The sequence below is a fragment of the Alteraurantiacibacter lauratis genome (genome assembly GCF_037154155.1).
GTDB classification, from domain to species: domain Bacteria; phylum Pseudomonadota; class Alphaproteobacteria; order Sphingomonadales; family Sphingomonadaceae; genus Alteraurantiacibacter; species Alteraurantiacibacter lauratis.
Genome location: NZ_JBANRN010000001.1, coordinates 342551 through 398726, shown reverse-complemented (window position 1 = coordinate 398726; position 56176 = coordinate 342551). Strand labels below are relative to the sequence as shown.

55 protein-coding genes and 1 tRNA gene (1 of these 56 only partly in view) are annotated in these 56176 nt (G+C 63.7%); 21 read left to right on the top strand and 35 right to left on the bottom strand.

Features of this window, described 5'->3' with window-relative positions:
• Window positions 1–99 precede the first annotated feature (99 nt).
• The 9 genes from WFP39_RS01880 (at window position 100) to tgt (ending at window position 7680) form a co-directional block, all read left to right on the top strand.
• Window positions 100–348: an exodeoxyribonuclease VII small subunit gene (locus WFP39_RS01880; protein ID WP_336917433.1), complete on the top strand. Its 249-nt coding sequence runs from the start codon at window positions 100–102 to the stop codon at window positions 346–348.
• Window positions 349–354: 6 nt separating this feature from the next.
• The gene (locus WFP39_RS01875; protein ID WP_336917432.1) at window positions 355–1260 is read left to right on the top strand and encodes a polyprenyl synthetase family protein; all 906 of its coding nucleotides are present in this window, start codon (window positions 355–357) and stop codon (window positions 1258–1260) included.
• Window positions 1261–1773 carry a pantetheine-phosphate adenylyltransferase gene (coaD, locus tag WFP39_RS01870; protein WP_336917431.1) on the top strand — a complete coding sequence of 171 codons (513 nt, stop codon included), beginning with the start codon at window positions 1261–1263 and terminating at the stop codon, window positions 1771–1773.
• Window positions 1774–1895: 122 nt separating this feature from the next.
• The gene (locus tag WFP39_RS01865; RefSeq protein WP_336917529.1) at window positions 1896–2633 is read left to right on the top strand and encodes a peptidylprolyl isomerase; all 738 of its coding nucleotides are present in this window, start codon (window positions 1896–1898) and stop codon (window positions 2631–2633) included.
• Between the two features lie 63 nt (window positions 2634–2696).
• Window positions 2697–3731 carry a tRNA preQ1(34) S-adenosylmethionine ribosyltransferase-isomerase QueA gene (queA, locus tag WFP39_RS01860; protein ID WP_336917430.1) on the top strand — a complete coding sequence of 345 codons (1035 nt, stop codon included), beginning with the start codon at window positions 2697–2699 and terminating at the stop codon, window positions 3729–3731.
• A gap of 49 nt (window positions 3732–3780) precedes the next feature.
• Window positions 3781–4752 carry an ABC transporter ATP-binding protein gene (locus WFP39_RS01855; protein ID WP_336917429.1) on the top strand — a complete coding sequence of 324 codons (972 nt, stop codon included), beginning with the start codon at window positions 3781–3783 and terminating at the stop codon, window positions 4750–4752.
• On the top strand, window positions 4749–5525 hold the full coding sequence (locus WFP39_RS01850) for an ABC transporter permease (RefSeq protein ID WP_336917428.1): 777 nt from the start codon (window positions 4749–4751) through the stop codon (window positions 5523–5525). The genes WFP39_RS01855 and WFP39_RS01850 overlap by 4 nt, the downstream gene beginning before the upstream one ends.
• 80 nt (window positions 5526–5605) lie before the next feature.
• Window positions 5606–6538 carry a DUF481 domain-containing protein gene (locus WFP39_RS01845; protein ID WP_336917427.1) on the top strand — a complete coding sequence of 311 codons (933 nt, stop codon included), beginning with the start codon at window positions 5606–5608 and terminating at the stop codon, window positions 6536–6538.
• Window positions 6538–7680 (top strand): tRNA guanosine(34) transglycosylase Tgt, encoded by a 1143-nt coding sequence (gene tgt, locus WFP39_RS01840; RefSeq protein ID WP_336917426.1) that lies wholly within the window; start codon window positions 6538–6540, stop codon window positions 7678–7680. The genes WFP39_RS01845 and tgt overlap by 1 nt, the downstream gene beginning before the upstream one ends.
• A gap of 59 nt (window positions 7681–7739) precedes the next feature.
• On the opposite strand, the gene rpsD is transcribed toward tgt, so the two are convergent.
• From rpsD to rpiB, 6 genes are all read right to left on the bottom strand, one after another.
• On the bottom strand, window positions 7740–8354 hold the full coding sequence (gene rpsD, locus WFP39_RS01835; protein ID WP_336917425.1) for a 30S ribosomal protein S4: 615 nt from the start codon (window positions 8352–8354) through the stop codon (window positions 7740–7742).
• 212 nt (window positions 8355–8566) lie between these two features.
• Window positions 8567–9304, bottom strand: a complete 738-nt coding sequence (locus WFP39_RS01830) for an RNA methyltransferase (RefSeq protein ID WP_336917424.1) — start codon at window positions 9302–9304, stop codon at window positions 8567–8569.
• Window positions 9288–9749 (bottom strand): transcriptional regulator NrdR, encoded by a 462-nt coding sequence (nrdR, locus tag WFP39_RS01825; RefSeq protein WP_336917423.1) that lies wholly within the window; start codon window positions 9747–9749, stop codon window positions 9288–9290. Before nrdR ends, WFP39_RS01830 begins: the two co-directional genes overlap by 17 nt.
• Window positions 9750–9756: 7 nt before the next feature.
• Window positions 9757–9978, bottom strand: coding sequence for a hypothetical protein (locus WFP39_RS01820; protein ID WP_336917422.1), 222 nt, complete (start codon window positions 9976–9978; stop codon window positions 9757–9759).
• Window positions 9979–9983: 5 nt separating this feature from the next.
• Window positions 9984–11297, bottom strand: a complete 1314-nt coding sequence (glyA, locus tag WFP39_RS01815; protein ID WP_336917421.1) for a serine hydroxymethyltransferase — start codon at window positions 11295–11297, stop codon at window positions 9984–9986.
• Entirely contained in the window at window positions 11297–11758 is a 462-nt protein-coding gene (gene rpiB, locus WFP39_RS01810; RefSeq protein ID WP_336917420.1) for a ribose 5-phosphate isomerase B, read from the bottom strand. The genes glyA and rpiB overlap by 1 nt, the downstream gene beginning before the upstream one ends.
• A gap of 114 nt (window positions 11759–11872) precedes the next feature.
• On the opposite strand from rpiB, the gene WFP39_RS01805 reads away from it, so the two are divergent.
• Both WFP39_RS01805 and WFP39_RS01800 read left to right on the top strand, forming a co-directional pair.
• The gene (locus tag WFP39_RS01805; RefSeq protein WP_336917419.1) at window positions 11873–12286 is read left to right on the top strand and encodes a nuclear transport factor 2 family protein; all 414 of its coding nucleotides are present in this window, start codon (window positions 11873–11875) and stop codon (window positions 12284–12286) included.
• The gene (locus tag WFP39_RS01800) at window positions 12265–13431 is read left to right on the top strand and encodes a sterol desaturase family protein (protein WP_336917418.1); all 1167 of its coding nucleotides are present in this window, start codon (window positions 12265–12267) and stop codon (window positions 13429–13431) included. Before WFP39_RS01805 ends, WFP39_RS01800 begins: the two co-directional genes overlap by 22 nt.
• A 32-nt stretch (window positions 13432–13463) precedes the next feature.
• Here the strand turns inward: WFP39_RS01800 and rpoD are convergent, their stop codons facing one another.
• Genes rpoD through WFP39_RS01785 form a run of 3 tightly spaced genes read right to left on the bottom strand, consistent with a single transcriptional unit; the run spans window position 13464 to window position 17919 of the window.
• Window positions 13464–15491, bottom strand: a complete 2028-nt coding sequence (gene rpoD, locus WFP39_RS01795) for an RNA polymerase sigma factor RpoD (RefSeq protein ID WP_336917417.1) — start codon at window positions 15489–15491, stop codon at window positions 13464–13466.
• A 7-nt stretch (window positions 15492–15498) separates the two neighbouring features.
• A complete protein-coding gene (gene dnaG / locus WFP39_RS01790) occupies window positions 15499–17409 on the bottom strand; it encodes a DNA primase (protein ID WP_336917416.1) in 1911 nt (636 codons plus the stop codon).
• A gap of 57 nt (window positions 17410–17466) precedes the next feature.
• On the bottom strand, window positions 17467–17919 hold the full coding sequence (locus WFP39_RS01785; protein WP_336917415.1) for a GatB/YqeY domain-containing protein: 453 nt from the start codon (window positions 17917–17919) through the stop codon (window positions 17467–17469).
• Window positions 17920–18082: 163 nt separating this feature from the next.
• On the opposite strand from WFP39_RS01785, the gene carA reads away from it, so the two are divergent.
• The 3 genes from carA to greA all read left to right on the top strand — a co-directional run bounded on the left by carA (window position 18083) and on the right by greA (window position 23396).
• Window positions 18083–19267 carry a glutamine-hydrolyzing carbamoyl-phosphate synthase small subunit gene (gene carA, locus WFP39_RS01780; protein WP_336917414.1) on the top strand — a complete coding sequence of 395 codons (1185 nt, stop codon included), beginning with the start codon at window positions 18083–18085 and terminating at the stop codon, window positions 19265–19267.
• A 226-nt stretch (window positions 19268–19493) separates the two neighbouring features.
• Window positions 19494–22832 (top strand): carbamoyl-phosphate synthase large subunit, encoded by a 3339-nt coding sequence (carB, locus tag WFP39_RS01775; RefSeq protein WP_336917413.1) that lies wholly within the window; start codon window positions 19494–19496, stop codon window positions 22830–22832.
• Window positions 22833–22928: 96 nt separating this feature from the next.
• Complete coding sequence (gene greA / locus WFP39_RS01770) at window positions 22929–23396, top strand: transcription elongation factor GreA (RefSeq protein ID WP_336917411.1); 468 nt, start codon at window positions 22929–22931, stop codon at window positions 23394–23396.
• An 81-nt stretch (window positions 23397–23477) separates the two neighbouring features.
• Here the strand turns inward: greA and WFP39_RS01765 are convergent, their stop codons facing one another.
• From WFP39_RS01765 to WFP39_RS01745, 5 genes are all read right to left on the bottom strand, one after another.
• Entirely contained in the window at window positions 23478–23705 is a 228-nt protein-coding gene (locus WFP39_RS01765; RefSeq protein WP_336917410.1) for a DUF4170 domain-containing protein, read from the bottom strand.
• A 108-nt stretch (window positions 23706–23813) separates the two neighbouring features.
• Window positions 23814–24311: a hypothetical protein gene (locus tag WFP39_RS01760; RefSeq protein WP_336917409.1), complete on the bottom strand. Its 498-nt coding sequence runs from the start codon at window positions 24309–24311 to the stop codon at window positions 23814–23816.
• On the bottom strand, window positions 24308–24688 hold the full coding sequence (locus WFP39_RS01755) for a hypothetical protein (protein WP_336917408.1): 381 nt from the start codon (window positions 24686–24688) through the stop codon (window positions 24308–24310). The genes WFP39_RS01760 and WFP39_RS01755 overlap by 4 nt, the downstream gene beginning before the upstream one ends.
• A 3-nt stretch (window positions 24689–24691) precedes the next feature.
• Window positions 24692–25117 (bottom strand): phage holin family protein, encoded by a 426-nt coding sequence (locus tag WFP39_RS01750; RefSeq protein ID WP_336917407.1) that lies wholly within the window; start codon window positions 25115–25117, stop codon window positions 24692–24694.
• Between the two features lie 6 nt (window positions 25118–25123).
• Entirely contained in the window at window positions 25124–25696 is a 573-nt protein-coding gene (locus WFP39_RS01745; protein WP_336917406.1) for a hypothetical protein, read from the bottom strand.
• A gap of 190 nt (window positions 25697–25886) precedes the next feature.
• Here WFP39_RS01745 and eno point away from each other — a divergent pair, with 190 nt between their 5' ends.
• Window positions 25887–27170 (top strand): phosphopyruvate hydratase, encoded by a 1284-nt coding sequence (gene eno, locus WFP39_RS01740; protein WP_336917405.1) that lies wholly within the window; start codon window positions 25887–25889, stop codon window positions 27168–27170.
• A gap of 17 nt (window positions 27171–27187) precedes the next feature.
• Here the strand turns inward: eno and WFP39_RS01735 are convergent, their stop codons facing one another.
• The 4 genes from WFP39_RS01735 to ribB form a co-directional block, all read right to left on the bottom strand.
• Entirely contained in the window at window positions 27188–27505 is a 318-nt protein-coding gene (locus WFP39_RS01735) for a hypothetical protein (protein ID WP_336917404.1), read from the bottom strand.
• Window positions 27506–27744: 239 nt separating this feature from the next.
• Complete coding sequence (locus tag WFP39_RS01730; RefSeq protein ID WP_336917403.1) at window positions 27745–28680, bottom strand: aldo/keto reductase; 936 nt, start codon at window positions 28678–28680, stop codon at window positions 27745–27747.
• A complete protein-coding gene (gene ribH / locus WFP39_RS01725) occupies window positions 28677–29090 on the bottom strand; it encodes a 6,7-dimethyl-8-ribityllumazine synthase (protein WP_336917402.1) in 414 nt (137 codons plus the stop codon). The genes WFP39_RS01730 and ribH overlap by 4 nt, the downstream gene beginning before the upstream one ends.
• A gap of 12 nt (window positions 29091–29102) precedes the next feature.
• Window positions 29103–30401, bottom strand: coding sequence for a 3,4-dihydroxy-2-butanone-4-phosphate synthase (gene ribB, locus WFP39_RS01720; RefSeq protein WP_336917401.1), 1299 nt, complete (start codon window positions 30399–30401; stop codon window positions 29103–29105).
• A 120-nt stretch (window positions 30402–30521) separates the two neighbouring features.
• On the opposite strand from ribB, the gene WFP39_RS01715 reads away from it, so the two are divergent.
• On the top strand, window positions 30522–31031 hold the full coding sequence (locus WFP39_RS01715) for a flavin reductase family protein (protein ID WP_336917400.1): 510 nt from the start codon (window positions 30522–30524) through the stop codon (window positions 31029–31031).
• A gap of 10 nt (window positions 31032–31041) precedes the next feature.
• On the opposite strand, the gene WFP39_RS01710 is transcribed toward WFP39_RS01715, so the two are convergent.
• Window positions 31042–32001, bottom strand: coding sequence for a PDZ domain-containing protein (locus tag WFP39_RS01710; RefSeq protein WP_336917399.1), 960 nt, complete (start codon window positions 31999–32001; stop codon window positions 31042–31044).
• A gap of 106 nt (window positions 32002–32107) precedes the next feature.
• Here WFP39_RS01710 and WFP39_RS01705 point away from each other — a divergent pair, with 106 nt between their 5' ends.
• Entirely contained in the window at window positions 32108–33106 is a 999-nt protein-coding gene (locus tag WFP39_RS01705) for an NAD-dependent epimerase/dehydratase family protein (RefSeq protein WP_336917397.1), read from the top strand.
• On the opposite strand, the gene WFP39_RS01700 is transcribed toward WFP39_RS01705, so the two are convergent.
• From WFP39_RS01700 to WFP39_RS01640, 13 genes are all read right to left on the bottom strand, one after another.
• Window positions 33103–34257, bottom strand: a complete 1155-nt coding sequence (locus WFP39_RS01700; protein WP_336917396.1) for an alpha-hydroxy acid oxidase — start codon at window positions 34255–34257, stop codon at window positions 33103–33105. The genes WFP39_RS01705 and WFP39_RS01700 overlap by 4 nt on opposite strands.
• Window positions 34258–34269: 12 nt before the next feature.
• On the bottom strand, window positions 34270–34998 hold the full coding sequence (locus WFP39_RS01695; RefSeq protein WP_336917395.1) for an SDR family oxidoreductase: 729 nt from the start codon (window positions 34996–34998) through the stop codon (window positions 34270–34272).
• Window positions 34999–35082: 84 nt separating this feature from the next.
• Window positions 35083–36918 carry a CshA/CshB family fibrillar adhesin-related protein gene (locus WFP39_RS01690; protein WP_336917394.1) on the bottom strand — a complete coding sequence of 612 codons (1836 nt, stop codon included), beginning with the start codon at window positions 36916–36918 and terminating at the stop codon, window positions 35083–35085.
• Between the two features lie 119 nt (window positions 36919–37037).
• Window positions 37038–42095 (bottom strand): hypothetical protein, encoded by a 5058-nt coding sequence (locus WFP39_RS01685; protein WP_336917393.1) that lies wholly within the window; start codon window positions 42093–42095, stop codon window positions 37038–37040.
• Window positions 42096–42155: 60 nt separating this feature from the next.
• On the bottom strand, window positions 42156–43196 hold the full coding sequence (locus WFP39_RS01680; protein WP_336917392.1) for a hypothetical protein: 1041 nt from the start codon (window positions 43194–43196) through the stop codon (window positions 42156–42158).
• 29 nt (window positions 43197–43225) lie between these two features.
• Window positions 43226–43705 (bottom strand): hypothetical protein, encoded by a 480-nt coding sequence (locus tag WFP39_RS01675; RefSeq protein WP_336917391.1) that lies wholly within the window; start codon window positions 43703–43705, stop codon window positions 43226–43228.
• Between the two features lie 11 nt (window positions 43706–43716).
• A complete protein-coding gene (locus WFP39_RS01670; protein ID WP_336917390.1) occupies window positions 43717–44712 on the bottom strand; it encodes a hypothetical protein in 996 nt (331 codons plus the stop codon).
• A gap of 131 nt (window positions 44713–44843) precedes the next feature.
• A tRNA-Lys gene (locus WFP39_RS01665) sits at window positions 44844–44919 on the bottom strand.
• A 164-nt stretch (window positions 44920–45083) separates the two neighbouring features.
• Window positions 45084–46202, bottom strand: coding sequence for a rod shape-determining protein RodA (gene rodA / locus WFP39_RS01660; RefSeq protein ID WP_336917389.1), 1119 nt, complete (start codon window positions 46200–46202; stop codon window positions 45084–45086).
• A complete protein-coding gene (mrdA, locus tag WFP39_RS01655) occupies window positions 46199–48229 on the bottom strand; it encodes a penicillin-binding protein 2 (protein WP_336917388.1) in 2031 nt (676 codons plus the stop codon). The genes rodA and mrdA overlap by 4 nt, the downstream gene beginning before the upstream one ends.
• A 3-nt stretch (window positions 48230–48232) precedes the next feature.
• The gene (gene mreD / locus WFP39_RS01650) at window positions 48233–48787 is read right to left on the bottom strand and encodes a rod shape-determining protein MreD (RefSeq protein WP_336917387.1); all 555 of its coding nucleotides are present in this window, start codon (window positions 48785–48787) and stop codon (window positions 48233–48235) included.
• Window positions 48787–49635, bottom strand: coding sequence for a rod shape-determining protein MreC (gene mreC, locus WFP39_RS01645; protein ID WP_336917386.1), 849 nt, complete (start codon window positions 49633–49635; stop codon window positions 48787–48789). The genes mreD and mreC overlap by 1 nt, the downstream gene beginning before the upstream one ends.
• Window positions 49636–49734: 99 nt before the next feature.
• The gene (locus tag WFP39_RS01640) at window positions 49735–50781 is read right to left on the bottom strand and encodes a rod shape-determining protein (RefSeq protein WP_336917385.1); all 1047 of its coding nucleotides are present in this window, start codon (window positions 50779–50781) and stop codon (window positions 49735–49737) included.
• A gap of 182 nt (window positions 50782–50963) precedes the next feature.
• Between WFP39_RS01640 and mutL the strand changes: the two genes are divergently transcribed.
• Entirely contained in the window at window positions 50964–52763 is a 1800-nt protein-coding gene (gene mutL / locus WFP39_RS01635) for a DNA mismatch repair endonuclease MutL (RefSeq protein ID WP_336917384.1), read from the top strand.
• Window positions 52763–53278 (top strand): hypothetical protein, encoded by a 516-nt coding sequence (locus WFP39_RS01630; RefSeq protein WP_336917383.1) that lies wholly within the window; start codon window positions 52763–52765, stop codon window positions 53276–53278. Before mutL ends, WFP39_RS01630 begins: the two co-directional genes overlap by 1 nt.
• Before the next feature lie 3 nt (window positions 53279–53281).
• Here the strand turns inward: WFP39_RS01630 and WFP39_RS01625 are convergent, their stop codons facing one another.
• Both WFP39_RS01625 and WFP39_RS01620 read right to left on the bottom strand, forming a co-directional pair.
• Complete coding sequence (locus WFP39_RS01625; RefSeq protein WP_336917382.1) at window positions 53282–53998, bottom strand: NYN domain-containing protein; 717 nt, start codon at window positions 53996–53998, stop codon at window positions 53282–53284.
• A 1-nt stretch (window position 53999) separates the two neighbouring features.
• The gene (locus WFP39_RS01620) at window positions 54000–54650 is read right to left on the bottom strand and encodes a carbonic anhydrase (RefSeq protein ID WP_336917381.1); all 651 of its coding nucleotides are present in this window, start codon (window positions 54648–54650) and stop codon (window positions 54000–54002) included.
• A 60-nt stretch (window positions 54651–54710) separates the two neighbouring features.
• Between WFP39_RS01620 and lipA the strand changes: the two genes are divergently transcribed.
• Both lipA and WFP39_RS01610 read left to right on the top strand, forming a co-directional pair.
• Window positions 54711–55637, top strand: coding sequence for a lipoyl synthase (lipA, locus tag WFP39_RS01615; protein ID WP_336917380.1), 927 nt, complete (start codon window positions 54711–54713; stop codon window positions 55635–55637).
• Entirely contained in the window at window positions 55637–56098 is a 462-nt protein-coding gene (locus WFP39_RS01610) for a type II toxin-antitoxin system RatA family toxin (protein ID WP_336917379.1), read from the top strand. Before lipA ends, WFP39_RS01610 begins: the two co-directional genes overlap by 1 nt.
• Here WFP39_RS01610 and WFP39_RS01605 read toward each other — a convergent pair.
• A protein-coding gene (locus WFP39_RS01605) for a CinA family protein (protein WP_336917378.1) crosses the window boundary here: on the bottom strand, window positions 56059–56176 show its end. It continues 377 nt past the right edge of the window; the window shows 118 of its 495 coding nt (coding positions 378–495); its start codon lies off the right edge, out of view — the gene reads right to left on this strand; its stop codon occupies window positions 56059–56061. The genes WFP39_RS01610 and WFP39_RS01605 overlap by 40 nt on opposite strands.

Below are 56176 nucleotides of genomic sequence, written 5' to 3'. Positions count from 1 at the left end.
GAGGGAGGGGAGTCGCTAGCCCTTGCCGGATTGCCCACAGATTTCGCGCGGCCCGTTGGCGCGCTTGACGCTGCGCGCTGGCGCGGCCAAACCGGGCGCATGGACGCAAATACCCCCGATATCGCGGCGATGAGCTTTGAAGACGCGCTGCGCGCACTCGAAGACGTAGTGCGCCGGCTGGAAAGTGGCGAAGTGCCGCTCGACGAATCGATTGCACTGTATGAACGGGGCGAAGACCTTCGGCGGCATTGTCAGGCGCGTCTCGATGCGGCGCAGGCGCGTATCGAAAAGATCGTGGCCGGTCCCGGCGGGCAGGCTGCGGGCACTGTCCCCTTCGGCACGGAATAGCACGCGATGGCGCTGGTTCTGGCCGACGATCTGCTGGGCCGCGCGCTCCAGCAGGTGCAGCGCGAAGTGGACGCCGCCTTCGACGCGATTCTGCCCGTGCCCGATGATCCACGCGCCAGGCTGGTGGAAGCGATGCGTTATGCCGCGATTGGTGGGGGCAAGCGCGTGCGCCCCTTCCTCGTCATCACTGTGGCCGAGATGTATGGCGCGAGCCGCAGTTCCGCGATCCAGGCAGGCTGCGCGATCGAGGCTATTCACGTCTATTCGCTGATCCACGACGATCTGCCTTGCATGGACGACGACGCCATGCGCCATGGCAAACCCACGCTGCACATTGCCTTTGACGAGGCGATTGCCGTTCTGGCGGGCGATTGCCTGCACGATCTGGCTTTCGAATTGCTGACCGGCCCCGAAATCGGCCCTGATCCCTTTATCCGCGCCGAACTGTGCAGCGCGCTGGCGCGGGCGAGCGGGCATAACGGCATGGCGGGCGGGCAGGTGATGGATATGGCCGCCGCTCAGCAGACTTTCGACCTGCAAGGCGTGACGCGGCTCCAGCAGCTCAAGACTGGCGCGCTCTTGATGGCGGCGGTGGAAATGGGGGCAATCCTGGGCCGCGTGCCGGATGAGGCGCGGGCGCATCTGCGCGCCTATGCCCGCGACATCGGCCTTGCCTTCCAGATTGCCGACGACCTCCTCGACCACGAAGGCGACGAGGCGAAGGCAGGCAAGGCGCTGCGCAAGGATGCGGAGCAGGGCAAGGCCACCTTCGTATCGCTGATGGGCGCAGACAAGGCACGCGAACAGGCCCGGTTCCTGTCCGAGCAGGCGGTGGGCCATCTGGCGGGCCACGGAAAAGAAGCTGACCTGCTGCGCGCGCTGGCCCGGTTCATCGTGGAGCGGGAGGGCTGAATGACCCCGCGCATCGGACTTTATCCCGGCACATTCGACCCTTTTACCCTTGGTCATGCCGATATCATGCGGCGCGGGGCCAAGCTGGTGGACACACTGGTAGTGGGCGTCACCACCAATCCCAGCAAGGATCCGCTGTTCACCCCTGCCGAACGCATGGACATGGTGCGGTCCGAAGTCGCCCGGCTTGGCCTGACCAATGTCGTGGTGAAGGGATTTGACGCGCTGCTGATGGATGTGGCGGAGCGTGAAGGCGCCAGTATCATCGTTCGGGGGCTGCGCGCGGTCGCGGATTTCGAATACGAATACCAGATGGCGGGCATGAACCAGCAATTGAACGCCGGGATCGAAACCGTGTTCCTGATGGCGGATATCAGCCTGCAACCCATCGCCTCGAAACTGGTCAAGGAAATCGCCTTTTACGGCGGCGATATCACCCGCTTTGTAAGCCCGCAGGTGCGCGAACAGGTGGCCGCGCGCGTGGCTTCCATCGGCCTGAAGGGCGAACGCTGAGAGCCATGGCGGCAAACGCGCCTGTTCACGGTTGCGCCATGTTCATTGAACTGTCAGCCCCAAGGCCCTAGGGCACCATTCACCAATTTGACCGCAGGACCGATCCGATTCAGACCATGAGCATGCTTTTCGCCCGTTCGCTTGCACGGATTGCCGGGCCCCTGGCCCTTTTGGCCGGGGCCGCTGCGCTGGCCTCGCCTGCGTCCGCGCAAACGCTTCAGCAGCGCCAGGAAGCACAGGCCCATGCCGATGCCGTGGCCGAGGCGATTTCTCGCGTCCCGCTCGCCGCCAACCCGAATATCGAGGAAGACCGCGAGAATATCCTCTTTCTCGACCTGTCGAATGGCGGGCGCGTGGCGATCCGTCTCGTCCCCGAATGGGCGCCCAACCACGTGGCGCGAATCAAGGAACTGACGCGGGCCAATTTCTACAACGGGGTGATCTTCCACCGCGTGATCGATGGCTTCATGGCGCAGACAGGCGATCCCACCGGCACCGGGCGCGGCGGGTCCACGCTTCCCGATCTCAATGCCGAATTCAACATGTTCCCGCATGTCCGCGGCACCGTGTCGATGGCCCGCGCCAATGACGAGAACAGCGCCAACAGCCAATTCTTCATCGTCTTCTACCCGCGCTTCACGCTGGATAGGAACTATACCAATTTTGGGCGCGTGATTGCAGGCATGGAATATGTCGATGCGATTGCGCGTGGCGAGCCGCCGGCGAATCCCACCCGCATCCTGCAGGCGAGCATTGCGGCGGACAACATCCCGCAACTTTTGCCGCAAACGCCGCGCCCTGCAGCCACGATTACGCCCGATATGCTCAATGCATCGGTGCAACAATCCTCTCCCCAGTAAGCGGACCCGCACGCGGCCATCTGGCGGGATGACGCAAGGCAGGCTTTGCCCTAACGGGGCCCGATGCGTGTAGACCTCTTCGATTTCGACCTTCCGCCAGAGCGGATTGCCTTGCGCCCGGTGCGCCCGCGCGATGCGGCGCGGATGCTGCTTGTCCGCGGGAGCGAGGCACCGTTTGAAGATCACGGCGTGCGGGATCTGCCGCAGCTTCTCGATCCCGGCGATGTGCTGGTGTTCAACGATACGCGCGTGATACCCGCTCAGCTCGAAGGGCAGCGCGGGGACGCGCGCATTGGCGCAACGCTGCACAAGCGGATCGACTTGCGCCGCTGGCAGGCGTTCATCCGCAACGCCAAGCGCCTCCGGCAAGGCGATGAAATCCTGTTTGGCGCTGGTGTCACCGCGATTGCCGAGGCGCGCCATGAAGATGGCAGCTTCACCCTGGCTTTTGGGGGCGAGGAGCCGGTGGAAGTCCTGCTGGAGCGGGCAGGGCGGATGCCGCTGCCTCCCTATATTGCCAGCAAGCGCGGCACGGACGAGGCCGACCGCGAGGATTACCAGACGATTTTCGCGCGCGAGGATGGCGCGGTTGCCGCGCCCACTGCCTCGCTCCATTTCACGCCTCGCCTGCTCGATGCGCTGGACGAAGCGGGCATCATCCGCACCACGCTGACGCTGCATGTGGGGGCGGGCACCTTCCTGCCGGTGAAGGCCGAGGATACCGACGATCACAAGATGCACGCCGAATTCGGCCGCATTTCTACCGAAACTGCCGCCTTGCTCAACGAAGCGCGGGCGCGCGGCGGGCGCATCATCGCGGCGGGCACCACCGCGCTGCGCCTGCTGGAAAGCGCGGCGGATGACAACCGCGTGATCCATGCGTTTGAAGGCGACACATCGATCTTCATCACGCCGGGCTACCGCTTCAAGGGCGTGGACGGGTTGATGACCAATTTCCATCTGCCCAAGAGCACGCTGTTCATGCTGGTATCCGCGCTGATGGGGCGCGATCGGATGCAGGCGGCCTATGCCCATGCTATCGCACAAGAATACCGGTTCTATTCCTATGGCGATTCAAGCCTTCTTCTGCCCGGATAAAGATTAAGTCTGTTTCTAAAACCGGTTGGCTGGGGCATTGAGGGGCGCGATGCAAAACCCTGTTGACGATCCGATTCTCGACATTCGCGGCCTTGTAAAAACCTACAAGGGTGGCGTCACCGCGCTGGGCGCGGCGGGCGGCGTGGATCTGGCGATCCGCAAGGGCGAGATTTTCGCGCTGCTGGGGCCGAATGGCGCGGGCAAGACCACACTGATCGGTGCGGTGTGCGGGCTGGTGCGGCCCAGCGGCGGCACGATTTCGGCCTTCGGCCTTGATGTGAACAAGCATTGGCGCGAAGTGCGCCGCCGCATTGGTCTCGTGCCGCAGGAACTCAGTTTCGACATGTTCGATCTGGTGATCCGGCAGGTGCGTTATTCGCGCGGCATGTTCGGCCTTGCGCCGGACGAGGCGCGGATCGAGGAGGTGCTGCGCGCGCTGTCGCTGTGGGACAAGAAGGACGAGCCGATCCGCAAGCTGTCAGGCGGGATGAAGCGGCGCGTGATGATTGCCAAAGCGCTGGCGCATGATCCCGATATCCTGTTCCTTGATGAGCCCACGGCGGGCGTCGATGTCGAATTGCGCCGCGACATGTGGGAACAGATCGACGCGCTGCGCGCGCGCGGAACCACGATCATCCTGACCACGCACTATATCGAAGAAGCGCAGGAAATGGCCGACCGGGTGGGCGTGATCAACAAGGGCCGCATCCTCTTGGTCGACGACAAGGACGCGATCATGGCCAAGCTGGGCCGGACAGAGGCGCATTTCACGCTTGATCAGCCGATGGTCACGATTCCCGCAGCTTTGGCGGGCTTTCCGGTGGCGCTGGAAGAAGATGGCCGCCGCCTTGTCTACCGTGGAGGTGACGGAACGGGCAAGGGCAAGCGCGAAGTAGCGCAGTTGGCGCAGGAATTGACGCGGCACGGCATCAATTTCGTCGGCATGGAAACGCGCGAATCGACGCTTGAGGAGATTTTTGTCGGCCTGCTCAATGACCAGGCACAGGAGGCGGTGGCATGAGTGGCCAAATCCTCAACCTGCGCGGCGCAATGGCCATACTGGTGCACGAATTGCAGCGCTTCTTCCGTACGGCATTCGGCTCGATCGTGTCGCCGGTGCTCACCACCTCGCTCTATTTCATTGTGTTTGGCGCGGCGATCGGCGGGCGTATCCCCGAAATCGGTGGCGTGTCTTATGGCGCATTTATCGTGCCTGGCCTCTTGATGCTGACGCTGCTGTCGGAAAGCACCAGCAATGCCAGTTTCGGCATCTACATGCCGCGTTTCACCGGCGCGATTTACGAGCTGCTTTCGGCACCCGTGGGCGTGGCGGAAACGCTGATCGGGTTCGTCGGCGCGGCCGCGCTCAAATCGCTGATCATTTCGGCCATTATTCTGGCCACCGCGACGCTGTTTGTCGATTATACCATCGCGCACCCCTTGCTGGCGGCGGGCTATATCGTGCTCGTCGCCGCGGCGTTCAGCCTGTTCGGTTTCATCCTCGGCATCTGGGCCGACGGGTTCGAGCGGTTGCAGATCGTGCCGATGCTGATCCTGACGCCGCTGACTTTTCTGGGCGGCACCTTCTATTCGATCGACATGCTGGGCGAACCGTGGCGCACGGTGGCACAGTTCAATCCGATATTCTATCTTATCAATGGTTTGCGCTGGACATTCACCGGGACTTCGGATGTGCCGATAGGCCTGGCTTTTGGCATGACGCTGGGCTTTGTGGCCGTTTGCATTGCCGTGATTGCCTTCATTTTCCGCACCGGGTGGCGGCTGCGCGACTGACGCGCTATGTTGATTCGGTGAAGCGGAACGTTTTCCTTGCAGTTTTGGTAGCGCTATCAGCTACGCCGGCGTTTGCGCAAATGCCCGATCCTGTGCGTGCGATGATCGAGGCGGCAATTGCTACGGGCGATCCCGCCACGGTGGAAGCGGTGGCGGGCGTGGCGCTTACCGCCTATCCCGATGCGGCGGAGGAGATTGCCGCTATGGTCTCGCAATCGGCGCAGCCTGATGCAGCGGCAGCTCCCGAAGCGGCAGCACCGACCGAACTGGTTGAGGCCGGCACGTCTGATGTGCCGCAACTGGCAGAAGCCGCGCCTGCCGCAGCGCGCCGCCCTGGTTTCTTCGACAACTGGAGCGGGCGGGGCGAAGTGGGCGGGTTCAAGTCGGCGGGCAATTCGCCTGCCACAGGCCTGACCGGCCAGATCAATCTGCGCCGTCAGGGCGAAGACTGGCGACACAATCTTCGCCTTGCTGCCGATTACCGTCGATCACGTGGCCGCAGCGAACGTGAGCAGTTTTCCGCGCTTTACGAACCGCAATACCAGATCGACGACGGCTTCTTCGCCTATGCGCTGGCGCAATTCGAACGCAACCGCTTCCAGGGCTTTGCCGGGCGCTATGCGGTATCGGGCGGGCTGGGCTACCGCGTGCTTAACGGGGGAGGGGCCACGCTGGATGTGAAGGCCGGTCCGGCCTGGCGGCGCACCGAACTGCTCACCGGGCTCGCCGAAAACAGCATTGCCGGTCTGATTGGTCTCGACTTCGATTGGGCCATCACTGATCGGCTGAAACTGACGCAGGATGCCAATGCCGTGGCCGAGGCGGGCGGGCGGGCGGTTGCCTTCATCGGCAGCAACAACACCACGCTGCAATTGGTGTCGGGCATAGAAAGCAAGTTCAGCGAACGGTTGACGGGGCGCTTTTCCTACACCATCGAATATGACAGCAGTCCGGCAGCCAATGCCGTTTCCACCGACACACAAAGCCGGTTCACCCTCGTCTACAATTTCTGATGCCTGACATCCCGGACAAACCTCGCTTCGCCTTCTGCGTGAAGGCCACCGATGGCCGTGCGCGCACGGGTGAGATTGCCATGCAACGCGGCACCATTCGCACCCCGGCCTTCATGCCGGTGGGCACCGCGGCCACGGTGAAGGCGATGAAGCCCGAAAGCGTGCGTGCGCTGGGCGCGGATATCATCCTGGGCAACACCTATCACCTGATGCTGCGCCCCGGCGCGGAACGGGTGGCGCGGCTTGGCGGCCTGCACCGCTTCATGAACTGGCACCGCCCGATTCTGACCGACAGCGGCGGGTATCAGGTGATGAGCCTCGCCTCGCTGCGCAAGCTGACCGAGGAAGGCGTGGCTTTCCGCAGCCATATCGATGGGTCGAAACACATGCTGACGCCTGAACGCAGCATGGAAATCCAGCGCTTGCTGGGCAGCGACATCGTGATGGCGTTTGACGAATGCCCCCGCGCCGACCGGCCGCGTGACGAGATCGCCGCCAGCATGGAACTCTCGATGCGCTGGGCGCGCCGCAGCCGCGACGGGTTCGACAGCGGCGGCGAACATGCGCAGCGCAGCGCCCTGTTCGGCATCCAGCAGGGCGCGCTCGATGAGGAGCTGCGCCGCATTTCGGCACAGAAGCTGACCGAGATCGGCTTTGACGGTTACGCGATTGGCGGCCTCGCGGTGGGCGAAGGGCAGGAGGCGATGTTCGCCACGCTGGATTTCGCGCCCGAAATGCTGCCCGCCGATCGCCCGCGTTACCTGATGGGGGTGGGCAAGCCGGATGATCTGGTGGGCGCGGTGGAGCGCGGGGTCGACATGTTCGATTGCGTGCTGCCCACACGATCAGGCCGTAACGGGCAGGGCTTTACCTGGAACGGCCCTGTCAACCTGCGCAATGCGCGTCATGCCGAGGACACCGACCCGCTGGACGAACGTTGCGCGTGCCCCGCCTGCACCAGCTATTCGCGCGCGTACCTGCACCATCTGCACAAATCGGGCGAGATTCTGGGCGCGATGCTGCTGACCGAACACAATCTGTGGTTCTATCAGGCGCTCATGCAGGCCATGCGTGACGCCATTGCCGAGGGGCGCTTTGCCGCCTTTGCGCGGGATTTCCGGCGGGATTACCTGGCGCAATAGCTTAAACAAAAAGGGCGGCCTGCGAAGGCCACCCTTTTGCATTGGAATAGTCCGAAATCTTAGCGCGAGTAGAATTCGACCACCAGGTTCGGTTCCATCGTCACCGGGTAGGGCACGTCTTCCAGCTTCGGCACGCGGGTGAAGGTCACCTTGTCGGTGCCGTCGACGGCCACGTAATCGGGGATATCACGCTCAGGCAGGCTCTGCGCTTCGATTACGAGAGCCATGGTCTTGGCCTTGTCGCCCAGGCTGATCACGTCGCCCACATTCACGCGGCGGCTGGCGATGTTGCACTTCACGCCGTTCACATAAATGTGGCCGTGGCTGACGATCTGGCGCGCGGCGAAGATCGTCGGCGCGAACTTGGCGCGGTACACCACCATGTCCAGACGGCGTTCGAGCAGGCCGATCAGGTTCTGGCTGGCGTCGCCCTTCATGCGGGTGGCTTCTTCGTAGGTGCGGCGGAACTGCTTTTCCGTCACATCGCCGTAATAGCCCTTCAGCTTCTGCTTGGCGCGCAGCTGCAGGCCGAAATCGCTCATCTTGCCCTTGCGGCGCTGGCCATGCTGGCCGGGGCCATAGGCGCGCTTGTTCACCGGGGAATTCGGACGGCCCCAGATGTTTTCGCCCATGCGGCGGTCGAGCTTGTGCTTGGCGCTGGTGCGCTTCGTCATGTGTCTTCTCCAATCTGCATCGCCGCCCCTGTTGGCAGCGCTTCAACCCGGTCGTGCACCATGGCGGGGAAACCCCTGTCATGCGGCCACCGCTTCACCGGGATGCGGGACCAATCGAAGGCGCGCCCGCAAGCGCTCCTGATCGAAGTGAGCCGCGCGCATAGCAGAAGGCGGCGTCAGGTCAAGTGCAGGGGCGGGCGTGCAGGAAAGTGTCAGTCGCGATCGCGCTTGCCCAGGTAATTGAGCACGCCGCGCAAGGTGCGCACTTCCAGATGGTTCCACGCCGGCTTGGTGAGCAGGGAGCGCAAGGTGCGGCGCGTAGCCTCGGCGCGGGCTTCGGGCCGGAAATAGCCCTTCGGCGCCAGCAGCTCCTCGAAATGCGCGATCAGCCCCTCCAGTTCCTCCTGCGGAGCGGGGGGCAGCAGGTCTTCCAGCGTGGGCTGGGCCAGACTGACGCCTTTCGACCATTCATAGGCGACGAGAATCACTGCCTGCGCCAGATTGAGCGAGCCGAATTCGGGATTGATCGGCACGGTCAGGATCGTGCGGGCGAGCGCGACATCCTCGGTTTCCAGCCCCGAACGCTCCGGGCCGAACAGGATGGCGCTGCGGCCCCCGCCGCTGTTCTGCGCTGCATGGATATCCCGCGCGGCTTCCTCGGCATTGACTACCGGCTTGGTGACGCCGCGCTTGCGCACCGTGGTGGCATAGACATGGGCGCAGTCGGCCACGGCTTCGGCCACGCTGGCATAGACCTGCGCCTGTTCCAGCACGACATCCGCACCCGATGCAGCGGGGCCGGCGGCAGGGTTGGGCCAACCATCGCGCGGGGAAACAAGGCGCATCTCGGTAAGGCCGAAATTGAGCATGGCGCGCGCCGCCTTGCCGATATTCTCGCCAAGTTGCGGGCGCACCAGCACGATAACGGGCGGCTTACTCATGCCCGGCATCGCGCACCTGGCTGGCGAATTCCTCGAAATCGCGGGCTTCGCTGAAATCGCGGTAGACCGAGGCGAAGCGGATATAGGCGACTGAATCGATCTGACGCAGCCCGTCCATCACCATTTCGCCAATGCGCGAGGACGGCACCTCGCCATCGCCCGCGGTTTCGACCTGCCGTTGGATGCCGGAGACAAGCTGGTCGATCCGTTCCTGCTCAATCGCCCGCTTGCGGCAGGCGAGGCTGACCGATTGTTCGATCTTCGCACGGTCGAACGGTTCGCGCTTGCCACCGCTTTTCACCACCAGCACATCGCGCAACTGCACGCGTTCGAAGGTAGTGAAGCGCCCGCCGCAGCTTTCGCACTGGCGTCGGCGGCGGATTGCGGTGTTGTCCTCTGTGGGCCGCGAATCCTTTACCTGACTGTCATCATGGGCACAAAACGGGCAACGCATCAGGGAGTTACGGCCTGATCCGCTTGTAAATCATGAAGCCGGCACCCGCGATCATGCCAATGGGCCATGTCACCACAGGTAACAGGGCCGCTGCGACTGCACCGACTGCCGCGCCGGTCAGCACTGGCTTTGTGGAAGGATGGGCCATCCCTTCGCGGCCCATGCTTTTCACCTCGGCAATGGCATCCACCAGGATACGCCGGTCGATGGGTTTGTCGGGATCGTTCATGGGATTTACCTCCCCGGATAGACCGGAAACGCCGCGCACAATTCCTGCACCTGGCGGCGCACGCGTTCTTCCACCTGCGCGTCACCTTCTTCGCCGTTGCGGCTCATCCCGTCAATCACCTCTGCAATAAGCTGACCGATCTTGCGGAACTCCGCCGGGCCAAAGCCGCGCGTGGTGCCTGCGGGCGTGCCAAGGCGGACGCCAGAGGTGACGAATGGCGAGGCCGGATCAAAGGGGATGGCGTTCTTGTTGCAGGTGAGGAAGGCCCGATCGAGACCCTTTTCCGCCGCCTTGCCGGTGACATTCTTGGGTGTGAGATCAACCAGCATCAGGTGGTTGTCGGTGCCACCTGACACGATGTTGACGCCGCTTTCGGCCAGGCTGGCGGCCAGCGCCTTGGCATTCTCCACGATGGACGCGGCATAGATCTTGAATTCAGGCCGCAGCGCCTCGGCAAAGGCAACCGCCTTGGCTGCCACGATATGCATCAGCGGGCCGCCCTGCATGCCCGGAAACACCGCCATGTTGAGCGGCTTGGACAGCGCCTCGTCATTCCACAAGATGATGCCCGAACGCGGGCCGCGCAAGGACTTGTGCGTGGTGCTGGTCACGATATGCGCGTGGGGGAAGGGGTTGGGATGCGCGCCACCCGCCACAAGGCCCGAAAAATGCGACATGTCCGCCAGCAGATAGGCGCCTACTTCGTCCGCAATCTCGCGGAAGGCGGCAAAATCCCACTGGCGCGGATAGGCGGTGGCGCCTGAAATGATCAGCTTGGGCTTGTGCTTGTGCGCCAGTTCGCGCACCTGATCGATATCGATCCGGCTGTCCTCGCGGCGCACGCCATAGGGCACTGCGTTGAACCACTTGCCGCTCATATTCACCGGGCTGCCATGCGTCAGGTGACCGCCGCTGGCGAGGTCGAGGCCAAGAAAGGTATCGCCCGGATTGAGCAGCGCCAGGAACACCGCCTGGTTCATCTGGCTGCCCGAATTGGGCTGCACATTGGCGAAATTGCAGCCGAACAGCTTCTTCGCGCGTTCGATTGCCAGCAGTTCCACCTCGTCAGCATAGTCGCAGCCGCCGTAATAGCGCTTGCCCGGATAGCCTTCGGCATATTTGTTGGTGAAGACGCTGCCGGTCGCCTGCATTACTGCCGGGCTGGCGATATTCTCGCTCGCAATCAGCTCGATCCGGTCGCGCTGCCGGCCCAGTTCGCGGCCGATGATCGCGAACACTTCGGGATCGGCATCAGCCAGATCATCGTGCCAGAAACGGGAAAGCGCATCACTGTGGGCGGGGCTGGCGAGAGAGGACATCAGGCAATTTCCTGCGAGTGGGAGGAGAAAGGCGGGTTCGACAATTTTTCGACGCGCTGCTGATGGCGGCCGCCGGAAAATTCCGCGACGAGAAAGGTCTGCAAGCATGTGCGCGCCATGTCCGGGCCGATCAGGCGTGCACCCATGGCAATCACATTGGCATCATTATGCTCCCGCGCGAGCGCCGCGGAATATGGATCATTGACCAGTGCGCAGCGCGCGCCCGGATGGCGGTTGACCGCGATGGAAATGCCGATGCCCGATCCGCACAGCACCACGCCGCGCTGCGCCCGGCCGCTGGCCACGCAATCGGCCAGCCTGTAGCCGTAATCGGGGTAATCCACCCGCTCCGCGCTGTCCGGCCCCAGATCGATCACCTCGTGCCCCCAATCGGCCAGATCCTGCGCAAGCTGGGTTTTCAGGTCGAATGCGGCATGGTCCGAGGCGATGGCGATCTTCATGCCCGCGCACATAGTGCCTTGTGGTCCGCCTTGCCACCGCAAAAGGCCCGTTATAGCCGAAAAGACGGGGAAAATGCCTTTCACCCGGCCAAGCAGGGCTATAGCGTGGGGCACATGATGACCGAGGCCGATTACCACCGCTATCTCGCCGCCTTCAACGCGCGCGATTACGCGGCGATGGAAACCTTCTTTGCCGATGATTTCGTGCTCGAAAATGCCGGCTTTGCGGTGCGCGGCAAGGAAGCGTTTCGTGCCTTCTATGCCTTCTTCCACGAATATTGCGCCGAAGAAGTGACGTTTCGGGAGTTCTTTCCCGGCAACCAAGGCTTTGTCGCCAATGTCGTGATCCGCTTTACCGGGCTTAAGGACTTGTCGGCTAAGGTGTTGGCGGAAAAGGGCTATCAGGGGATGAGCGTGGTGCCCAAGGGGGTGAGCGTCGAGGTGGAATTCTACATCCACTATCTGCTGAACGAGGCTGGGCAGATCCGGTATATCAAGGGCGCGGTGTGGGTGCCGGAGAGCCGCTGAAGTCCGCGCCGCTTTCGGCGGAGGACTGGCTGGCGCGGACATTCGCCGACAATGCCCCGCGCCGGTTTGGCACAGGCTGGATCAGCGGCGTTCTGGGGGTCGTGCTGGGCCTGCTGGCGGTGTTCGCGGTGCTGTGCCTGCATTTCCCGCAATATCTGACACTGCCTGAATTGCGGTCGCTCTACCCGCTCGTACTCGTGCGCTTGGCTATTGATGCGGCGATCCTTCTGGTTCTGGCATTGGCAGGCCTGTCGTTGCTGCTGCGACGGAAGAAGGCACTGGGGCTGGCCGGGTTGGCCTTGGCGGCGCTGGCACTTGCGATGGGTGGGGGCGGTGCGGAATTGGGCGATGGCAGCGGCGCAAGCCTCTATCTGGGCCTCGACTGGTTCGTGCTGGGCACATTGTCCACCGCCGCCTTGTTTGTGCCGCTGGAGCGCGCCTTTGCCCTGCGTAGGCGGCAAGGCCCGTTCCGCAAGGGGTGGCTGACCGATGCGCAGTATTTCTTCCTCGCCCATGCGCTGGTGCAATTGCTGAGCGTGCTGGTGGTGGCCCCGGTGGTGCATTTCGGCGCGATGGTCGCGCATCCGGTCGTGCAAAGCGCGGTGCAGGCATTGCCGTGGGTGGCGCAGTTTGCGCTGTGCGTGCTGTTGGCCGATTTGGCGCAATACGGCATCCACCGGGCCTTTCATGCCCTGCCGTTGCTGTGGCGGTTTCACAAGGTGCATCACAGCGTGGAGGTGATGGACTGGCTGGCGGGATCGCGGCTGCACCTGGTCGATGTGATTGCCACGCGCGGCATGGTGCTGCTGGCGCTGGTGCTGGCGGGTTTTGCCGAGAGCGCGGTCTACGCCTATCTTGCGCTGGTCAGTTTCCACGCGGTGTTCATCCACGCCAATTTCGCCCCGCGCACCGCATGGCTGGAGCGGTGGGTGGCGATGCCGCGTTTCCACCACTGGCACCATGGGATCGAGCCGGAAGCGCGCGATGTGAACTTTGCCGTGCACCTGCCGGTGATCGACCGGTGGTTTGGCACCTATCACATGCCGGAAGACCGTTGGCCTGCGGGATACGGCGTTGCGGGTGAGCGTGCGCCCGAAGGGTGGCTGCGGCAGTTCATCTGGCCGCTTCGTCGAAAGGGCGCATGAAAAACCCCGCCGGGGCGGGGTCTTTTGGGCAATTACTGATCCAAAAACGAACGCATCTTGCGGCTGCGTGAGGGGTGCTTGAGCTTGCGCAGCGCCTTTGCCTCGATCTGGCGAATACGCTCGCGGGTGACCGAGAACTGCTGGCCCACTTCTTCCAGCGTGTGATCGGTGTTCATGCCGATGCCAAAGCGCATGCGCAGCACGCGCTCTTCACGCGGGGTCAGGCTGGCGAGCACGCGGGTGACCGTTTCGCGCAGGTTCGCCTGAATGGCGGCATCCACCGGGATCACCGCGTTCTTGTCTTCGATGAAATCGCCCAGATGGCTGTCTTCCTCGTCCCCGATTGGGGTTTCGAGGGAGATCGGCTCCTTGGCAATCTTCATCACCTTGCGCACTTTTTCGAGCGGCATGGACAGGCGCTCGGCCATTTCTTCGGGCGTCGGCTCGCGGCCCTGTTCGTGCAGGAACTGGCGGCTGGTGCGCACCAGCTTGTTGATCGTTTCGATCATGTGCACCGGAATGCGGATCGTGCGCGCCTGATCCGCGATCGAGCGGGTGATCGCCTGCCGGATCCACCAGGTGGCATAGGTGGAGAACTTGTAGCCGCGCCGGTATTCGAACTTGTCGACCGCCTTCATCAGGCCGATATTGCCTTCTTGAATAAGATCAAGGAATTGCAGGCCACGATTGGTGTATTTCTTGGCGATGGAAATCACCAGGCGCAGATTGGCCTCGACCATTTCCTTCTTGGCAATGCGCGCCTCGCGCTCGCCCTTTTGCACCATGTTCACGATGCGGCGGAATTCGTTGAGGCTCATGCCGGTGGCCGACGCGATGTCGGCAATTTCGGCGCGGATGCGTTCCACCGCATCGGCTTCCTTTTCGGCAAAGGCGGCCCACTTTTTGTCCTTCTTCGCCATGGTGGCGAGCCATGCTTCGTCCAGCTCGTTGCCGACATAGCTGTCGAGGAAATCGGCGCGCTTCACCTTGTGCCGTTCCGCCAGGCGCAGCATCTGCCCGCCCAGCGCGGTCAACCGGCGGTTGAAGGCATAGAGGTTGTCGACAAGATATTCGATCTTGCTGGCGTGGAACTGCACGCTTTCGACCTCGGCGGTCAGCTGCTCGCGCAGCTCCTCGTATTTGTTTTCCTTGGCCTTGGGGAACTCGTCGCCGCGGCCCAGCACTTCGACGCGTTCGGCCTGAAGCTTCTCGAACTTCTTGAACAGGTCGGTGATGCGGGCAAACCGCTCCAGCGCCTCCGGCTTGAGCGCCGCTTCCATCTGGGCGAGGGACATGGTGTTGTCTTCCTCGTCATCTTCCTCGCGACGACGGGTAACCGGCTCTCCGTCCTCGTCGAGCTCCTCTTCCGGCTCTTCCTCGTCCTCTTCCTCGCGGATGGTGGGACCGGCGGTGGCTTCGGAGATTTCGCCGTCGTCATCATCGTCCTCAGCGCCTTCCTCCATCTTGTCGACGGGAGGCTCCTTGGAGAGCATGGCGTCCAGATCGAGGATCTCGCGCAGCTGCATCTCGCCATTGTTCAGCGCTTCGGACCACATGATGATGGCGTGGAATGTGATCGGGCTTTCGCACAGGCCCATGATCATGGTGTCGCGCCCGGCCTCGATCCGCTTGGCGATGGCAATCTCGCCTTCGCGGCTGAGCAGTTCGACCGCGCCCATTTCGCGCAGATACATGCGTACGGGATCGTCGGTGCGTTCGCCCGCGCCGACCGTGCGCTTCTTCTCCGGGACGTTCTTGTCCTCGCCGTCGTCATCACCCGAATCATCATCCGAAGCCGCATCGTCGGCGGATTCGTCGCCCTCTTCCTCGATGGCGTCCTCGTCACTCTCGACGATCTGCACGCCCATTTCGGAAATCGCGGTCTGGATGTCCTCGATCTGGTCGGGGCTCATCTGATCCGAAGGCAGCGCGTCGTTCAGTTCGTCATAAGTGATATAACCACGCCGCCGCGCCTTGGAGAGCAGCTTCTTGATGGAAGCTTCGTTGAGGTCGATCAGCGGTGCATCATCGGTCTGGGTGCTGGTGTCTTCGGCCGCCATCTGGCTTTCAATCCGTTTCCTTGTCGCCGTGGGAGGAATGGGTGTCCCCGGCAATATGTCCCTTGCTCTCTGCCATGGGGGCAGAGGCGCGTTTGCGTGCCATTTGCCCGATACGCTCCTCAATTTCCAGCTTTCGTTTGCGCAAGCGTTGCTGCTCGGCAAAAGCGCCTTCGGGATCGGTATCGAAACGGGCCGTGGCCGCAGCTATTGCGTCTTCCAGTTCGGGCTTTTCCACGAGCAGGGCAATCGCTTCGGCCAGATCCTCTCGCGCGACGTCCGGATCGGAACCTTCGCCAAGAAAGGTGAAACGGGTGTTATCCGGCGGCGGCGGCAGGATGCCTGACAGCGATATGGGTAATTGCGCGCCCGCTTCAAGTCCTTCGGCGGCGTGCAGCAGCAAATCCACGATCTGCGCGGTTTCCGGGACACTGATCGACAGGCGCAACAGGTGTTCGGCATGACGCTCGATCTGGTCGGGATAGCGCGCAAGGCCGGCCAATACCGCCTGCGCCAGCGCATCGCGAAACGCGCCGCGCGTGGCGCTTTGGGACAATTGGCGCAGCCGCGCGCTTACTTCCGGCGATTGAACGGGGCTTTGCGGCTTGCCATTCCTGCCTTGCCAGCGCGCCGCGCCGGGGCTTCGCGCTTCACGCGGTGGAAAAGCAAAGGCGGAATAGCGATCGAGCCACTCGCGCCGATACAGCGCCTTTATATCGGGATGTGCGATTTGGTCGGCGTGATCGAGCAACCGCGATTTAAGCCCCGCCTTATCCTCAGGCGAGGCGAGAGGGGCAGCATCACGCTCTGCCTGCCAGACCAGATCGAGCAGCGGCACGGGCGCGGCCAGAATGGCCTCCATCGCGGCTTTGCCTTGTTTCCTGATCACATCGTCCGGGTCCATGCCCGATGGAAGCTGCACGAATTGCAGCGAATGGCCGGGGCGCAGCAGGGGAAGGGCGCGCAAGGCCGCTTTCATCGCTGCGCGCCTGCCCGCATTATCGCCATCGAAACACAGCACGGGCTTGCCCACCAGACGCCACAGCAATTCGATCTGCTGTTCGGTCAGCGCAGTGCCCATGGGGGCAACGGCGTCCTCGATCCCTGCCGCGGACAGCGCAATGACATCCATATAGCCTTCGACCACCACCACGCGCCCGCTCTTTCGGCTGGCCGGCCCGGCGCGGTGGAGGTTGTAGAGTGTGCGCCCTTTGTCGAACAACGGCGTGTCGGGGCTGTTGAGATATTTCGCAACGCCCTCTCTATCCTCCAGCACGCGTCCGCCAAAACCGATCACCCGCTCGCGCGCGTCCTGAATGGGCAGCATCAGACGGGCCCGGAACCGGTCATAGGGTGGCTTGTCATCCACCTGGATCAGCAGGCCCGCTTCCACCAGCAGGCTTTCATCGAACCGCGACAGCGCGGTTTTCAGCGCGGTGCGATCATCGGGCGCAAAGCCAAAGCCGAAACGTTCCACCGTGCGCGCGTTGAATCCGCGCCGCTTGAGGTAATCGCGCGCGGCCTGACCGGCAGGAGAAGCTAGTTGTGCGACAAACCATTGCTGCGCCGCCGCCATCACATCGTGCAGGCCTGCGCGCTGCTGCGCGGCCTCTGCCTCACGCGGGGAGGGGGCGGGGACTTCCATGCCTGCCTGCGCCGCCAGTTCCTTCACCGCGTCCATGAAGGAAAGCCCGCGCTGATCGGTCATCCAGCTGATGACATCGCCATGCGCCTGGCAGCCAAAGCAGTGGTAAAAGCCCTTCTGGTCGTTGACATAGAAGCTGGGTGATTTTTCCTGATGGAAGGGGCAGCACGCCTTCCATTCGCGCCCCGCGCGCGTCAGCTTCACCGTGCGCATGATGACGGAGGACAGCGTCACCCGTGCGCGCAGTTCGTCCAGCCATTGGGGTGAAAGGGCCATGTGTTCCTAATGCCCACCCCCAGCCACTCCCGCAAGCGGGGGGGGGAGATTTGTGGCTTAGCTCAGCGCCGCTTTCACCAGAGCGCTCGCCTTGCTCATGTCGAGCTGGCTGCCGTGGCGGGCTTTGAGTTCGGCCATCACGCGGCCCATGTCCTTGACGCTTTCCGCGCCGATTTCCGCCTTGATCGCCAGAATCGCGGCGGTGGTCTGCTCGTCACTCATGGTCTGGGGCAGGAATTCCTCGATCACGGCGAGTTCGGCCTGTTCCTGTGCCGCCAGTTCGGCGCGCCCCCCCTGTTCGTAGAGCGCAATCGATTCGCGGCGCTGTTTCGCCATCTTGCGCAGCACGTCGACCACTAGATCATCGTCGTTATCGGGAGCCTTCCCGGTGCGCAGTTCGATGTCGCGGTCCTTGATCTTCGCGCCGATCAGGCGCAGCGCGGCGGTGCGGACCTTGTCGCCCGCTTTCATGGCGGCAACGGTTTCGGTCTTGATCGTATCGCGAAGCATGGGTTGTCCGTCTCTTTCCTGTGGATGGATTGCGTGCAGCCCTAGGGAAAGCATGGCCGCGTGGCAAATATAGTTCGCCCTTAGCCTTGACGCGAGGGGGGCACGGCTATAGCGGCCACCTCTTAGCACGCATTACCGCATCACTTGCCAACGGGAGTCCATCATGGCCTTTTCCGCGCCTTCGCACGCGCAACCCAAGGGGGCGACCGGCGTCCTGGTTCTGGCCGATGGCACGGTGGTATGGGGCAAGGGCTTTGGCGCCACCGGCAGCGCGGTGGGCGAGGTGTGCTTCAACACCAGCATGACCGGTTATCAGGAGGTGATGACCGATCCTTCCTATGCCGCGCAGATCGTCACCTTCACCTTTCCGCATATCGGCAATGTCGGCACGAATGACGAGGATGTGGAAAGCCATGTCGAAGGCGCGGTGGGCTGCATTGTGCGCGAGGACGTGACGCACAGCTCCAATTTCCGCGCGACGCGTGAATTTGCCGAGTGGATGGCGGGCCATGGGAAGATCGGCCTTTCGGGCGTGGATACCCGCGCGCTGACGCGCCGCATCCGCCAGTCGGGCGCGCCCAATGCGGTGATTGCGCATGATCCGGGTGGCAAGTTCGACATCGACGCGCTGCTGCAACGCGCGGCTGAATGGCCGGGGCTGGAAGGGATGGATCTCGCCCAGCGGGTGACGCGGCAAAAGCAGGAGGGCTGGGAAGGCGGCTACTGGCGTCTGGGCCACGGTTATGGCCGCGCCTCGTTCGAGGCCAAGCCGCATGTGGTGGCGATCGATTACGGCGCGAAGGACAATATCTTCCGCAATCTGGTGCGCGCAGGCGCAAAGGTGACGGTGGTTCCGGCCCGGACTTCGCTGGAGGAAATCCTCGCGCTGAAGCCCGATGGCGTGTTCCTATCCAACGGTCCCGGCGATCCGGCGGCAACGGGCGAATATGCGGTGCCGGTGATCAAGGCGCTGCTTGATATGGACATGCCGCTGTTCGGCATCTGCCTTGGCCATCAGATGCTGGCGCTGGCAGCAGGCGCCAAGACCACCAAGATGCATCAGGGGCACCGCGGCGCGAACCATCCGGTGCAGCGCGTGGGCGGCGTTTGGGGCGCAACCGAGGGGCTGGTGGAGATCACCAGCATGAACCACGGCTTTGCAGTGGATGCGGCGACTTTGCCGGAGGGCGTGGTGGAGACGCACCGTTCGCTGTTCGATGGCTCCAACTGCGGGATTTCGATCAGCGGCAAGCGTGCGTTCGGGGTGCAGTATCACCCGGAAGCCTCGCCGGGGCCGCAGGACAGCTTCTATTTGTTCGAGAAGTTTGTGGGGATGTTGGGAGACTGATCGATGGCAGTCGTGAAGCAGTTCTCAATTGAAGATCAAGACTCTCGCATAGGGCATACAGAGTGTTCGGGCGCTATCCGAGCCATAGAGATAGATGGCGAAAATTCAGCCGGATTGATACCTACGGCTCCAAAGACCGAGAGTTCCAAAACAAGCTTTCTCAATCGCTTCGCCTGACCGAGGGCGCTTTCAACCAACTCAAAAAGCTAGGCGAAGAACATTTCTAATGCCCAAACGCACTGACATCTCCTCGATCCTCGTCATTGGCGCTGGTCCGATCATCATCGGGCAGGCGTGCGAGTTCGACTATTCCGGCACGCAGGCGATCAAGGCGCTGAAGGAGGAGGGTTACCGGGTGATCCTGGTGAACTCCAACCCCGCCACGATCATGACCGATCCGGAGTTCGCGGACGCCACCTATATCGAGCCGATCACGCCCGATATCGTGGCGAAGATCATCGCCAAGGAACGGCCCGATGCGCTGCTGCCCACGATGGGCGGGCAGACCGCGCTGAACTGCGCGCTGAAGCTCGACGAGATGGGCGTGCTCGCCAAATACGGCGTCGAGATGATCGGCGCGAAGGCCGATGCCATCGACAAGGCCGAAAACCGGCAGCGTTTCCGCGAGGCGATGGACAAGATCGGCCTCGAAAGCGCGCGCAGCGGTGTGGCGAACACGGTGGAGGAGGCCTTCGCCATTCTCGAGCGCACGGGCCTTCCCGCGATCATTCGCCCCAGCTTTACCCTTGGCGGCACCGGCGGCGGCATCGCCTATAACCGCGCCGAATTCGAAGCCATCGTGCGCGGCGGCCTCGAAGCCAGCCCCACCACCGAAGTGCTGATCGAGGAATCGCTGCTGGGGTGGAAAGAATATGAGATGGAAGTCGTCCGCGACAAGGCGGACAATTGCATCATCATCTGCTCGATCGAGAATGTCGATCCGATGGGCGTCCACACGGGCGATTCCATAACCGTCGCGCCTGCGCTGACGCTGACCGACAAGGAATACCAGATCATGCGCAACGCCAGCATTGCGGTGCTGCGCGAGATCGGCGTGGAAACCGGCGGATCGAACGTGCAGTTCGCGGTCAATCCCAAGGATGGCCGGCTCATCGTGATCGAAATGAATCCGCGCGTCTCGCGCTCTTCCGCTCTGGCGTCCAAGGCCACCGGATTCCCCATTGCGCGCGTCGCCGCCAAGCTGGCGGTGGGGTATACGCTGGACGAAATCACCAACGAGATCACCGGCGCAACGCCCGCCAGTTTTGAACCGACCATCGATTATGTCGTCACCAAGATTCCGCGCTTTGCCTTTGAAAAGTTCAAGGGATCGAAGGCGGAGCTCAGCACGGCCATGAAGTCGGTCGGGGAAGTCATGGCGATTGGCCGCAATTTCAAGGAGTCGCTGCAAAAGGCGCTGCGCGGCCTCGAAACCGGGCTCGACGGGTTCAACCGCGTGCTCGAACTCGAAGGCGCGACGCGCGACGAGATTACCGCCGCGCTTTCCGTGCGCGCACCCGACCGGCTGCTCAAAGTGGGCCAGGCCTTCCGCGAAGGCTTCACCGTGGATGAGATCCACGCCATCACCCATTATGACAAGTGGTTCCTGCGCCACATTTGCGAGATCATCGACGAGGAGCGCAAGATCAGCGAAGTCGGCCTGCCGAACGATGCCGCCGGCCTCCGCCGCCTGAAAGCCATGGGCTTTTCGGACAAGCGGCTCGCCACGCTGGCGGTGCGGTCTGTTCATGTCGCGGGCGGCCTTGGCGAAACGCAGGCCAAGCGTTCGGGCCTGCTGCACGATGCGCTGCGCGCCATGGCGGGCGCCACTTCGGAAGAGGAAGTGCGCGAGCTGCGCGAGAAGCTCGGCGTCTTGCCCGTGTTCAAGCGGATCGACAGCTGCGCGGCGGAGTTCGAGGCGATCACGCCTTACATGTATTCCACTTATGAAGCACCCAGCTTTGGGGAGGCGGAGAACGAGGCCGATCCGACCGACCGCACCAAGGTGGTGATCCTGGGCGGCGGGCCGAACCGGATCGGGCAGGGGATCGAGTTCGATTATTGCTGCGTCCATGCCTGCTTCGCGCTGGGCAGCGATGCCGATGGGCCGGGCTATGAAACGATCATGGTCAACTGCAATCCGGAAACCGTCTCTACCGATTACGACACCAGTGACCGCCTGTATTTCGAACCGCTGACGGCGGAAGACGTGCTGGAAATCCTGCGCGTGGAAATGTCGCGCGGCACGCTGCTCGGCGTGATCGTGCAGTTCGGCGGGCAGACCCCGCTGAAGCTGGCGCAGGCTTTGCAGCAGGCGGGCATCCCGATCCTTGGCACCTCGCCCGATGCCATCGACCTTGCCGAAGACCGGGAACGGTTCGCCAAGCTGGTCGACAAGCTGAAGCTGAAGCAGCCGATGAACGGCATCGCCCGCAGCCGGGATGAAGCAGCCGCCGTGGCGGCGCGCATCGGCTATCCGGTGCTGCTGCGTCCGTCCTATGTGCTAGGCGGGCGCGCTATGGAGATTGTCGACAGCGAAGCGCAGCTTGACGATTACATCGCCACCGCGGTGAATGTGTCGGGCGACAGCCCGGTGCTGGTCGACCAGTATCTGCGCGATGCGATCGAATGCGATGTCGATGCGCTGTGCGATGGCGATGATGTCGTGATTGCGGGCGTGATGCAGCATATCGAGGAAGCCGGGGTGCACTCCGGCGACAGCGCCTGCACTCTGCCGCCTTACAGCCTGCCGCCCGAAATCGTGGCCGAGATGGAACGGCAGGCCGAAGCGCTGGCGCGTGGTCTGGGCGTGCGCGGGCTGATGAATGTGCAGTTTGCGGTGAAGGACGGCGAGGTTTACCTGATCGAGGTCAACCCGCGCGCCAGCCGCACCGTTCCTTTCGTCGCCAAGGCCATCGGCCAACCCGTTGCCAAGATCGCCGCCCGCGTGATGGCGGGCGAGAAGTTGAGCACCTTCCCGCCCTTCCGCCGCGATCTGCCCTATATGGCGGTAAAGGAAGCCGTGTTCCCCTTTGCCCGGTTCCCCGGTTCAGACCCCGTACTCACACCGGAAATGAAGAGCACCGGCGAAGTTATGGGAATCGATAAGGATTTTGCCACTGCTTATACCAAGAGCCAGATCGCCGAAGGCACGATGCCGCCCGAAGGCGGCACGCTGTTCGTCTCGGTCAAGGACAGCGACAAGGCCTTGATCCTCGATCCGGTCAAGAAACTGGCGGCGTTTGGGTTTACCGTGGTGGCGACCGGGGGCACCGCCAAATACCTGGCCGAAGCGGGCGTTCCGGTCACGCGGGTGAACAAGGTGGCCGAAGGGCGCCGGCATATCGTGGACATGATCGTCGATGGCGAAATCGCGCTGATCTTCAACACCACCGAAGGCTGGCAAAGCCACAAGGACAGCCAGTCGATCCGCGCCTCCGCGCTGACGGCCAAGGTGCCCTATTACACCACCGCCTCGGCGGCGGCAGCGGTGGCGCAGGCAATCGTCACGGTTCGGGCCGCTGACCTTGAAGTCCGCTCACTGCAGGACTATTATGCACTCTGACAATTAACTCCCCCTCTACAAAAGAAGCCCGGCAGCCCGCCCGTTTGGGGCGGCGGGGCTTCTTTTGACGGGACGAAGCTGGAGACAGGGACCAGAATGGAACGTGTGCCGATGCTGGCGGAAGGCTATGAAATGCTGACCACCGCCCTCAATGCCCTTCGCCAGGAACGCCCCAAGATCGTGGACGCGATCGAGGAAGCGCGCGCGCATGGCGACCTGTCCGAAAATGCCGAATATCATGCGGCAAAGGAGCGGCAGGGCCAGGTGGAAGCGCAGATTGCCGAACTGGAAGACCGGGTCAGCCGCGCGCAGATCATCGACCCCACCACGCTTTCGGGCGACCGGGTGGTGTTCGGCGCCACCGTGACCGTGCTGGACGAGGACGACAAGCCGCAGCGTTACCAGATTGTCGGCCAGGCGGAGAGCGACGCAAAGAGGGGGCGTATTTCCTATGACAGCCCCTTGGGCCGCGCATTGATAGGCAAGAGCGTGGGCGACGAGGTGGAAGTGACGGTGCCTTCGGGCGAGAAGTTCTACCTGATCGAGAAGGTCGAATTCATCTGATCCGTGGGCGTCATGCCGGAAAAAACAATAAACCCCCGCTGTGATGGCGGGGGTTCTTGTTTGTGGCCGCGATCCGGCCGCTCAATCGTTTGCCAGCTTCGGTTCCAGCAAGCGGTGCAGGTGGACGATGACATATTTCATTTCGGCATCGTCGACCGTGCGCTGCGCCCAGCTGCGCCACGCATCCTCCGCCTCGGCATAGGAGGCGTAGAAGCCGACGACGTGAATGTCCTTCAGATCCTGGAACTCGATCCCCTGGGTATCGACAACCTTGCCGCCCATGACGAGGTGGAGGAGCTGTTGCGACATCAGTGCAGCCTTTCGCGAGAGTGAAACCGGTTTCACCCGCTACTTAGGCAAATATGCCTTTGCCGCAAGTGCGAAACATTGCTGCTCCAACTCCTTTTTTGCCGCCGATCAATGGCGCCGGATGGAACGGGCGACGGTCTTGCCGATTTCACGTGCCGTGCTGCGTGCGGCATCGTTGGCGGCAGAGACGCGATACGCCGTTTCGCGGCGCACCTTGCGTGCGGCATCATGTGCCTTGTCACCCACATCCTCAGCCAGATCGGCCCCGGCGCGGCCCGCATCCTTTGCCCCTTGCAGAGCTTGTGCGGCGAAGGCGATGGCGGCCTCGCTCGCCAATGCAGCAAGCCCGGCAGCCTTGGTGCCGGCATAGGCGCCCGCACGGCGGGTGGGGGAATTGCGGAACAGCGCGGATACCAGCACGCCCAGGGCCAGACCGCCCGCGACGGTTGCCACAGGATGGCGGCGGGCAAAGCTGGTAAACTGGTCCTTGGCCTCGGTGGCCTTTTCGGCCAGCATGGCGACGAGGTTCTCCCCCTCCGCTTCTGCGTGCCGGGCCTGCGCGGCGGTAATGCGTTCCTTGATCTGCTGGCGTTTATCTTCGCTCATGGCTGCTGCTCCACCTGGCCGCCGGCATCATCCGGGGGCGTATCATCCTCTGAAACGGCGTCATTGCACGTGTGTTCCGTCAACCCGTCCCATAAACCGCGCACAGCCTCGGCCAGCGTATCGCGGAACAGCCAAGCGGCAAGCGCGGCGGCGCCCAATGCGGCATATCCGCCGGCCCTGGCCTTGTCCTCGCGCACAAGATCCAGCGCCCCTTGGCCCATGATGCGCAGGTAATCGCTGCCCGCGTGCGCGGTGCGCGAAGCAAGGCCATGCACCGCGACGCCATCCTTGAGGCGGGCGAGATCGGCCTCCACCATCGCACGCGCGGCGTCGCGCATGGCGCGGTCTTCTATCAGGCGCAGTTTCAACGGAGACATGGGCTAAACCTGCTCCTCGTCTTCGCGCACCGCCCCCATAAGTTCGCCCCAGGCACGGGAAGCGGCTTTCACGCACAGAAACGCGCCAAGGCCCAGTCCGCCCGCCACCATCGCGGTTGCGCCCCAGGCGGTGACATGAGGCGTCAGCGCAATCACGAGGCCCACGGTCAAGCCGACGAGCGCGAACAGGCCGAGCACTGCCGCCGCCACGCTCATGGCAAGCGAGCGCTTCAGGCTGGCGATCACGAAGGCGATGCGCGATTTCTGATAGACCAATTCGGCATCGGCCCAATTACGGGCATCGGCAATCAACGCCTCGATATCGTCAATCAATGTGCCAGCAGACGGCGTAGGAGGGGTATCCGCCCCTCCGCCGCCCATGCCTGCATCTGCCGATTGAACCGGCGGCCCCTCTACCGGATCGGTCAAGGCCGCTTACCGTCGAAACAGGCGCGACAGCAGGTAGCCTGCAACTACCGCGATCCCCAGCGACTTGCCAGGGTTCTGGCGAACATATTCGCGTGCATCGTCGCCCAGTTCCTCCACGCTCTTGGCGTTGAGCTTTTCGGCCGTGGTCTGGAGCGAGCGCGAGGCGCTGCGCGCATAATCGCCGTATTTCTGCCCCAGCTTCTCGTCGATGACGGGGGCGTTTTCTTCCACCACGCGGCTCAGGCCAACCAGCGCTTCACCGGCCTTGGCCTTGCCTTCCATGGCAAGTTCGGCAGCCTTGGTGCGCGCTTCGCCGGCCCAATCTTCGCCCTTGAGGCGGGCATCGCCGGCATAAGCGGCGGCGCGGGTCTTGGCTGTCTCTGTAAGCGTGGCGGCGCGGGCCTTTGCCTCATCCTTCAGTGCAGCGGCACCAGCCTTGGCTTCCTCCACCGCAGCGGTGAAACGCGACCGCGCTTCTTCCACGCCCGCCGGTGCGGCAGACGCGGCTTTTGCCTTTGCGGCGCGCGGCTTGGCGCTACGCGGCTTGGCTGCGGCGGGTTTGGGAGTTTCCTGGGCCATCAATGCTTCCCCTTTGATAAATCGGCAGACCGGCCATACGCCGGTCGGGTGAAATGCCAACGCGGCTTGCGCCCGTCCGTTCCCCGGAATAGGGCAACCGCATAACCTCGATATCGGGGCCGTTTTGCCATATTGCAACTGCGCGCGCCACACCCGCCCGCAGATTGCGCACAAACACAAGGAACGCATCATGACCGCCATCATCGATATTCACGGCCGCGAGATTCTCGACAGCCGGGGCAATCCCACGGTGGAAGTCGATGTGCTGCTGGAGGATGGCAGTTTTGGCCGCGCAGCGGTGCCTTCGGGCGCCAGCACCGGCGCGCATGAGGCGGTGGAACTGCGCGATGGGGACAAGACCCGTTACCTGGGCAAGGGCGTGCTCAAGGCGGTGGAATCGGTGAACGGCCCGATAAGCGACGCGCTGCTGGGCCTCGATGCCGAAGATCAGCGCGATATCGACGCGATCATGATTGAGCTCGATGGCAGCGCGAACAAGAGAAATCTGGGTGCCAACGCCATTCTGGGCACGTCGCTGGCGGTGGCGAAGGCCGCGGCCAATGCGCGCGGCCTGCCGCTCTATTCCTATATCGGTGGCGTGTCTGCCCATGTCCTGCCGGTGCCGATGATGAACATCATCAATGGCGGCGAACATGCCGACAACCCCATCGACATCCAGGAATTCATGATCATGCCGCTGGGCGCGGACAGCCTGGCCGAAGGCGTGCGCTGGGGCGCGGAAGTGTTCCACACGCTGAAGAAGGGACTCTCGCAAAAGGGCCTCTCCACCTCTGTGGGGGATGAAGGCGGCTTTGCCCCCAATCTGGCGAGCACGCGCGACGCGCTCGATTTCATCATGGCGAGCATCGAGCAGGCCGGCTTCAAGCCGGGCGAGGACATTGCCCTCGCGCTCGATTGCGCCAGCACCGAATTCTTCAGCGATGGGCGCTATGACATGGCGGGCGAGGGGACATCGCTCAGCCCGTCCGAAATGGCCGATTACCTCGCCGATCTGTGCAAGGCCTATCCGATCCGTTCGATCGAGGACGGCATGGCCGAGGACGATTTCGAAGGCTGGCAGCTGCTGACGGAAAAGCTGGGCAGCACCGTGCAATTGGTGGGCGACGACCTGTTCGTCACCAATCCGCGCCGCCTTGCCATGGGGATCGACAAGGGGCTGGCCAATTCGCTGCTGGTGAAGGTCAACCAGATCGGCACGCTGTCCGAAACGCTGCAGGCGGTCGAGATTGCCCACCGCGCCGGTTACACCAGCGTGATGAGCCACCGTTCGGGCGAGACCGAGGATGCAACCATTGCTGACCTCGCGGTCGCGACCAATTGCGGGCAGATCAAGACCGGCAGCCTTGCCCGATCGGATCGGCTCGCCAAATACAACCAGCTCATCCGCATCGAGGAGGAACTGGGCGACAGCGCGGTCTATGCCGGGCGCGCCTGCTTCGGGCGGTTGAAGTAATCGTCAGGCGCGGGGGGCTAAGCCTCCCGCGCCAGTTCCTGCTCGACTTCCGCCTCGATTTCAGGCTGCACGGCCTCCATTTTCTCCATCACGCGGCGGTTTTTGGGGCTGAGCAGATATTGCCACACGCCCCACGCATTGATGGCGAGAAGCACCGTGTTCATCGCAGCAATCGGCATCGCGTCCGAAGTGAGGCCTGAAACGATCCATGTCACCGACACCGCGCAGAACAGTACAAAGCCCCAGCCGGTAAAGCGGCGCCCGCGATCTGCTGCAATCAGCCCGGCGGCCAGCATCGTGCCGATGGCGGCGATCCATTCGAGTGGCCCGTTCATGCAGGCATAAAGGATGGCGCGGGTTCAGGTTCCCGGCGGGCAGGGTTTGCGCATATTTCCTACAGCATTGCGCGCTGGCGATTCACATTGATCACATTGAAATGTGATATGTGTTGGAAAATGTTGGTTGGTGGAAGGCGCGAAGGTGAGGGGTGCCCAGCGCTGTTTTCGCACCGCCTCGCGTGCAGTTCCGGCCCCGTCGGCGTCTTACTGTCGCGCTAGGTTCCTTTAGGTCGCTTTCAGTTCGCCGGATCGCCCGCTGCCGTAAGCCGCGCCAATTGGTCGTCGGTTAGGTCAAGCCTCAGCGCTTCAAACTGGATATCGAGCTGTTGTGGTTTGCTGGCGCTGGCAATCGGCGCAGCAATGCCGGGCTGGGCGAGCAGCCAGGCAAGCGCCACTGCGCCATGGCTGGCACCGGTTTCAGCCACGACTTCGTCGAGCACGGGAAGCACTTTCAGCCCCCGGTCGAAGAAGCGTTCGATGGAGGAGCCGCGGTTGTGCCTTTGCAGATCATCGCGGCTGCGATACTTGCCCGTCAGGAACCCGGCGGCAAGGCCAAACCACGGAAAATGCAGGATATCCTGCGCGGTGCATAGTGCCTGCAAATCGGCCGGAAACGCCTCCCGGCAGACCAGATTGTATTCGTTTTGCAACACAGTGAAACGCGTGTGCCCGCCTGCATCCGCTGCCGCGTTGAGCGAGGCGAGGCGCGTGGCATCGTAATTCGACGCGCCCAGTTCGCGCACCTTGCCCGCCTTTACCAGCGCATCGAAACCGGCGGCGACATCGGGCTGCGGGGTCTGCTCCTCATCGCGGTGCGCGTAATAGAGATCGACATAATCGGTGCGCAGCCGTTCGAGCGATTTTTCGAGTTCCTCCGCCACTTTGGCGGGCGCGAGATCGCCGGGTTTTCCGAACATTCCGGTTTTGGTGGCGATCTTCATGTCGCCGCGAACACCGCGCGATTCCAGCCACTTGCCGATCACCGCCTCGCTCTCGCCGCCGACATGGCCCGGCACCCAGACCGAATAGCCTTGCGCGGTATCCACCATCCGCCCGCCCGCTTCGAAAAACCGGTCGAGCACCGCGAAACTGGCGTCCAGATCGGCCGTGAAACCAAAGACATTGCCGCCAAGAACCAGCGGGATACCGCCGAAGGAAGGGTGAGAAGTCATGCGAATTTCTCTCCGATAGCCAGCAGCGCCATCGCCGCTTCGGCTGCGCCTGCGCCCTTATTGCCCTGCTTTGGATCGGCGCGATAGATCGCCTGCGCCTCGTTCTCGGTCGTCAGTATGCCGTTGCCCACGGCAATGCCATCCATCGTCAAGGCCATGATGCCGCGCGCGCTTTCGCCTGCCACGATTTCAAAGTGATAGGTCTCGCCCCGGATCACCACGCCCAGCGCCACGAAGCCATCGTAATAATTGGCGGCCGCCGCAATCGCGCCGGGCACTTCCAGCGCGCCGGGTACGGTCAGCACATCGACGCTGTGCCCCGCGGCTTCCAGAGCGCCGCGCGCGCCTTCAATCAGCATATCGTTCAAATGGGCGTAGAAGCGCGCTTCAACTATCAGAAACTTAGCCATTTTCGGTATTCCTTACTTGGCAATGGGCTGTTCGCCGACAATCGAAAGGCCATAGCCTTCGAGACCGACCAGCGAATGGCGGGTGTTGGTGAGCAGCACCATGTCACGCACGCCAAGTTCTGCCAGGATCTGCGCGCCGACGCCGTAGTCGCGCTGTTCGGTCGGTTCGTCCTGTGTGCTTTCCACCGGGGGCAGGCCGCCCTTCTGGGTGTTGATCGCGCGCGACACGTAATCGCCGGTGGGGCGGTTGATCAGCACGACCACGCCCGCGCCCTCCTCGCCGATCATGCGCATCGCACCTTCGAGCAGGCCGTGCCGCTCGGTATCCTGCGCGAAAATATCGTCGAACAGCGACAGCGCGTGCATCCGCACCAGCGTCGGGCGGGATGGGTCGATATGGCCCTTGACGAGCGCCATCGTCTCGCTGCGGGTGGCCTTGTTCCAGAAGCTGATCGCGCGCCATTCACCGCCCCAATGGCTGCGGAACCGGGTTTCGGCGCGCTGTTCGAGCAGGTGATCGTGTTGGCGGCGGTAGGCGATGAGGTCGCGGATCGTGCCGATCTTGAGGCCGTGGCGGCGGCCGAAGCGGATCAGGTCGTCGAGGCGGGCCATGGTGCCATCTTCGTTCATGATCTCGCAGATCACACCGCTGGGGTTGAGGCCGGCAAGGCGCGAAATGTCCACCGCCGCCTCGGTATGGCCGGCGCGCACCAGCACCCCGCCTTCGCGCGCCACCAGCGGGAAGACATGGCCGGGGGTGACAATGTCGTCTGCACCCTTGCTGGCATCGATCGCGACCGAGATGGTCCGCGCCCGGTCGGCAGCGCTGATGCCGGTGGTGACACCCTCGCGCGCCTCGATCGCCACGGTAAAGGCGGTTTCGTGGCGGGTGCGGTTTTTGCGGCTCATCAGGTCGAGCCCCAGCGTGTCGACTCGTTGCCGGGTAAGGGCAAGGCAGATCAGGCCGCGGCCATGCGTCGCCATGAAATTGATCGCATCGGGCGTGGCCATCTGGGCGGGGATGACAAGGTCGCCCTCGTTCTCGCGGTCCTCGTCATCAACGAGGATGAACATGCGCCCGTTGCGCGCTTCGTCAATGATCTCCTCGATCCCGACCAGCACGGGGGTGTCGTCGTTCTCGGCAAGGAAGCGCTCAAGTTTGGCAAGCGTGTCGGCAGTGGGGTTCCAGCTGGGCAGGGTGCAATCGCGCAATGAATTGACATGCAGCCCCGCCGCCCGCGCCAGCCCCGCACGGGTCATTTTCCCGCTTTCGATAACTTCGCGGACACGAAAAATTGTCTTTTCATCCATGCGGACTGAAGTATCACATTAAAATGTGATCGCAAGCCGTATCGATCACATTTACACCTTTGCGTCTTTCCTGCTTGCGCCGCGGGCGGGGCTTGCGCATGGAGTTCACAGGGAGGCGCAGTGACCGATTCAGTCCCAGAACACGCGGCTTTGCTGGACGATTTCCGCAAGGCCATGCGCCATGTCGCGGCCACGGTCTATGCCGTAACCACGCGGCACGAGGGGCGTTCCTACGGCATACTCGCCACCGCGGTCAGCTCGCTCAGCTTCGATCCGCCCTCGCTGCTGGTCTGCATCAACCGCAGCGCCTCGCTCCACGCGCCCTTGCTGGCCGAGGGACGTTTCTGCGTGAATGTGCTGGGCCTTGGAAACCGCGATGTGGCGGAGCACTTCATGACGCCATCGGCGGCAGATCGCTTCACCGTCGGGGATTGGGAGCTGGCCGATGGCGTGCCGGTGCTCGCCAGTGCGCAATCGAGCCTGCTTTGCCAACTTGTGCACGCGCATGATTTCGGCACGCACAGCATCTTTATCGGCGAATTGACGGCGGCAAAGCACCGGCAGGATGCCACGCCGCTGACCTATTTTGACCGGCAGTATATTGATATCAGCGAAGCGCCCGGACGATGAAAGGGCGGCGCTAATCGCTCATCGGCTGATCGCGCCGCATCAGCAGATGGGCCGCGGCCGAGGGGAGCGACTGCCCCGCCAATGACGAAGCAATTTCCCGCGCGATCAGGCGCGCCCGCTCACCATTGGGGGGATAGATCCGGCTGCGCAGCAGGCCTGTGCCCAGAACCTGCGCAGCCGTTTCTTGCCAGAATGCAGGGGCAATCGCCGGATCGAACCCGGCATTGGCGAGAAGGTGCGCGGAAAGCAGATCGGCCTCGACCTCGGCCTGCCGGGTGAGGCGGCGGCTGCGCCCGAATTCGGCCGCGAACCCCTCGGCAACGCCCGCCTCGCGCAGGCGGCGTTGATGGTCCAGCACCGCATGGGCGAGCTCGTGCGAAAACAGCACCGCCAGCCCCGGCTCGTCCAGCCTTGCTGCCAGCGCGTGGCTGATCTGGATCACACGCCCGTCGGAGCGGGCGGTGTTCCCGCTATCCGCCAGCACTTCCACCAGAACGCGGCATCCGTGCGGCGTATTCATGCGGACGCGGTGCAACGCCCCCTCGCGCCGCACATCCAGCGTGATCGGGCCTGACAGGTGTGCCAGCTGCTCGAACACCTCGTCGCGCAAGGGAAAGCCGGGGCGGCGTGGCAGGCGATCGACCGGCATATTGTCGATGGCAATCAGACCATCGCCCGGCCGCAGCCCCGCCTGTTCGGCGGCTGACCCCGGTATGATCTGCGCCACACTGGCCGCGCCGTTGACGAACCAGCCACCCGCTTCCTGCCCATACTGATCCGCGCTGTGGATGATCATGCCGGTCAGCGGCATGGTCTGGCGGCACAGATGCGCGTTCGCACCCATCAGGCGTTCGGCCAGAGAGGCAAGGCGCAGATCCTGTTCCCACAGGCTGGAACGCGTCTGCGCCACAGCCGCCTGTGCCCATGTCAGCAGGCTTGCAAGGAACAGCGTAGTGAGGGCGCGCAGCATGGCCGCCCGTCTTGAACCGGCACGCCCGTGCGATCAAGCGCGCGTCCGCTTTTTGATGCGTTAGCATTTATGCGCTAAGCGCAGGCCGCATTTGGCAGGAGTTCCCATGCGTTATCTGGTTACCGGAGTTGCAGGTTTCATCGGTTCTGCCGTCGCCGATGCGCTGCTGGCCCGCGGGGACGAGGTGATCGGGATCGATAGCCTCAACGATTACTATCCCGTGGCGCTAAAGCAGAACCGCCTTGCCCGCGTGCGCGAAAACGGCGGAGGACGGTTCCGGTTCAAACAGGTGGATTTTTCGGATCACGTTGCGCTCGATTTCGCGCTGGCCGGCGAGGCGTTTGATCGCATCGTGCATCTGGGCGCGCAGCCGGGCGTGCGTTATTCAATCGATCATCCCCGCGCCTATGTCGCCGCCAACATTGCGGGGCATCTGAACATTCTGGAAGTGGCGCGCGAACGGCAGAGCGCGCACATGGTCTATGCCAGTTCCAGTTCGGTCTATGGCGGGGCGAAGAAGGTGCCGTTTTCGGTGGAAGACCGCGTCGATCACCCCATGTCGCTCTATGCCGCCACCAAAAAGGCGGACGAATTGATGAGCGAAACCTACGCGCATCTCTACCGCCTGCCGCTGACGGGCCTGCGCTTTTTCACCGTCTACGGCCCCTGGGGGCGGCCCGACATGATGGTGTGGAACTTCACTCACCGCATTCTGACCGGTCAGAGCATACCCGTTTTCAACCACGGCGAGGTCTGGCGCGATTTCACCTATATCGACGATATCGTGTCGGGCGTGGTGGCGGCCCTCGATCATCCCCCGGCGGATGACGGGGCGGAGAAGCCCGGCGGCAGCGTGGGCCCGCACAGCCTCTACAACATCGGCAACCATCGCTGCGAGAAGCTGACAGATGTGATCGCGGTGCTGGAGGACGCGTGCGGGCGCAAGGCTGTGATGGAGATGCTGCCAATGCAGCCGGGCGATGTGCCGCGCACTTTTGCCGATATCGACGCGATCAGCCGCGATCTGGGCTATCGGCCCACCACGTCGGTTGATGTGGGCGTGCCGCGTTTTGTCGAATGGTATCGGGGATATGCGGGGCTCTAGAGACCGAGCGTTGCGCGGCTGACCTCATCCCAGTTGCGCGCGCCCAGCATCGCCATGGTGCGCCGCGTCTCCTCTGCCAGCAGTTCGAGCGCGCGCGCCACGCCCGCTTCGCCCGCGGCGGCAAGCCCGTAAAGCGCCGCGCGCCCCACCATCACCGCATCCGCGCCCAGCGCGCGCGCTTTCACGATGTCGCTGCCCCGGCGCACCCCGCTGTCGAGAAAGACGGTGAGTTTGCCGGTAACCGCCTCTACGATGGCGGGCAGCGCGTCAATTGCGGCGATGGAGCCATCAAGCGCGCGGCCGCCATGGTTGGAAACAACGATGCCGTCTGCTCCCAGTGCCAGCGCGCGGCGGGCATCATCGGGATGCAGGATGCCTTTCAGCACAAGCTTGCCCGGCCACAGATCGCGCAGGTGCCGCAGCGCATCCTCGTCCAGATCGTCCTGCTTGAAATGCGCGCCCGGCTTGGCCCCGCGCGCCACCGAATGCTTGAGATGCGCGGGCAGGTTCGCCTGCGTGGGCAGGCGGCCATCCTCCAGCAGATAACGCCCCAGCACGCCCGCCAGCCAGCGCGGATGCAGCAACATGTCGGGCACATTGCGGCGGTTCGCCTTGATCGGCATCCCGTATCCGTTGCGGTGCAGATATTCGCGGTTGGGGATCACCGGCAGGTCGAGCGTCACGAACAGCGCCTCACACCCCAGCAGATGCGCGCGGCGCACCACGTCGTAGGACAGATCCTTGTCGCGCCACAGGTAAAGCTGGAACCACTGCGTGCCGCCCGCGGGCACAATCTCCTCGATATCCATCGTGCCCGCGCTGGAAATGGTGAAGGGCACAGCTGCCGCTGCCGCCGCGCGCGCCAGATGCACATCGCCCTTGTGCCAGATCAGCCCCGCCGCGCCGGTGGGTGCGATAGCGAGGGGGAGGGGAACCGGCTTGCCGAAAATGCTGGCGCTGGTGTCGATCGCCTCGACCCGGCGCATCACGCGCGGCACGAAGGTCAGCGCATCGAGCGCGGCGCGGTTGCGCGCCATGCCGTGTTCATCCTCCACCCCGCGTTCAAGATATTCCCAGATCCCGCGCGGGAGGCGGCGGCGCGCCCTTTCGCGCAGGTCAGCGATGTTCCAGCAGTCCAGCGTCGCGGTCATCGCCTGCCAGCGTCAGCCGCGACCGAGGAACGGCAGCTTGTTCTGCACCATCAGCGCTTCGTAGAAATTGAGGTGATCGGGCATGTCGCACATATGGATGATGATGCCCGCCGCTTCTTCCGGAGTGGCGGCGAAGTTTTCGGGCAGCTTCACCGATCCGGGCATGATTTCGGTGGCAACGATGCCCGGATGGAAGATTGAGACGGCGATGTTGTGATCGCGTCCGTCGAGAGCCAGCGCGTGCGTCAGGCCCGACAAGCCGAACTTGCTCGCGGTATAGCTGGGGCATTCATTCCGCGGCACCTTGGCCGAGATCGAGCCGACATTGACGATGCGCCCGTGCCCGCCGCGCTTGAAGATCGGCCAAGCGTGCTTGCAGCACAGGAACGCGCTGGTGAGGTTGGTGGCGATCACATTGTTCCAGTGATCGAGGCTGGCCTGATCGACCGGGGTGTTTTCGGCGATCCCGGCATTGTTGATGAGGACATCGACCGTGCCGAACCGTTCGACAGCTGCCGCGAACAGATTCTCCACCGCCGCCTCGTCGGTCACATCGGTGGCAACCGCCAGCGCTTCGCCGCCCATACCCTCAATCTGCGCGACCAGATCGGCGAGCCGATCCACCCGGCGCGCAGCAAGCACGACCTTGGCGCCCTTTTCGACAAAGCCCAGCGCGCAGGCCTTGCCGATGCCCGAACTGGCGCCGGTGACCACGGCCACGCGGCCTTTCAGAATGCTCATGGCCCAAACTCTCCCCTTGTGCCTCTGGTTTGCCGGCGTGTGTAGCGGGGCGGGCGGGGCAGGGGAACCGGGTATTTCGGGACTTCAGCGGATCTGCGCGGTGAAGCTGACGGTAAAGCTGCGCGGCGTGCCGGTGGATGCCGCCATTGATCCCTTGGGGTTGATGCAGATGAATCGTACCGCCGGGTCATACGCCGCAACGGGTGTGTAATTGCAGGCGGCAAAGCTTGTGGGCTGCGTGGCCGCATTGGAGTATCGCACATCGGTCGCTGCGTTAAAGGTGAGGTTCGATGTGGGCGAGCCTTGCGTGAATGTGGGGCTTGCCGCTGTGCCTACGCGCAGATTGGCGGGCAGCGCATCGATCACCACCACCGAATTGTTGTCCACCGCCAGATTGCCCGAATTTTGGATCAGCAGACTATACCGCACCAGCGCGCCGGGAATGTGAAACGGTCCCGTTGAGCCATTCACAGGATCGGACAGCAGGGTAGAGCTTTTCGTGACCGTCAAGGTCGCATTATTGCCGCGCCGCGTGTTGGTGATGGTGCAGCGGATGATGTCGCCAAATTGCGGGGTGATCGTGGCGTTGGCAGTGGTGGGTAGCGGCGTAGTGGAGCCGCTCCAAGCATTGGTGCAGCTCATTGTCGCGGTGTATTGGTCAAGCGCGGTGGTGCCTGCGCCCAACTCATACAGCGTATAGGCGGTGCCGGGTGTGACCTGCGTCAGCGCGGTGGAGCCATTGGTAACGGTGGCCCCGGTGCCAGTTGTCGTGGTGGTGGCCACCACTGTGCCGCCCTGGTCGATCCGCATGATAAACTGATCGCTGGCGAAGCGCCGCCCGAACGTGCCCAACGCCTTGCTCAGTTGCAGATGCGGACGCGGCACGCTGGTGAACACGCAACTGACATTGTCGCCAAATTGCAGCGCGCCGAGGTTGAAATTCACCGTCTCCACATTGGTAGGCAGTATCGTGGAGGAACTGACCGCATTGGTGCAGGTGAGCAGCGTGCGGTATTGCCCCTGCGCGCTCACGCTGCCGCTTGCCATGGTCTGCACCAGGCGGAGCGGCAGGGCCGAACTGCTCGACAAGGCGGCAGCGGTAAAGGGGCCAAGCGCGGTGCCTGATGTGGTGCCCGACGCCAGCACCGCGCCATTGCTCGATGCGCGAATGTCGAAAGTGAACTGGTCGGCAGCATCAATGCGCGTGGCGGTAATCTGCTGCGTCAGCCGGATCGAGGCGAATCGCACCGCAAACATCAGCCCTTGCAGGCCCGATCCCACCATGGACGCGGTCACAGTCGTCGGCGTGCTTGAGCCGAAGATATGCGCGCCCACCGTGCCGCCCACGCCGGTGACGGTGGCCGTGTTGGTGTTCACTCCGCTGACCGTTGGGTAGGTCGAACCACTCACCGGCCCAACCAGATCGAGCAATTGCCAGGCCCCGCCATTGGTGGTGATCTGGATCGATTCCCCGCCATTCGAACTCTCGCCGTCGCCCACCACAAACATGTAGGAGGTGATCGCCTGCGAACCCGAAGGCGGGGTGAGGACGATATTGCTGAAAGTAACCGTCGTGGTGCCCGATGCGGTCTGGTAGAAGATCGGCCGCCCGCCAATGCCCAGAAACGCGGTGTTGCCAACCGCCGCGCCGGTCCATGACGGGGAGGTTGCCGCCCCCGCCGCCGCGCCCGATACGCGCAGGGTAAAGGTCATCACCGTGCCATCGGGCAAGGTGTAGCTCATGTTCTGGCCCGATGAGCTGCGGGCGGCGGTGTTGTTATAATTGGTGAGGTCGAGCCAGCAATAGGTCTGCCAGTTGGCCGGCCCGGTGGGCCCTTGCGAGGTGGCATACTGGCAATTCTGTGCCTGCGCCGGACTGGCCAGCAGCCAGCCCGCCATAACCGCGAAGATCAGCGCCATCAGGCGCGCGGCAAATCCGGTTTTGCATCCATGCCCAAACACGGGGCGAGCCTTAGGCAGAATCCCTTTGCACATGGTTAACGTCGCCATAACCATGCGAGATGGCCGGGCAGGCGAACTCATTGCCGGCGCCCCAGCAGGCCGAACAGGTCCTGGTCGAACTTCAGGCGCACATTGGCATAGATACCGCGATTCGTCTGGCGCGCCTCGCCAAAATCGGCGTCGCGGAAACCGGTGATGTTGTAGCCGACAGTCAGCAGCATGTCGGGAACGGGGCTGATGCCGACTTCCGGACCCAACGAGAAATGCGTGGTCCCTTCGGCCAGATTGGCGCGCACATTGGCACGGCCGCCCACCTCGATATGTTCGCCCACGGCAATCCGCAGGTCAAAGCCGCCCAGCAGCGATGTGCCCTTGGCGCTGTAGCCTTCGACGCTATCCAGATCGTGGCGCACGGCGGCAAAGACGGCCACTTCGCTGGGGCGCAGGCGTTCGTCCCCCCGCGGTGCCCAATTGGTGGAGGTGGAGAGGATGAAGCGGCGCGAGCGCGCGTCGCCGTCGATGATCAGGGGGGAACGGCCCGCGGGGCCGATCTCGCCCGCCACAGCGCCTACCACACGGTCACTGCGGTATTCGGCCTTGCCCAGCAGCGCGAATGTGCTGGCCGCAGGGCGCCATGCGACCGAAAGGGCTGCATCGGATACGGTCACGCTGGTTCCCGCGGCGGTGCTGGCGCGGCTCCAGGTAAAGCCGCCACCTGCAACCTTGCCTTCGCCCAGATCGCGCAGCACCGCGGCGGAAAGCCCGCGCCGGTCGGCAAATTCGCCATCGCGCAGTTCGGCGCGGGCGCGGGCCGACCATTGGTCAAGGCGCAGATTCGCACCCACGCTGTAGGCGGTGTAATCCTCGCCCAGCGCGCCAGACTGGCCCAGATGACCGCCAGAGCTGACCGGATGTGCCGGGTTGGCGACATCGGGCAGGGCAATACCGCCTGCCAGCGTGCGGTTGCCATCCACCAGCAGGTCGAAACTGACCGCTTCGGACAGGCCAAGCGTCTGGCCAAGGCTGAAGGCGGCATAGCTGCGCGCCGCATCCGCGCCGAGGCTCTGCCGGCCCAGCGTGGTGATGACGCGGCTGCCCCGGATCGGCGCAAATTCGACGCCTGCCTGCAGGTTGCGGCTGTCCAGTTGCGCGCCCTGCGCGATTTCGTAAGAGGCAATGGCGCGCACATCGCTCGTCACCGTGTAGCGCAGGCCCAGCGTATGGCGGTTGGGCAGGTCGATCGCATCCGCACCGCCCAGCGCCAGGCTGGTGGTGCCCGAAACCTCAAGCTGGTTGTCGAGCAGACGCTGCGTCGCGCCCGCTTCCAAAACGGTGGAGGTGGCCTCTGCCCCATCCGCCCGCGTATCGGACAGATACGCGACCCCGGCGAACATGTCGGTATCCTCGGTGCGACGCACCATGCGCAGCTCGCCCGCCTCACGGTTGGCGTTGCTGTCGAGGCTGTCCTCGCGCCACAGGGCGGCGACGGCGGAAAGCCCTTCGACCAGTTCCACCCGCGCATCCGCGCCAATCTTGCGGCGGTCACGCTCGGCCAGGTTCTGCTGGCCGACGCCGAAATCGCTGTCCACCTGCCGGACATAGGCAGAAATGTCGCGGTTGCCGCTCTGGTGGCGCATTTCGGCCAGCCAGGCATTGCCGGCGCCATTTGCGCCATCGGAAAGGGCGACTTCGGCGCGCAGTTCGGTTTCGGCATTCAGGTGCAGGCGCATATCCGCCGCGCCGAGGTTGGCGCGTTCCGCCTCGCCACGGTCGCTGATCGCGGTGGCACCCAGTTCCAGCGCGCCGCCCATGCCGGTCCATGTGGTGCGCAGGCCGCCATTCCACTGCGCCTGTCCCTGCTCGTCCACTTCGTAATCGATCACGAGGAATTGCGGATCGAGCGCCTCGTCGCGGCCCGCCAGCGGCTGGGCGAGCGTGATCGTGCCGCTGAGCATATCGAGCGTGTAATCGACAAAGCGCATCAGTTGGCGGCGTTCGGTGATCACTTCGGACCGCAGCCGGTCGCGCACTTCCACCACCACCCGCTCGCTGCCGGGGAGGATGTAGCGGCTCGACAGGCGGTAGGGGCCGGTCAGGCCGCTGCCCTGGATCTCGTCGCGGCGGTGGCGCGTGGCGATCTCGGCGGCAAAGGCCTGCGCCTGCACCGCGCCAAACTGCGCCTCGGCCTTCACGCCGGTGGCGGTGCGCTGGTAATGCGCCAGGCTGGTATTGACAAAACCTGTCAGGAAATCGCCGTAAAGCGCGTAGAACGCATCACTTTCGACACGAACATACAGCTTCTCACGCGATTGCGCATCAAACGCCCGCTGCGATCCGTCGGCAAAAATGGTGTAATAGGCGGACGGGTCGATAATGCCCAGCAGGGGCTGGTCGTCGGCCTGCTTCATGCTGTCATAGGCAACAGTGAGCAGATAGCGACCCAGCACGCGGCCCTTGGCATAGAGCGCAACGCGCGCGTCGCCGCCCAGATCGCTGGAGAAATCCTCGCCGCGCTCCATCGCGTCGGCCACGCTTTGCGCACCGGCAGAACCTTCGACAAGGCCGATCAGAGTCCACGGCTGGTCGCCCGGCTGCATCCACGCGTCAATCTGCTGCGTGCGGCGGCTTTCGCCATCGGCAAAATTGAGAGTGACCGAGAAGGAACCGGAAATCATCGTGGGTTCGAGCGCGATGCGGGCGATGCCGTCATCCCCTTCGATCACCCAGCGCGCATTGCTGCCGCCAAAATTGTTGAGCGCAAGCAGACGGTCCGCTTGCGCCTCTGCCGCGCTGCGATAGGGGCCGTCGAGCTGAAAGGCGCCCGAAATGCCCGCATGGACGGGCCGCCCGTTGCGGTCGGTCAGACGCAGGGCAAGCACGGGCGCGGTGGTGCCGTCCGCAACAAGGCGCGAGAGTTCGGGAACAATCTGCGCGCGCATCGGTGTATCGGCGAAATGCACGGTCTGGGTAAGTGTCTGCGTCTGCTCCCCGCGTGTCACCACTGCGTCCAGCCGCGTCTCCGCGCCGGGCAGGTGGATGCCGCGCCAATGGCTGACGGCGTAAGCGCCCGACGGGTGCCGCTGCGTGCCTTCAAAGGCGAGGGCGGGGGCGGCGACGCCGTTGACCAACAACGCGGCGCTGGCATCGGCCCGGTGCCGCACCGCCACGCGAATGGCAGGGGAACGCGGATTGGCATCGGCGGCGGGGGACAGGAAACCGTCAGGTCCGTCACCCTGTGCCAACCAATCGATGGACACGGGGGCAGTTTCGGCCGCATCCTTCTCCTCAGTCGGATCAGCAGGAGATGCTTCGGCCATGGGCGCGGCGAAGAGGGCGTCCAGCGCGCCTTCGGGCACCACGACATGGAAGTCGGCAACCGCCAAGCTGCCGCCTTGCCCGCGCACGAAGCGCGAGGTGGCGCTTCCTGCGCTGCGGGTGGTTCGGGTGCAGTCGACCGCGCGGCTGCCTTCGGGAAGGGTATGCGGCTGCAACTGCGCGACATGCGTCCCCGGCACCAGTCCTTCGAAATGATAGCGCCCCTCGGCATCGGTCACGGCAAAGCTGCCATCCTGCAACATCACGCGGACGCCCGGAATGCCGCGCGCCTGCGCCGGATTCACGCAACCGCCTTCGGTCACCCGGCCGATCAGCGTCATCCGGCTGGCAAGCCCGTTGCGGGTGATCCGCAGGCGGGCCTGCGCGCTCTGGCGTGTGGCGCCATTGGTCGCAGTGGCGGTGTTGATGGCGACCCCTGCGGACGCATCAGGGCGCACGCTCATGATATAGGTGACCGTGTGGCTCTGTCCCGGCGCGAGGCTTGGCAGTTCCAGAGCATAGCCGCGCCCGGTGCTGGCTATTTGCAGTCTGTCCTCGGCCACGGCGGCATTGTTCACTCGCACGGACCCGGCGCGCAGCCGCAGCGCGGCGCTGGCAAGGTCATCCAGCACGATCGGCCCGCTGGCGCGCGCCGGGTCGCGGTTGGTCAGCGTGACGCGATAGACGACAGTGTCGCCCGGCTGCGCCCGGTCGCGCGAAGCGGTCTTGCGGATCACCAATTCCCCGCGCGGGCCATCCACCGGAATATCCACCAGCAGCGGGGCGAGCGAAGTGAGCGCAAAAATCTCGCCATAGGAAGCGGGCAGGATGGTGAACGCGCCGCCGCCGGGGCGGGGCAGGCTGGCAATCTGCTCGGCCGTGGCCGCCGAAGGGGCGGTGTAGGGAGCAGGCGGGCTGACAACCAGACGGTAATCGCCCAACGGGGCCAGCGGGAACTGGTAGGCGCCGTCACCCATCGGATAGGTGCGGCCCGCAGCATCGGTCACCACCGATCCGGTGGTGATGGAGGAGGGGTAAGGCGTGACCCCGTCAAAGGCGAAAACCTTGGCCGGCGCGCCAGTGCGCGCATCGATCAGCGTCACCACCGCGCCGTTGACCGGCGCACCCGTCACGCTGTCGAACACCACGCCCAGCGGATCGGCGAGCGCCTCCAGGCTGGCAATCGTGCTGCCCGCCGCGCCGTCTTCGCCCAGCATCCGCACGGTAATGGCCGAATGGTTCTGCACCGCCAGCTGGCAATCGTGATGCACGATTGGCTGCACATTGCCGGTGGTGACGATGGAGGTGAGGAACACACCGGAATTGGCGGCGGTCTCGATCGCCCGGACTCGCTCTCCATCGCCCGTTTGCGAGGAAATCACCAGGTCGAGCGTATCGACCGACGCGGGATCCAGATTGGCGGCCGAAGCTTCAATCTGGAGAACCATCTGAAGCCCCGCGCGCACGCTGGTGCTTTCGACAACGGGCGTGGAAACGGTGGCGCCGGCACCAGGCGATACGGCAAGCGGCCCGGATGTGCCGGGGCGGCCTGCGCAATAATTCGCCAGCAGATCGATTGAACCGGTCGCACCCGGCTGCGGCACGAATGTGCGCACGCGCATCGCCGGTGGCGGGGTGCTGACAGCAAAGGAAACTTCGTTGGATTGCACGCTCTGGCGTGTTTCACCCACGCGCCAGCTGGCATTGGCCACATTGCTGATCGTGCCGCCAACCGCGCTCTGCGGGGCGACCAGTGCGCACGCCAGGGCAAGGCCGAAAAGGCCCTTCAGGCTGCGGCGAAGATCAGTGCGCCAGATCATGCGAATGGATTGGAAACCGGGCCGGCGCAGTCAGGTGACGCGCCAGCCCTGATGTTCCGGTCAGTTGATCGTCGCGCGGAAGATCAGTGTCTGGGTCGTGTCGGCCGGAAGGCTCGCCACGGTGCCCGTGACGACGCCGCCCGATTCCGAACCGACACCCGTGCCAGGCGTATCGCAATCCGGGCCACCCACCAGCACGCCGAACGCGTCCACATAGGTAACTTCGGCGGGCAGCGTATCGCTCAGCACAATATTTTCAGCCGTGGCGCTGCCCGCGGCGTTGCTCACCGCGATGCAGTATTCGATAGTGGCGCCGGGAATGAAGGTCCCGGTGCCGAAATCGCCCGCGACAATGCGGCTCGACTTGGTGGCCGACAACGTAGCGCCGAACACTTCGAATGCGTCCACCGCGCTGAAGGAGGCGGTGCGCGCGCCATCCACAAAGCCCGCGGCATCGGCAAAGATCGTGTCCATGCCGGCCGTGTTGGTGGCGGCCTGGGTCAGATCGGTGCCCAGCCCGGTGCCGTTGTTGTTCTCCTTGGCCGTTGCGGTCAGGATGATCCCGGCGACAGCGGCATTGGCAAGGCCAGTGGGCACATTGGCGGCAACCACATGCACCACGACCGGCGAATCCGGAGCCAACGCGTTGAGGTGGGTGATAAGCGTATCGCCCGCGTCGAACACACCATCGCCATCATCGAGGTAATAGGTAAAGCCGCCGGTCGTATCGAAGCTGTCATTGCCAAAGATATCGACCGATTCCCCGTCGGCGCGCTGGCTCGCCGTCAGTTGGAAATCCAGCGTGTCGTTCGAGGTGTTGGTCACGGTGAAGCTCACCGCCTGCGCGGTTGCGCCGGGGGTGACGATCGTGGCAGACGCATCGGTGCGCGCCACCACCAGATCGACCTTGCGGTCAACCGTCACGGTGTTGGACGCGGTTGCCTGCGTCTGGGCGATGCCGCCCACTTGGTATTGCACGGTCACATTATTGGTAATCGTGCTGCCCGCCTGCGTGCCGGCCGCCAGTGCCGGAGACGCAAGAAGCAGCGAGCCGGTCACGGCAGAAATCGCCGTGCCGACCAGCAGTCTGGTCCTGTTCATGATTTATCCCCTGATATTAAGTAGCACGGTTACTTGACGACTGCCCGGAAACCGACCGAACCCGCTTCGCCGGGTGCGATCAGCGCGATTGTCCAGCGCAGATGGGTGATGTCGTCGACCGTGGCGGGGGTTGTCTCCCCGTTCTCGCGTTCAACGACAAGTTCGCTGAGATTGCCCCAGCTTTCGCCGCCATCCACCGATACCTGGGTGGACAGGGCCGATTCGTCCGTTACCCGCACGGTGGCGGGTACGGGATTGACGAGGAGGAGATCGTTCACCGCCTCCGCGCCCATATTGCGATAGGAAACCGAAAAATGGAGCAGATCCTGCGGCAGCACATTGCTTGCCTCGGCCAGTTGCTCTTCGGTGCCGTTGTTCTCATCCGCCGGGATGACCACTTGCACCGCACTCGAAAGCTCGACAGGCGATTCTTGCGCCATTGCCGCCATGGGCGACGCAACCATCAGCGATCCGGCGACAAGAGTGGCCTTCAAGAAGTTGGAAAACATCACAAACCTCCTCAATCAATCGCAACCTGGAAGGTAACCACATGGCTGGCGCCTGCGGCCACGGTGCCCAGATCCACGGCGATCCCGGCGGGCGAGGCGGTGCCAGCGTCATCGCCAGCCGCATCGGTCAGCGAAGCTCCGTCGAGGCGCAGGCTGGCAGCGACATAGCTGGTGCCGGTGGGAATGACGTCGCTCACCACCAGGTCGGAGACCGGCGCAGAGCCGTTGACGGCCGCTGTCAGTTGATAAGTGACGACCGCACCGGGAACGGCTTCGGTGCCGCCAAAGGGATCGGCAATCGTGGCGGACTTGCTCAGCGTGACGGTGGCGGTTTGGCTGAACACGGTGCCGAGCGCATTGCCGGTGGCATTCTGCGCGCCGACCACGGCATCCCCGCCGCCTTCGCCTTCCCCTGCGAAGACGGTGCCCGCGGGGCCGCTGCCGGTTGCCGCCGTGGCGGTGAGGCGCACTTGCGCCAGATCGCCGTCGGCCGGCGGCGTCGTCCATTCCAGAACCACAAAAACCGTGCCCAGGGCATCGGGTGCCATGACAGGTGTGGCTCCGCCCGGCGTGATCAGCAGATCGGTGCCCGGCTCGTAAATGCCGTTATTGTTGCTGTCCCAGACGATGGCCACCACCGCCGGATCGAAATCGTCCCCGGCCAGGGCCGCGTCTACCAGGAGGTTGAAGGCTTCCGGGCCGTTGCCTGTATTCTCCACCTGGAAACGCAGCACCGCGCCCGATGCGGTGATCGGCACATTGGCGCCATCCAGCGATGCAACGCTGACATCGAGCAGCTCGTCGATGCGCACGACCACCGTGTTGGAGGTGACCGTGGTCGTGCTTGCGCCTTGCTGGAAAGTGGCCGTGGCCGTGTTTTCCACCAGCGATCCCGCCGTGATCCCGCGCGCCGCGGCAGGCGTCGCAAGGAAGGGCGTAGCTGCCGCGATGGTTAACAGCCAGGGTGCAAATCGTGCACGACGGATAGGGGGTTTTGCATAGTTCATGGGCGCCTATTGCGCCAGACTTGGTAAACAAGCCGTTAGCTAACAGGCGCTTTTGTCGTATTATTCCAGTTCGCCGGGCGTGCAGATGAGCGGTGGGCGGTTAGGCGCAATTGGCAGGACAAGAAGGGAGGTGGTGGACGCACTAGGGCTCGAACCTAGGACCCGCTGATTAAGAGTCAGCTGCTCTACCAACTGAGCTATGCGTCCACACCGGCATTCGCCCGAAGGCACCAACCGAACCGGATTGCCTGAGCGGCGAATCGCGGGGAGACGCGCATATAGCGCAACTTTTCTGGATGAAAAGGCCTGCCGCGCGGGAAAAGCGAGGAGCCTTGCAAAAACCCTTCCGGCACACATCACCGCGCTGCCGCTCAGGTCGTCCGTCCGCCCGCCTGCCGTGTCCAGCGATCGACCATCATCAACGTGCCGATGCAGATCATGTTCGTCATCATTGATGATCCGCCATGGCTCATGAAGGGCAGGGGGATGCCCACCACGGGGGCCAGGCCCATCACCATCATCAAATTGACCGCGACATAAAAGAAGATCGTCGCAGTCATGCCCGCCGCCAACAAGCGTGAAAAGCGATCGGGTGCAGCGCGGGCAACCAGCAGCCCCCAGCGCAGGATAATGCCGAATACCAGCAGCACGAACAGCCCGCCGATCAGCCCCCATTCCTCCGCCATGGTGGCGAAGACGAAATCGGTATGCGGTTCGGGCAGGTAATTAAGATGGCTTTGCGAACCTTGGCCAAAACCCTTGCCATCTATCCCGCCCGAACCGATGGCGATTTTCGACTGGGTGATGTGATAGCCTGACCCCAGCGGATCGCTTTCAGGATCGAGGAAAGTGGTCACGCGTCGGCGCTGATAATCCTGAAGCGCGAAAAAATAGGCGAGCGGCGCTACCACGACCGCAATCAGGCCTCCTCCGATGAACCACCGCAAGGGAACACCCGCCAGAAACACCACGACTACGCCGCCAAAACCGATTGCCAGCGCGGTGCCGAGATCGGGCTGCAACAGCACGAGGCCCATCGGCAAGCCCATCAGCACCAGCGGAGGTAGCAAGGCCCGCCAACTGCGCAACATCCCGATGGGCAGGGTGTGAAAGAAACTCGCCAGCACCAGAACGATGACTGGCTTCATCAGTTCCGAAGGTTGCAGACGCACAACGCCCAGTTCCAGCCAGCGCTGGCTCCCCCCGCCAACTGCACCCACAGCCTCCACCGCCATAAGAAGCAGCAGCACGCCGCCATATGCCAGATAGGCATTGTCGATAACCAGACGGCGAGGAAGCATCATCAGGACAAATGCGCCCACCAGAAACACCAGGAAGCGCAAAATGTGGGACAAGGCATAGGGCGACATGGAACCGCCCGCTGCCGAATACAGCACGGCAGCCCCGAACAGGACCAATGCGAAAAGCGGCAACAACATGATCCAGGGCAAGGCCGCGAGCGGCGCGGGAAGCGGAATTGAGCGCCTCATTCTTCCGTTCCTTCCGTGGCGCTTGCCACCGGATCTTCACGTGGAATGATAGCATCCGCAACCGGTGTGGCGGGCTCTGTAGCGGCGGCGCGGGCTTCCGCATCTACCTGCCTTGCCAGCGTGATCGGATCGGGCGGGCGCGGCAGGTCCACCCCGGCAGCGGCGGCGTAACGGGCGTAATCCGCGGCCAGCCTTTCCTGCGCCGTGCCGCCCCATTGCCGTTCCAGTGCGTGCAGCGCGTCGAGGCCCTTCTGGGGATCGAACAGGAAGGTCATCACATCGCGCGCCACCGGATAGGCGGAGCCGGAACCGCCGCCATGCTCGATCACCACCACGCCCGCATAAATGGGATTGTCGTAGGGCGCGAAGAAAGTGAACAGGCCGTGGTCACGGTATTTCCACGGGCCGGTGCGCCCGTTGGAAATGTTGAGGCCCACCACCTGCGCCGTGCCGGTCTTGCCGGCCATCAGCACATCGGGAATGGGAAGCCTGGCGCGCCCCGCTGTGCCGGGGCCGTTGACCACGTCGCTCATCGCTTCCTGGATGATATGGACGTGCTCATCCGAAAAGCCCATGAGATCGAAGTGCGGGCGGCTTTCGTCATAGACAAGGCGCGGCATCACCCGTTTTCCGGTGGCAAGGCGCGCGGACATGACCGCCAGTTGCAACGGATTGGACAGCATATAGCCCTGTCCGATCGTGGCGTTCACCGTGTCGAAACTTTGCCAGGGCTGGCCGTATTTCCGCATCTTCCACGCAGGATCCGGGACAGTGCCGAAAAACTGGCTGAGAACGGGCAGGGGAAAAGTTTCGCCCATGCCGCATTTGCGCGCCATGGGGGCGATGGCATCCATCCCGATGCGCTGGGCGAGGGAATAGAAATAGACATCGCAACTTTGGTAGATGCCTTTCGCCATATCCACCTGACCATGGCCGCGCCGGTTCCAGCAGCCAAAACGGCGGTTGCCGACCTGAAGCCCGCCGCCGCAGAAGACGGTTTCCTTGGGGTCAATGCCAGCTTCAAGAAAGGCCATGCCCACCATCGGCTTCACGGTAGAGCCGGGGGGATACAGACCTTTCAGCACCTTGTTGCGGAGCGGCACGCGCTCATTCTCGGCCAGCATCTGGTATTCGACGCGGCCGATCCCGTCGGAAAAGCTGTTGGGATCGAAACTGGGCATGGATGCCATGCACAGGATATCGCCCGTGCGGCAATCCATTACCACTACAGAGCCGGATTCAAGGCCCAGACGGCGCGCAGCGTAATCTTGCAAGGGGCCATCAATTGTAAGCCGGACGGGCTTGCCCTGCACATCATCGCGCGTCTCCAGATCACGCACGATGCGGCCCGATGCCGTCACCTCGACCCGCCGTGCGCCAGGCTGACCGCGCAATTCCTGTTCGAATTGCTTTTCAAGCCCATCCTTGCCAAGTTTGAAACCCGGTGTGAGCAACAACGGGGTGGGTTCGGCTTCGTATTCCTCGCGGCTTGGCGCGCCGACATAACCAATCAGATGCCCCACCGAAGGGCCGGTGGGATAGTAGCGCGAATAGCCGCGCTGCGGGATCACGCCAGGCAGTTCAGGCAGGCGCACCGTAACCGCGGCAAAGGTTTCGTAATCGAGCCCGCTGGCCACCGGAACCGCACTGAAACGCGGTGCGCTTTCGAGCCGGTCGAGCAGGTCCTGCCGGTCAACTGCGGACAGTGCGAGCAGATCGCCCAGAACCTGCACGGTTCCTTGCACGTCCTCCACGCGTTCCGGAATGATATCGACGCGAAAATCGGCCCGGTTGGAGGCAAGCGGCGCACCGTGCCGGTCAAGTATCCAGCCTCGGCGCGGCGGAATCAGGGTGAGGTTCACCCGGTTGCTTTCCGCCTCCATCCGGTATTTTTCATTCTCGGCCACCGCGATGTAGCCCATCCGCCCTGCCAGCAGCAGGCCAATTCCCGCCTGCGCCGCACCGATGAAAAAGGTGCGACGCTGGAACGACTGGTTGAGAGCGTGCGAGGAAGGCGGCTTATCCATGGTTCAGTTGATGCGCCGCACGCGCATCAGGCGCCCGCGGTCGAGCAGAACGACAAGAGACGAGACTATGGGAAACAGCAGGATCGCAAGCAAGAGCTGCGGCAGCAGTAGCCCGAAATGCGCCAGCCGGAAATCGGCCCCCGACACAAGCGCTGCCAGCAACAGGTAGATGGTGAGCACCACGGCGCCTGTCAGCCAGTTCTGCCAGAAATTGCGCCACGGCAGGCGCAGTTCCAGAAGGTCGAGCGCGATTAGGGCCAGCGAGAAGAGCATGATGCCGCTGCCAAGCGGTTGCCCGGAAAACAGATCGTCGAAAAGGCCGAAGGGGAAGCCTACCCACAGCGGCAGCAGGCCGGGCCGAAGCAAGCGCCAGGCCAACAATATCATCAGGCCCATCGGCGGTATGATGGGGGCAGGGGCAATGACCGGCAGCAGCGGGAACAGCGAGCCCAGCATGATGGTTACGCAGGGCACCCCGTATACCAGCGCCGGCGAATGGTCGCGGTTGATCTTCTTGCCGTAGGCGTCGCGCCGGGATCGCGGGTTGATCTGTTCCATCAGTCGACGCTGGACTGGGCGGCGAGTTCACGCTCTGCCGCCTCAATTGCCGGGCGTTGCCAGATCGGTTCGACAATCACCACATCGGTCGCTGCCGGATTGCTGAGCAATTGCGCGATTGCCCCGTCTTCGGTGACCTCGGTCACCATTGCCACGGCAATGCCGGGACGGAAAATGCCGCCTGCGCCGGATGTGACGAAGACATCGCCTTCCTCCAGCGGGTTGATGCCGAGATTGATCAGGCGGATGCGCAGCGAGCCATCGGCGCGCCCTTCGGCAAAGGCGACAACATTGTCGGTAGCACGCCGCACCGGGATCATGCTGCCGCTGTCGGTCAGCAGAAGGATTCGCGCTGTTCTGGAACCGGTTTCAACCACGCGGCCCACCAGACCCATGGGCGATGTGACGGGCATACCGGGACGCACCCCGTCACGGCTCCCGGCGGAAATGAAGGCAAAGCGCCGGCTGCTGGACGAGGAGGAACCGATCAGACGCGCCACCGCGACCTCGCCAACCTCCTCGCCTTCGATCAAGCCGAGCGCGGCCTTCAACCGCTGGTTTTCCTGCCGCAAGGCCTCCGCCTCGGCCAGGCGGACACGCGCGACCGCCATTTCGCGGGTCAATTCGGCATTGCGGCTGCCGGCATCATAATATCCGGCAATTGCCTCGAACAGCGACCGGCTCTGTACGCGGGTGGCGGCTCCGGCCTGCCCGGCAGGGGACGCAAGATCCAGCGCCATGGCGCGCAAACCCTGAAAGGTCTGCGGACTCCACAGCGAAATGACCAAAAGGACCGCACCAATCGCCGCGCTGGCACCGGCCAGCACATAGCCAGCGAAAAGCCCCATCTGGGCCCGCTTGTTGGATCCGGAACGGTGTGCCTTGGGCGGCGCCATAACCGCCACGTCCTCCGCTATGCCTCACATATTCGCGCGATTGATACAGGCTTACGCCGTCATCAGCACGCCGCGATAAGTGGGATCTTCCATGGCCCGACCAGTGCCCATCGCCACGCAGGTGAGCGGGTCTTCGGCGATGCTGACCGGCAGGCCGGTTTCTTCCATCAGGTGCTTGTCGAGCCCGCGGATCAGCGCACCGCCGCCGGTGAGGACGATGCCCTGATCGACAATGTCGGCGGCCAGTTCGGGCGCGGTATTTTCCAGCGCGATGCGCACGCCTTCCACGATGGCCCCGATCGGTTCGGACAGCGCTTCGGCAATATGCGCCTGATTGATCGTGATTTCCTTGGGCACGCCGTTGACCAGATCGCGCCCCTTGATCGTCACCTGCTCACCAATGCCGTCTTCAGGCACAGTGGCGCAGCCATAATCCTTCTTGATCCGTTCAGCGGTCGCTTCCCCGATCAGCAGATTGTGGTGGCGACGGACATAGGAGACGATCGCCTCGTCCATCTTGTCGCCCCCGGTTCGCACCGAGGTGGTGTAGGCGAGGCCATTGAGCGAGAGCACCGCGACTTCGGTGGTGCCGCCGCCAATGTCCACCACCATGCTGCCGACCGGTTCGGTCACCGGCATATCGGCGCCAATCGCGGCCGCCATCGGTTCGAGGATCAGGAACACTTCGGATGCGCCCGCATTGCTGGCGGCATCGCGGATGGCGCGGCGTTCGACCGAAGTGGAGCCCGACGGCACGCAGATGGTGATTTCGGGATAGCGCAGCAGCGTGCGCTTGCCATGCACCTTGCGGATGAATTCCTTGATCATCTCCTCGGCCACGTCGAGATCGGCAATCACCCCGTCGCGCAAGGGCCGGATGGCCTCGATATTGTCAGGCGTCTTGCCCATCATCATCTTGGCATCATCGCCCACAGCCTTGACCCGCTTGATCCCGTTCACCGTTTCGATGGCGACCACGGAAGGTTCGTTCAGCACGATGCCGCGATCTTGCACATAGACCAGCGTGTTCGCCGTGCCGAGGTCGATCGCCATGTTTTGCGAGCCGAATTTGAAGAATTTGGAGAAGAAGGAACTCATCGAAAACCCATGTCCTGACGAAAGTTGCGGCGAGCTAATCCGCCGTGGCGCAGCGCCCTGATGCCGAAGGTTGCGCTCCTTAGCGCGGCGCGCGGCGAAAGGCCAAAAATTTGTGCGGACAAGCTGGCCTTTTTTACACGGTCTGGCTCGAATTGGCGGCCCTTCGTCGCTAGGTCATCGCAATGCCGCAAATCCGCCGCCTGCCAGAAACGCTGATCAACCGCATCGCTGCGGGCGAGGTGGTCGAGCGGCCCGCATCCGCGCTGAAGGAACTGGTCGAGAACGCCATCGACGCCGGTGCGCGCCAGATCGCGGTTTCGCTGGGCGAGGGCGGGCTTGACCGGATCGAAGTGACCGACGATGGCTGCGGCATGACGCCAGCCGACATGGCACTGGCGCTGGAACGGCACGCCACATCGAAGCTGCCCGACGAGGCAATCGAGCAGGTCGCGACGCTTGGCTTTCGCGGCGAGGCTTTGCCCAGCATTGCGAGCGTTGCCCGGCTGACGCTGGAAAGCCGCCCGGCAGTCGCGGCGCAAGGCTGGCGGCGCGTGGTCGATCACGGCACTTTGGTGGAGGAAGGCCCGGCGGCCCTTCCGCCCGGCACCCGCGTGCGGATGGAACAGCTGTTTGCCCGCATCCCCGCGCGGCGGAAATTCCTGCGTACGGCGCGCAGCGAATATGCCGCCTGCCTCGATGCGGTGCGACGCCTTGCAATGGCGCGGCCCGACATTGGCTTTGTGCTGGAACACGACGGGCGGCGCGTGTTTCAGGTTCAGGCGGGGCAGGGGATCGAGAGCCGCGTGGCCCAACTGATCGCGCGTGAACTGGCGGATAACGGCGTGGTGGTGGATGTGGAACGCGGGGCCATGCGCCTGTCGGGCGTGGCGGGCCTGCCAACATACAACCGGGGCGTGGCCGATCACCAATACCTGTTCGTCAACGGGCGTCCGGTGAAGGACCGGCTGCTGACGGGCGCGGTCCGCGGCGCCTATGCCGATATGCTGGCGCGTGATCGCCATGCGGTGCTGGCGCTGTTCCTCGATATCCCGCCAGAGGAGGTGGATGTGAATGTCCACCCGGCCAAGACCGAAGTGCGGTTCCGCGACGCGGCGGGCGTGCGCGGCTTTCTCGTTTCCGCCCTGCGCCAGAGCCTTGGCACGGCCGACCGGCGCAGCGCACAGTCGCCCGATGTGGCGGCCATGGGGCGCTGGCAGGTGGAACCCTTGGCAGAGCCTGCCGCCATCCGCTCCATCTTTGGCGGGCCGGATTGGGCAGCCCCCCGCCAGGACAAACGGCTTGCCGATACAGCCCCTGTCTGGCGCGGGGCGGATGCGGCGCTGGCCCTGCCGCAAGGACGGGCGGAGGAGGCTGCCGCGCTTCCTCAGGACGCACAGGATCATCCGCTCGGCATTGCGCGTGGGCAAGTGGCGGGAACCTATATCGTGGCCGAAGCGGCGGACGGGCTCGTGATCGTGGACCAGCACGCCGCGCATGAACGCATCGTGCTGGAACGCCTGCGTGCAGCGGGGGCGGGAAATGCGGTGGCCGCCTCGCAGGCCCTGTTGCTACCCGATGTGGTGGAACTGGACGAGGTGGCGTGCGATCGACTGGAGGAGCACGCGGAGCGTTTTGCGGCGCTGGGCCTCGAAATCGAACGGTTCGGCCCCGCTGCCATGCTGGTGCGCGCAATTCCGGCAGTGCTGAAGGGCGCCGATCCGCACAAGCTGCTGTCCGATCTGGCGGATGATATCGCGGCGCATGGCGATGGACTGCTGCTGGGCGAGAAGCTCGACCTTGTGCTTGCAACGATGGCTTGCCACGGCTCGGTGCGCGCCGGGCGACAGCTGAACGTGGCGGAAATGAACGCCCTGCTGCGCGAAATGGAGCGCACGCCGCGTTCAGGCCAGTGCAATCATGGCCGCCCCACTTGGGTAAAATTATCGATGGCGGATGTCGAAAAGCTGTTTGGGAGGCATTGATGAAGCGTTTGTTTCCCTGCGTTCTTCTGGGGGCCTGCCTGTCGCTTTCGGCGTGCGGGGAACAGATCTCGCCGGAGGAACAGGAAAGGCGCGATGCCGAGGCAGTGGCGGCGGTCAAACGTGCCAATGCGGCGATTCCCCCGCTGGAGGAAGTGGTGCCCGAACCGATCCTCTACCCCGATCTTGAACAGCATGACCTTTACGGTCTGGCCTGTTCATATGCCCCCGGTACCAGCCTCGCCACGCGGGTGGTCACGCGTGAGACCGATGCCTTTGTGAAGGTAAATGGCGAGCTGCTGCGCTTTGCCGCAGATCCCGGATCGCGCGAGTTGCCGGGGAATACCCGTTCGCTTTACAACGGGCGCGCCTATTCGCTCCGGCTGGAGATTGAAGGGGAGGGTGCGCCCGTTGCCGAAGGCAGCGGCACCACGCGCTATTCGGGCACTGTGCATCTGCGCGACCGGTGGAACCGCACCGTCTATACCGGCACGGGCACGGCAGATTGCGGCGCCTGAGGATCAGCGCAGGCGCTTGACGTAAACCCCATCCTCGCGCCGGTCCACCTTGAACTGCCCGGTGCTCTCGATCAGATCGACCAGCCGCCGGAAGCCGAAATTGCGCACATCGAAACTGGAGCGGTTGTTGGCGATATTGCCAACTTCCGCCAGTCGGGCAAAGCCATCCGCATCGCGTTTCGAGGCTTTCCACGCGCCGCCCAGCAGCTCGATGATCTCTTCGTCCACTGGGTGCTTCGGCGCGGGAGAGATGGCTGCGCCCCCGGCCGGCTTGTCATCCCCTTGCGCCGCGGTGATCAGCGCGTCCACCTCGATAAAGCGGGTGCAGGCGGTGCGGAAGGCTTCTGGCGTCTTGCTGTCGCCAAACCCGTACACAGTGATGCCATCCTGCCGCAGCCGTGTTGCCAGCGGGGTGAAATCGCTGTCGCTGCTCATGATGCCAAAGCCATCCACCTTGCCGCGATAGAGCAAGTCGATCGCGTCAATCGTCATCGCCATGTCGGTGGCATTCTTGCCCCGCGTGAGGTCGAATTGCTGGATCGGTTGCAGGCCGTAACGCAGCGTGTGCTTGCTCCAGTGCACCAAGGCAGGCTTGGCCCAATTGCCATAGGCACGGCGGATGTTCACCTGCCCCAGCTCGGCCAGCACGGTCAGCACCGGGTCGATCCCGTCGGGCGTGACATTGTCGGCGTCGATCAGCAGCGCGATATTCTTGAGCATGTCAGGCTCCCGGATAGAAGGCGCCATCCGCCTCGTCCAGAATGTGCAGCACGCCGTCCGAAATGGCAAAGAAGGCGCCGGTCAATGTCAGATCGCCGCGCGCTTCCTTTGTGGCTACGCAAGGGAAGGTGCGCAGATTGGCGAGGCTGACCTTGACGCTCTCCATCTCCATCGCCCGTTCTGCTTCGCGCCCGGTAGTGCCGTGCTCAGACGCGATTTTGTCCCGCGCCGCGTCCAACAGGCTGATCCAGTCTGCCACAAAGCCGCCGCGCCCCGGCTGCATTCCTTGCATCGATTGCGTCAGCGCTGCCTTGCACCCGCCGCACATCCCATGGCCCAGCACAACGATCTGCTTCACCCGCAGGAACTGCACGGCGAATTCGAGCGCCGCCGAAACACCGTGATGGCCCGGCGTCTCCTCAAACGGAGGCACCAGCGCGGCGACATTGCGCACCACGAATATCTCGCCCGGATTGACGTCGAAGATATGCGAGGGATCGACCCGGCTGTCCGAGCACGCGATCACCATGATGCGTGGCTGCTGTCCTTGATTGAGGGTCGCCCATCGGCTGCGTTCGGATTCCCATTCGCGGTCGCGGAAGCGGCGATAGCCCGCGATCAGATCGCGCATTTCGGCAGATTCGTTCCCCATGGCTTTCCCGTTAGACGCGCGGCATTGCCAGTGGCAAGCGAGGCGATTATGGGGCGGAGCATGAACGACCTCACCCCCGATCCGTCCATCCCCCGCGCCCGCAAGCCGGACTGGATCCGGGTGAAAGCTCCGGTCAGCAAGGGGTATGAGGAAACGCGCAAGCTCATGCGCGAATTGAAACTCAACACCGTGTGCGAAGAGGCCGCCTGCCCCAATATCGGGGAATGCTGGACGAAAAAGCACGCCACGGTGATGATCCTGGGCGATGTCTGCACGCGCGCCTGTGCCTTTTGCAACGTCAAGACCGGGATGCCGCGCAAGGTCGATCCGCTGGAGCCGGAGCATGTGGCCGAAGCTGCCGCGCGGCTTGGCCTTCAGCATATCGTCGTCACCAGCGTGGACCGTGACGATCTGCCCGATGGCGGGGCAGGGCAATTCGTCAAGGTGATCGAGGCGCTGCGCCGAATGACGCCTGCCACCACAATCGAAATCCTCACCCCCGATTTTCGCGGCCTCATGCGGCAGGCGGTGGAGGCAATTTGTGCCGCTGGCCCCGATGTTTACAACCACAACCTCGAAACCGTGCCAAGGCTGTATCCCACGATCCGGCCCGGCGCGCGCTACTACGCCTCGTTGCGCCTGCTTGAGGAAGTGAAGCGCCACGATCCGGCGATTTTCACCAAGTCGGGCATTATGTTGGGGCTGGGCGAAGAACGGCTCGAAGTGCACCAGGTAATGGACGACATGCGCAGCGCCGATGTCGATTTCATCACCATGGGACAATACCTCCAGCCCACGCCGCGCCACGCGGCGGTGGTGGATTTCGTCACACCGCAGGTTTTCAGCGCCTATGGCGCGGTGGCGCGGGCCAAGGGCTTTCTGCAAGTAGCGGCCAGTCCGCTCACGCGCTCCAGCTATCACGCCGATGCCGATTTTGCCGCGATGAAGGCCGCACGCGCCGCGCAATTGGCGAAAAAGGCGCGCTGATGCCTTCGATCCGCGAAACCCGGCACCTGCCTTACACGGCAGAGCAGATGTTCGATCTGGTGGCCGATGTGGGCAGCTATCCCGAATTCCTGCCCTGGGTCGTCGCCACGCGGGTTCGTGGGCGCGATGATCACGGGTTGGAGGCCGATATGCTGGTGGGCTTCAAGGCGATCCGCGAGAAATTCACCAGCCGCGTGGAGTTCGACCGCCCGCGCGGCCTGCGTGTGCATTACATCGACGGGCCCTTGCGTGATCTCGACAACCGCTGGGCCTTTGCCCCGGCGGCCGATGGCGGTTGCGATATCACCTTTGAAGTCGATTTTGCGTTCAAGAACATGATGTTCGAAGCGCTTGCCGGGCAATATATCGACCGTGCCTTCCGCAAGATGGTAACCGCGTTCGAAGATCGCGCGGCCCAGCTTTACGGCAGCAAGAGCTCCAGCGCGCAAAGCGTCGCCTGAAGTCGCACGCCCGCGCGGGTGGTTTCGGCAAACACGCGGTGTTCGGCATGGGGCTTTTCCTGGCCTCTCACCAGCCGG

Coding starts and splice junctions, on each gene's coding strand:
- WFP39_RS01880 (WP_336917433.1), top strand. CDS start 100: ATGGACGCAAATACCCCCGATATCGCGGCGATGAGCTTTGAAGACGCG.
- WFP39_RS01875 (WP_336917432.1), top strand. CDS start 355: ATGGCGCTGGTTCTGGCCGACGATCTGCTGGGCCGCGCGCTCCAGCAG.
- coaD (WP_336917431.1), top strand. CDS start 1,261: ATGACCCCGCGCATCGGACTTTATCCCGGCACATTCGACCCTTTTACC.
- WFP39_RS01865 (WP_336917529.1), top strand. CDS start 1,896: ATGCTTTTCGCCCGTTCGCTTGCACGGATTGCCGGGCCCCTGGCCCTT.
- queA (WP_336917430.1), top strand. CDS start 2,697: ATGCGTGTAGACCTCTTCGATTTCGACCTTCCGCCAGAGCGGATTGCC.
- WFP39_RS01855 (WP_336917429.1), top strand. CDS start 3,781: ATGCAAAACCCTGTTGACGATCCGATTCTCGACATTCGCGGCCTTGTA.
- WFP39_RS01850 (WP_336917428.1), top strand. CDS start 4,749: ATGAGTGGCCAAATCCTCAACCTGCGCGGCGCAATGGCCATACTGGTG.
- WFP39_RS01845 (WP_336917427.1), top strand. CDS start 5,606: ATGCCCGATCCTGTGCGTGCGATGATCGAGGCGGCAATTGCTACGGGC.
- tgt (WP_336917426.1), top strand. CDS start 6,538: ATGCCTGACATCCCGGACAAACCTCGCTTCGCCTTCTGCGTGAAGGCC.
- rpsD (WP_336917425.1), bottom strand. CDS start 8,354: ATGACGAAGCGCACCAGCGCCAAGCACAAGCTCGACCGCCGCATGGGC.
- WFP39_RS01830 (WP_336917424.1), bottom strand. CDS start 9,304: ATGCCGGGCATGAGTAAGCCGCCCGTTATCGTGCTGGTGCGCCCGCAA.
- nrdR (WP_336917423.1), bottom strand. CDS start 9,749: ATGCGTTGCCCGTTTTGTGCCCATGATGACAGTCAGGTAAAGGATTCG.
- WFP39_RS01820 (WP_336917422.1), bottom strand. CDS start 9,978: ATGAACGATCCCGACAAACCCATCGACCGGCGTATCCTGGTGGATGCC.
- glyA (WP_336917421.1), bottom strand. CDS start 11,297: ATGTCCTCTCTCGCCAGCCCCGCCCACAGTGATGCGCTTTCCCGTTTC.
- rpiB (WP_336917420.1), bottom strand. CDS start 11,758: ATGAAGATCGCCATCGCCTCGGACCATGCCGCATTCGACCTGAAAACC.
- WFP39_RS01805 (WP_336917419.1), top strand. CDS start 11,873: ATGATGACCGAGGCCGATTACCACCGCTATCTCGCCGCCTTCAACGCG.
- rpoD (WP_336917417.1), bottom strand. CDS start 15,491: ATGGCGGCCGAAGACACCAGCACCCAGACCGATGATGCACCGCTGATC.
- dnaG (WP_336917416.1), bottom strand. CDS start 17,409: ATGGCCCTTTCACCCCAATGGCTGGACGAACTGCGCGCACGGGTGACG.
- WFP39_RS01785 (WP_336917415.1), bottom strand. CDS start 17,919: ATGCTTCGCGATACGATCAAGACCGAAACCGTTGCCGCCATGAAAGCG.
- carA (WP_336917414.1), top strand. CDS start 18,083: ATGGCCTTTTCCGCGCCTTCGCACGCGCAACCCAAGGGGGCGACCGGC.
- carB (WP_336917413.1), top strand. CDS start 19,494: ATGCCCAAACGCACTGACATCTCCTCGATCCTCGTCATTGGCGCTGGT.
- greA (WP_336917411.1), top strand. CDS start 22,929: ATGGAACGTGTGCCGATGCTGGCGGAAGGCTATGAAATGCTGACCACC.
- WFP39_RS01765 (WP_336917410.1), bottom strand. CDS start 23,705: ATGTCGCAACAGCTCCTCCACCTCGTCATGGGCGGCAAGGTTGTCGAT.
- WFP39_RS01760 (WP_336917409.1), bottom strand. CDS start 24,311: ATGAGCGAAGATAAACGCCAGCAGATCAAGGAACGCATTACCGCCGCG.
- WFP39_RS01755 (WP_336917408.1), bottom strand. CDS start 24,688: ATGTCTCCGTTGAAACTGCGCCTGATAGAAGACCGCGCCATGCGCGAC.
- WFP39_RS01745 (WP_336917406.1), bottom strand. CDS start 25,696: ATGGCCCAGGAAACTCCCAAACCCGCCGCAGCCAAGCCGCGTAGCGCC.
- eno (WP_336917405.1), top strand. CDS start 25,887: ATGACCGCCATCATCGATATTCACGGCCGCGAGATTCTCGACAGCCGG.
- WFP39_RS01735 (WP_336917404.1), bottom strand. CDS start 27,505: ATGAACGGGCCACTCGAATGGATCGCCGCCATCGGCACGATGCTGGCC.
- WFP39_RS01730 (WP_336917403.1), bottom strand. CDS start 28,680: ATGACTTCTCACCCTTCCTTCGGCGGTATCCCGCTGGTTCTTGGCGGC.
- ribH (WP_336917402.1), bottom strand. CDS start 29,090: ATGGCTAAGTTTCTGATAGTTGAAGCGCGCTTCTACGCCCATTTGAAC.
- ribB (WP_336917401.1), bottom strand. CDS start 30,401: ATGGATGAAAAGACAATTTTTCGTGTCCGCGAAGTTATCGAAAGCGGG.
- WFP39_RS01710 (WP_336917399.1), bottom strand. CDS start 32,001: ATGCTGCGCGCCCTCACTACGCTGTTCCTTGCAAGCCTGCTGACATGG.
- WFP39_RS01705 (WP_336917397.1), top strand. CDS start 32,108: ATGCGTTATCTGGTTACCGGAGTTGCAGGTTTCATCGGTTCTGCCGTC.
- WFP39_RS01700 (WP_336917396.1), bottom strand. CDS start 34,257: ATGACCGCGACGCTGGACTGCTGGAACATCGCTGACCTGCGCGAAAGG.
- WFP39_RS01695 (WP_336917395.1), bottom strand. CDS start 34,998: ATGAGCATTCTGAAAGGCCGCGTGGCCGTGGTCACCGGCGCCAGTTCG.
- WFP39_RS01690 (WP_336917394.1), bottom strand. CDS start 36,918: ATGGCGCTGATCTTCGCGGTTATGGCGGGCTGGCTGCTGGCCAGTCCG.
- WFP39_RS01685 (WP_336917393.1), bottom strand. CDS start 42,095: ATGATCTGGCGCACTGATCTTCGCCGCAGCCTGAAGGGCCTTTTCGGC.
- WFP39_RS01680 (WP_336917392.1), bottom strand. CDS start 43,196: ATGAACAGGACCAGACTGCTGGTCGGCACGGCGATTTCTGCCGTGACC.
- WFP39_RS01675 (WP_336917391.1), bottom strand. CDS start 43,705: ATGTTTTCCAACTTCTTGAAGGCCACTCTTGTCGCCGGATCGCTGATG.
- WFP39_RS01670 (WP_336917390.1), bottom strand. CDS start 44,712: ATGAACTATGCAAAACCCCCTATCCGTCGTGCACGATTTGCACCCTGG.
- rodA (WP_336917389.1), bottom strand. CDS start 46,202: ATGAGGCGCTCAATTCCGCTTCCCGCGCCGCTCGCGGCCTTGCCCTGG.
- mrdA (WP_336917388.1), bottom strand. CDS start 48,229: ATGGATAAGCCGCCTTCCTCGCACGCTCTCAACCAGTCGTTCCAGCGT.
- mreD (WP_336917387.1), bottom strand. CDS start 48,787: ATGGAACAGATCAACCCGCGATCCCGGCGCGACGCCTACGGCAAGAAG.
- mreC (WP_336917386.1), bottom strand. CDS start 49,635: ATGGGGCTTTTCGCTGGCTATGTGCTGGCCGGTGCCAGCGCGGCGATT.
- WFP39_RS01640 (WP_336917385.1), bottom strand. CDS start 50,781: ATGAGTTCCTTCTTCTCCAAATTCTTCAAATTCGGCTCGCAAAACATG.
- mutL (WP_336917384.1), top strand. CDS start 50,964: ATGCCGCAAATCCGCCGCCTGCCAGAAACGCTGATCAACCGCATCGCT.
- WFP39_RS01630 (WP_336917383.1), top strand. CDS start 52,763: ATGAAGCGTTTGTTTCCCTGCGTTCTTCTGGGGGCCTGCCTGTCGCTT.
- WFP39_RS01625 (WP_336917382.1), bottom strand. CDS start 53,998: ATGCTCAAGAATATCGCGCTGCTGATCGACGCCGACAATGTCACGCCC.
- WFP39_RS01620 (WP_336917381.1), bottom strand. CDS start 54,650: ATGGGGAACGAATCTGCCGAAATGCGCGATCTGATCGCGGGCTATCGC.
- lipA (WP_336917380.1), top strand. CDS start 54,711: ATGAACGACCTCACCCCCGATCCGTCCATCCCCCGCGCCCGCAAGCCG.
- WFP39_RS01610 (WP_336917379.1), top strand. CDS start 55,637: ATGCCTTCGATCCGCGAAACCCGGCACCTGCCTTACACGGCAGAGCAG.